53 protein-coding genes, 1 tRNA gene, 2 rRNA genes and 3 pseudogenes (1 of these 59 running past the window's edge) are annotated in these 57,671 nt (G+C 31.1%); 32 read left to right on the plus strand and 27 right to left on the minus strand.

Going from position 1 to position 57,671, the window contains the following annotated elements:
- From L3J35_07135 to map, 4 genes are all read left to right on the plus strand, one after another.
- Positions 1 to 382, plus strand: a 23S ribosomal RNA gene (locus tag L3J35_07135); the annotation flags it as partial.
- Between the two features lie 48 nt (positions 383 to 430).
- Positions 431 to 539, plus strand: a 5S ribosomal RNA gene (gene rrf / locus L3J35_07140).
- Between the two features lie 147 nt (positions 540 to 686).
- Positions 687 to 2,204 carry a sodium:proton antiporter NhaD gene (nhaD, locus tag L3J35_07145; GenBank protein ID MCF6365964.1) on the plus strand — a complete coding sequence of 506 codons (1,518 nt, stop codon included), beginning with the start codon at positions 687 to 689 and terminating at the stop codon, positions 2,202 to 2,204.
- A 109-nt stretch (positions 2,205 to 2,313) separates the two neighbouring features.
- Positions 2,314 to 3,105: a type I methionyl aminopeptidase gene (map, locus tag L3J35_07150; GenBank protein ID MCF6365965.1), complete on the plus strand. Its 792-nt coding sequence runs from the start codon at positions 2,314 to 2,316 to the stop codon at positions 3,103 to 3,105.
- Here the strand turns inward: map and L3J35_07155 are convergent.
- Genes L3J35_07155 through L3J35_07165 form a run of 3 tightly spaced genes read right to left on the minus strand, consistent with a single transcriptional unit; the run spans position 3,102 to position 6,376 of the window.
- The gene (locus L3J35_07155; protein ID MCF6365966.1) at positions 3,102 to 4,319 is read right to left on the minus strand and encodes an alanine dehydrogenase; all 1,218 of its coding nucleotides are present in this window, start codon (positions 4,317 to 4,319) and stop codon (positions 3,102 to 3,104) included. The two genes, map and L3J35_07155, sit on opposite strands and share 4 nt — an antisense overlap.
- A 45-nt stretch (positions 4,320 to 4,364) precedes the next feature.
- Positions 4,365 to 4,796 (minus strand): tRNA (adenosine(37)-N6)-threonylcarbamoyltransferase complex ATPase subunit type 1 TsaE, encoded by a 432-nt coding sequence (tsaE, locus tag L3J35_07160; GenBank protein MCF6365967.1) that lies wholly within the window; start codon positions 4,794 to 4,796, stop codon positions 4,365 to 4,367.
- Between the two features lie 26 nt (positions 4,797 to 4,822).
- Positions 4,823 to 6,376: a PglZ domain-containing protein gene (locus L3J35_07165; GenBank protein MCF6365968.1), complete on the minus strand. Its 1,554-nt coding sequence runs from the start codon at positions 6,374 to 6,376 to the stop codon at positions 4,823 to 4,825.
- Between the two features lie 90 nt (positions 6,377 to 6,466).
- Here L3J35_07165 and rsmA point away from each other — a divergent pair, with 90 nt between their 5' ends.
- Complete coding sequence (rsmA, locus tag L3J35_07170; GenBank protein MCF6365969.1) at positions 6,467 to 7,240, plus strand: 16S rRNA (adenine(1518)-N(6)/adenine(1519)-N(6))-dimethyltransferase RsmA; 774 nt, start codon at positions 6,467 to 6,469, stop codon at positions 7,238 to 7,240.
- Here rsmA and L3J35_07175 read toward each other — a convergent pair.
- A complete protein-coding gene (locus L3J35_07175; protein ID MCF6365970.1) occupies positions 7,237 to 9,774 on the minus strand; it encodes a BamA/TamA family outer membrane protein in 2,538 nt (845 codons plus the stop codon). The two genes, rsmA and L3J35_07175, sit on opposite strands and share 4 nt — an antisense overlap.
- Positions 9,775 to 9,788: 14 nt before the next feature.
- Between L3J35_07175 and L3J35_07180 the strand changes: the two genes are divergently transcribed.
- Positions 9,789 to 10,556: an RNA methyltransferase gene (locus tag L3J35_07180; GenBank protein MCF6365971.1), complete on the plus strand. Its 768-nt coding sequence runs from the start codon at positions 9,789 to 9,791 to the stop codon at positions 10,554 to 10,556.
- Positions 10,557 to 10,569: 13 nt separating this feature from the next.
- On the opposite strand, the gene recA is transcribed toward L3J35_07180, so the two are convergent.
- The 3 genes from recA to L3J35_07195 form a co-directional block, all read right to left on the minus strand.
- A complete protein-coding gene (gene recA / locus L3J35_07185) occupies positions 10,570 to 11,595 on the minus strand; it encodes a recombinase RecA (GenBank protein MCF6365972.1) in 1,026 nt (341 codons plus the stop codon).
- 14 nt (positions 11,596 to 11,609) lie between these two features.
- Positions 11,610 to 12,056 carry a thioredoxin-dependent thiol peroxidase gene (gene bcp / locus L3J35_07190; GenBank protein ID MCF6365973.1) on the minus strand — a complete coding sequence of 149 codons (447 nt, stop codon included), beginning with the start codon at positions 12,054 to 12,056 and terminating at the stop codon, positions 11,610 to 11,612.
- A gap of 446 nt (positions 12,057 to 12,502) precedes the next feature.
- Entirely contained in the window at positions 12,503 to 12,952 is a 450-nt protein-coding gene (locus L3J35_07195) for an NUDIX hydrolase (protein ID MCF6365974.1), read from the minus strand.
- A gap of 216 nt (positions 12,953 to 13,168) precedes the next feature.
- Between L3J35_07195 and gyrB the strand changes: the two genes are divergently transcribed.
- From gyrB to pheT, 5 genes are all read left to right on the plus strand, one after another.
- Positions 13,169 to 15,121 (plus strand): DNA topoisomerase (ATP-hydrolyzing) subunit B, encoded by a 1,953-nt coding sequence (gene gyrB / locus L3J35_07200; GenBank protein ID MCF6365975.1) that lies wholly within the window; start codon positions 13,169 to 13,171, stop codon positions 15,119 to 15,121.
- Between the two features lie 98 nt (positions 15,122 to 15,219).
- Positions 15,220 to 16,140: a cation diffusion facilitator family transporter gene (locus tag L3J35_07205; protein ID MCF6365976.1), complete on the plus strand. Its 921-nt coding sequence runs from the start codon at positions 15,220 to 15,222 to the stop codon at positions 16,138 to 16,140.
- Between the two features lie 74 nt (positions 16,141 to 16,214).
- A complete protein-coding gene (locus L3J35_07210) occupies positions 16,215 to 17,417 on the plus strand; it encodes an AAA family ATPase (protein ID MCF6365977.1) in 1,203 nt (400 codons plus the stop codon).
- Positions 17,418 to 17,421: 4 nt separating this feature from the next.
- Entirely contained in the window at positions 17,422 to 18,087 is a 666-nt protein-coding gene (locus L3J35_07215; protein MCF6365978.1) for a TIGR02646 family protein, read from the plus strand.
- A 120-nt stretch (positions 18,088 to 18,207) separates the two neighbouring features.
- Positions 18,208 to 20,655, plus strand: a complete 2,448-nt coding sequence (pheT, locus tag L3J35_07220) for a phenylalanine--tRNA ligase subunit beta (protein MCF6365979.1) — start codon at positions 18,208 to 18,210, stop codon at positions 20,653 to 20,655.
- 122 nt (positions 20,656 to 20,777) lie between these two features.
- Here pheT and L3J35_07225 read toward each other — a convergent pair whose 3' ends face one another.
- Positions 20,778 to 22,880, minus strand: a complete 2,103-nt coding sequence (locus L3J35_07225; protein ID MCF6365980.1) for a TonB-dependent receptor — start codon at positions 22,878 to 22,880, stop codon at positions 20,778 to 20,780.
- Between the two features lie 57 nt (positions 22,881 to 22,937).
- Between L3J35_07225 and L3J35_07230 the strand changes: the two genes are divergently transcribed.
- A complete protein-coding gene (locus tag L3J35_07230) occupies positions 22,938 to 23,579 on the plus strand; it encodes an HAD family hydrolase (protein MCF6365981.1) in 642 nt (213 codons plus the stop codon).
- 63 nt (positions 23,580 to 23,642) lie between these two features.
- On the opposite strand, the gene gdhA is transcribed toward L3J35_07230, so the two are convergent.
- A complete protein-coding gene (gene gdhA, locus L3J35_07235; GenBank protein MCF6365982.1) occupies positions 23,643 to 24,983 on the minus strand; it encodes an NADP-specific glutamate dehydrogenase in 1,341 nt (446 codons plus the stop codon).
- 340 nt (positions 24,984 to 25,323) lie between these two features.
- Here gdhA and L3J35_07240 point away from each other — a divergent pair, with 340 nt between their 5' ends.
- From L3J35_07240 to L3J35_07255, 4 genes are all read left to right on the plus strand, one after another.
- Complete coding sequence (locus L3J35_07240; protein ID MCF6365983.1) at positions 25,324 to 25,932, plus strand: MarC family protein; 609 nt, start codon at positions 25,324 to 25,326, stop codon at positions 25,930 to 25,932.
- 58 nt (positions 25,933 to 25,990) lie between these two features.
- Positions 25,991 to 27,178, plus strand: a complete 1,188-nt coding sequence (locus L3J35_07245) for a phosphoglycerate kinase (GenBank protein ID MCF6365984.1) — start codon at positions 25,991 to 25,993, stop codon at positions 27,176 to 27,178.
- A gap of 6 nt (positions 27,179 to 27,184) precedes the next feature.
- Entirely contained in the window at positions 27,185 to 27,523 is a 339-nt protein-coding gene (locus tag L3J35_07250) for a thioredoxin family protein (GenBank protein MCF6365985.1), read from the plus strand.
- A gap of 107 nt (positions 27,524 to 27,630) precedes the next feature.
- Positions 27,631 to 27,771 carry a hypothetical protein gene (locus tag L3J35_07255; GenBank protein MCF6365986.1) on the plus strand — a complete coding sequence of 47 codons (141 nt, stop codon included), beginning with the start codon at positions 27,631 to 27,633 and terminating at the stop codon, positions 27,769 to 27,771.
- On the opposite strand, the gene L3J35_07260 is transcribed toward L3J35_07255, so the two are convergent.
- The 6 genes from L3J35_07260 to L3J35_07285 all read right to left on the minus strand — a co-directional run bounded on the left by L3J35_07260 (position 27,755) and on the right by L3J35_07285 (position 32,081).
- A complete protein-coding gene (locus L3J35_07260) occupies positions 27,755 to 28,108 on the minus strand; it encodes a diacylglycerol kinase family protein (GenBank protein ID MCF6365987.1) in 354 nt (117 codons plus the stop codon). The genes L3J35_07255 and L3J35_07260 overlap by 17 nt on opposite strands.
- Before the next feature lie 76 nt (positions 28,109 to 28,184).
- Positions 28,185 to 29,711 carry a DUF4173 domain-containing protein gene (locus L3J35_07265; protein MCF6365988.1) on the minus strand — a complete coding sequence of 509 codons (1,527 nt, stop codon included), beginning with the start codon at positions 29,709 to 29,711 and terminating at the stop codon, positions 28,185 to 28,187.
- A gap of 41 nt (positions 29,712 to 29,752) precedes the next feature.
- A complete protein-coding gene (locus tag L3J35_07270) occupies positions 29,753 to 29,995 on the minus strand; it encodes a transcriptional regulator (GenBank protein MCF6365989.1) in 243 nt (80 codons plus the stop codon).
- Between the two features lie 70 nt (positions 29,996 to 30,065).
- Complete coding sequence (locus tag L3J35_07275) at positions 30,066 to 30,683, minus strand: hypothetical protein (GenBank protein ID MCF6365990.1); 618 nt, start codon at positions 30,681 to 30,683, stop codon at positions 30,066 to 30,068.
- A 30-nt stretch (positions 30,684 to 30,713) separates the two neighbouring features.
- The gene (locus L3J35_07280) at positions 30,714 to 31,355 is read right to left on the minus strand and encodes a hypothetical protein (protein ID MCF6365991.1); all 642 of its coding nucleotides are present in this window, start codon (positions 31,353 to 31,355) and stop codon (positions 30,714 to 30,716) included.
- An 87-nt stretch (positions 31,356 to 31,442) separates the two neighbouring features.
- Complete coding sequence (locus L3J35_07285) at positions 31,443 to 32,081, minus strand: 4'-phosphopantetheinyl transferase superfamily protein (protein ID MCF6365992.1); 639 nt, start codon at positions 32,079 to 32,081, stop codon at positions 31,443 to 31,445.
- Positions 32,082 to 32,165: 84 nt separating this feature from the next.
- On the opposite strand from L3J35_07285, the gene L3J35_07290 reads away from it, so the two are divergent.
- Positions 32,166 to 33,668: an NAD(P)H-hydrate dehydratase gene (locus L3J35_07290; GenBank protein MCF6365993.1), complete on the plus strand. Its 1,503-nt coding sequence runs from the start codon at positions 32,166 to 32,168 to the stop codon at positions 33,666 to 33,668.
- Between the two features lie 6 nt (positions 33,669 to 33,674).
- Here the strand turns inward: L3J35_07290 and L3J35_07295 are convergent, their stop codons facing one another.
- The 4 genes and pseudogenes from L3J35_07295 to L3J35_07310 all read right to left on the minus strand — a co-directional run bounded on the left by L3J35_07295 (position 33,675) and on the right by L3J35_07310 (position 35,498).
- Positions 33,675 to 34,052, minus strand: coding sequence for a RidA family protein (locus L3J35_07295; protein MCF6365994.1), 378 nt, complete (start codon positions 34,050 to 34,052; stop codon positions 33,675 to 33,677).
- Positions 34,053 to 34,116: 64 nt separating this feature from the next.
- Entirely contained in the window at positions 34,117 to 34,686 is a 570-nt protein-coding gene (locus L3J35_07300) for a hypothetical protein (protein ID MCF6365995.1), read from the minus strand.
- A gap of 23 nt (positions 34,687 to 34,709) precedes the next feature.
- Complete coding sequence (locus tag L3J35_07305; protein ID MCF6365996.1) at positions 34,710 to 35,213, minus strand: O-acetyl-ADP-ribose deacetylase; 504 nt, start codon at positions 35,211 to 35,213, stop codon at positions 34,710 to 34,712.
- Positions 35,214 to 35,270: 57 nt separating this feature from the next.
- A pseudogene (locus L3J35_07310) lies at positions 35,271 to 35,498 on the minus strand (septal ring lytic transglycosylase RlpA family protein).
- Between the two features lie 198 nt (positions 35,499 to 35,696).
- Here L3J35_07310 and L3J35_07315 point away from each other — a divergent pair.
- The 7 genes from L3J35_07315 (at position 35,697) to L3J35_07345 (ending at position 42,752) form a co-directional block, all read left to right on the plus strand.
- On the plus strand, positions 35,697 to 36,797 hold the full coding sequence (locus L3J35_07315) for a bifunctional 3-deoxy-7-phosphoheptulonate synthase/chorismate mutase type II (GenBank protein ID MCF6365997.1): 1,101 nt from the start codon (positions 35,697 to 35,699) through the stop codon (positions 36,795 to 36,797).
- A gap of 116 nt (positions 36,798 to 36,913) precedes the next feature.
- Positions 36,914 to 37,870 carry a transcription antitermination factor NusB gene (nusB, locus tag L3J35_07320; GenBank protein MCF6365998.1) on the plus strand — a complete coding sequence of 319 codons (957 nt, stop codon included), beginning with the start codon at positions 36,914 to 36,916 and terminating at the stop codon, positions 37,868 to 37,870.
- Entirely contained in the window at positions 37,867 to 38,319 is a 453-nt protein-coding gene (locus L3J35_07325; protein ID MCF6365999.1) for a DUF1573 domain-containing protein, read from the plus strand. The genes nusB and L3J35_07325 overlap by 4 nt, the downstream gene beginning before the upstream one ends.
- A gap of 19 nt (positions 38,320 to 38,338) precedes the next feature.
- On the plus strand, positions 38,339 to 38,662 hold the full coding sequence (yajC, locus tag L3J35_07330; protein ID MCF6366000.1) for a preprotein translocase subunit YajC: 324 nt from the start codon (positions 38,339 to 38,341) through the stop codon (positions 38,660 to 38,662).
- Between the two features lie 92 nt (positions 38,663 to 38,754).
- Positions 38,755 to 39,711 (plus strand): hypothetical protein, encoded by a 957-nt coding sequence (locus L3J35_07335; GenBank protein ID MCF6366001.1) that lies wholly within the window; start codon positions 38,755 to 38,757, stop codon positions 39,709 to 39,711.
- A gap of 57 nt (positions 39,712 to 39,768) precedes the next feature.
- A tRNA-Arg gene (locus L3J35_07340) sits at positions 39,769 to 39,842 on the plus strand.
- 138 nt (positions 39,843 to 39,980) lie between these two features.
- Positions 39,981 to 42,752, plus strand: coding sequence for an AsmA family protein (locus L3J35_07345; protein MCF6366002.1), 2,772 nt, complete (start codon positions 39,981 to 39,983; stop codon positions 42,750 to 42,752).
- A 131-nt stretch (positions 42,753 to 42,883) separates the two neighbouring features.
- Here the strand turns inward: L3J35_07345 and L3J35_07350 are convergent, their stop codons facing one another.
- Genes L3J35_07350 through L3J35_07365 form a run of 4 tightly spaced genes read right to left on the minus strand, consistent with a single transcriptional unit; the run spans position 42,884 to position 48,030 of the window.
- Positions 42,884 to 43,606, minus strand: a complete 723-nt coding sequence (locus tag L3J35_07350) for a PorT family protein (protein MCF6366003.1) — start codon at positions 43,604 to 43,606, stop codon at positions 42,884 to 42,886.
- Positions 43,607 to 43,630: 24 nt separating this feature from the next.
- Entirely contained in the window at positions 43,631 to 44,815 is a 1,185-nt protein-coding gene (locus L3J35_07355) for an aminotransferase class I/II-fold pyridoxal phosphate-dependent enzyme (protein MCF6366004.1), read from the minus strand.
- A complete protein-coding gene (locus tag L3J35_07360) occupies positions 44,802 to 47,204 on the minus strand; it encodes a polysaccharide biosynthesis tyrosine autokinase (protein ID MCF6366005.1) in 2,403 nt (800 codons plus the stop codon). The genes L3J35_07355 and L3J35_07360 overlap by 14 nt, the downstream gene beginning before the upstream one ends.
- A gap of 22 nt (positions 47,205 to 47,226) precedes the next feature.
- Positions 47,227 to 48,030, minus strand: coding sequence for a polysaccharide export protein (locus L3J35_07365; GenBank protein MCF6366006.1), 804 nt, complete (start codon positions 48,028 to 48,030; stop codon positions 47,227 to 47,229).
- Between the two features lie 109 nt (positions 48,031 to 48,139).
- Here L3J35_07365 and L3J35_07370 point away from each other — a divergent pair, with 109 nt between their 5' ends.
- Positions 48,140 to 48,727: a YqgE/AlgH family protein gene (locus L3J35_07370; protein ID MCF6366007.1), complete on the plus strand. Its 588-nt coding sequence runs from the start codon at positions 48,140 to 48,142 to the stop codon at positions 48,725 to 48,727.
- On the opposite strand, the gene L3J35_07375 is transcribed toward L3J35_07370, so the two are convergent.
- Entirely contained in the window at positions 48,724 to 49,578 is an 855-nt protein-coding gene (locus L3J35_07375; protein MCF6366008.1) for an aminotransferase class IV, read from the minus strand. The two genes, L3J35_07370 and L3J35_07375, sit on opposite strands and share 4 nt — an antisense overlap.
- Positions 49,579 to 49,658: 80 nt before the next feature.
- On the opposite strand from L3J35_07375, the gene yaaA reads away from it, so the two are divergent.
- From yaaA to L3J35_07410, 7 genes and pseudogenes are all read left to right on the plus strand, one after another.
- Complete coding sequence (yaaA, locus tag L3J35_07380; protein MCF6366009.1) at positions 49,659 to 50,420, plus strand: peroxide stress protein YaaA; 762 nt, start codon at positions 49,659 to 49,661, stop codon at positions 50,418 to 50,420.
- A 108-nt stretch (positions 50,421 to 50,528) separates the two neighbouring features.
- Entirely contained in the window at positions 50,529 to 51,587 is a 1,059-nt protein-coding gene (add, locus tag L3J35_07385) for an adenosine deaminase (GenBank protein MCF6366010.1), read from the plus strand.
- Positions 51,588 to 51,770: 183 nt separating this feature from the next.
- Positions 51,771 to 52,652: pseudogene (locus L3J35_07390) on the plus strand (AAA family ATPase).
- Positions 52,653 to 52,838: 186 nt separating this feature from the next.
- Positions 52,839 to 53,000: pseudogene (locus L3J35_07395) on the plus strand (ATP-binding domain-containing protein).
- Positions 52,989 to 54,215, plus strand: coding sequence for a helix-turn-helix domain-containing protein (locus L3J35_07400; protein ID MCF6366011.1), 1,227 nt, complete (start codon positions 52,989 to 52,991; stop codon positions 54,213 to 54,215). Before L3J35_07395 ends, L3J35_07400 begins: the two are co-directional and overlap by 12 nt.
- A 143-nt stretch (positions 54,216 to 54,358) precedes the next feature.
- Positions 54,359 to 55,399 carry a hypothetical protein gene (locus L3J35_07405; protein MCF6366012.1) on the plus strand — a complete coding sequence of 347 codons (1,041 nt, stop codon included), beginning with the start codon at positions 54,359 to 54,361 and terminating at the stop codon, positions 55,397 to 55,399.
- Positions 55,400 to 55,473: 74 nt separating this feature from the next.
- Positions 55,474 to 56,025, plus strand: a complete 552-nt coding sequence (locus L3J35_07410; protein MCF6366013.1) for a plasmid pRiA4b ORF-3 family protein — start codon at positions 55,474 to 55,476, stop codon at positions 56,023 to 56,025.
- 194 nt (positions 56,026 to 56,219) lie between these two features.
- On the opposite strand, the gene L3J35_07415 is transcribed toward L3J35_07410, so the two are convergent.
- The 3 genes from L3J35_07415 to rpsA all read right to left on the minus strand — a co-directional run.
- Positions 56,220 to 57,140, minus strand: a complete 921-nt coding sequence (locus L3J35_07415) for a ribonuclease Z (protein MCF6366014.1) — start codon at positions 57,138 to 57,140, stop codon at positions 56,220 to 56,222.
- A gap of 3 nt (positions 57,141 to 57,143) precedes the next feature.
- Positions 57,144 to 57,491, minus strand: coding sequence for an STAS domain-containing protein (locus L3J35_07420; protein ID MCF6366015.1), 348 nt, complete (start codon positions 57,489 to 57,491; stop codon positions 57,144 to 57,146).
- Between the two features lie 80 nt (positions 57,492 to 57,571).
- On the minus strand, positions 57,572 to 57,671 hold the 3' end of the coding sequence (gene rpsA, locus L3J35_07425; protein MCF6366016.1) for a 30S ribosomal protein S1. It continues 1,817 nt past the right edge of the window; the window shows 100 of its 1,917 coding nt (coding positions 1,818–1,917); the start codon falls outside the window, past its right edge; it ends in the stop codon at positions 57,572 to 57,574.

Here is a 57,671-nt window from a genome sequence, read left to right on the forward strand (position 1 = left end):
TCGGCTCGTCACATCCTGGGGCTGGGGAAGGTCCCAAGGGTTGGGCTGTTCGCCCATTAAAGTGGCACGCGAGCTGGGTTCAGAACGTCGTGAGACAGTTCGGTCCCTATCTGTTGTGGGCGTTGGAAGCTTGAGAGGACCTGACCCTAGTACGAGAGGACCGGGTTGGACAAACCTCTGGTGCATCTGTTGTGCTGCTTAAGTGCATCGCAGAGTAGCTATGTTTGGAAGAGATAAGCGCTGAAAGCATCTAAGCGCGAAGCTCACCTCAAGATGAGATTTCCTTTAAGGGTCGTTAAAGACGATGACGTTGATAGGCTGCAGGTCTAACGGTAGCGATGCCGGAGCCGAGCAGTACTAATTACCCATAAACTTTCATCACCAATGAGGACAGTTTTCTTTTAGTATGTCATAAATTTATTTAAATGCCTAAGGTGGCTATAGCGACGGGGTTCCACCTCTTTCCATATCGAACAGAGAAGTTAAGACCGTCAGCGCCGATGTTACTGCTAACGCGGGAAAGTAGGTCGTTGCCTTTTTATTAAGCCTCAATCATTATTTGATTGAGGCTTTTTTTATGTTTCAAAATATATTTTTTATATAGATTTTTTTTTTTTATCTCATATTCAATATATACATTTGCAAATGATTTATATATTTATTAATTTACTCAAAATCAGTTAGTTATGTTTATTTTAATGGTTGTTGTTTTTGTTCTTGGCTATACTATGATAGCTTTGGAACATCCTTTAAGAATTGATAAAGCTGCTCCTGCTCTGTTAATTGGTGTATTGACATGGGTAATTTATATTTTAGGTGCCGAAACTATTTTGGATCCTGCAAATATTGCAGCTGCTGCAAAAAGTAATTTAGATAATTTTTTGCACTCACATTTTTATTTAGAATTTGCTAATATATATAGTATGTCCCATGATGGATCTCCTGTTCCTTTTCATGAACAGTTAATCCAATTTATTGCACATCATGAAATACTTCATCATTTAAGTGAAATATCAACTATTTTATTTTTCTTATTAGGAGCTATGACAATAGTTGAAATTGTTGATCAACATCAAGGATTTAAAGTAATTACAGATAAAATAAAAACTACAAACAAAGTTAAATTACTTTGGATATTAAGTTTTTTAACTTTTTTCATGTCTGCTGCATTAGATAATTTAACTACTACAATTGTATTAGTTGCTTTACTAAGAAAGCTGATTGACGATAAAAAAACAAGATGGTTTTATGCAAGTATGGTTATACTGGCTGCAAATGCTGGGGGTGCATGGTCTCCGATAGGCGATGTGACTACAATTATGCTTTGGATCGGCGGACAGATTACAGCAGCTAATATCATTGTGATGGTTTTTATTCCGAGTTTAGTAACAATGGTAATTCCTTTAATTATCTTATCTTTTATGATGAAAGGTAATGTAACAAGACCCGACAGCAGTAACCAAAAAGATTTAGTTTCCAAGAAACAGCAAGTTCTTATTTTAATATTGGGTGTTTCAGCATTGTTATTTGTACCTGTTTTTAAAACCGTAACTCATTTGCCTCCGTATATGGGAATGTTGTTAGGGCTTGGAGTTTTATGGACAATTACAGAGATTTTACATCGTTGGCATAATGCAAAGAAGAATAATATAAGTACTGACAATAATAATTTGGGAACAGGTACCCATGCTAATTCAATTGAAGGAACAAAGATTGAAAAGTTACAAGTTATTAAAATATTATCTAAAGTTGATGTTCCTACAATATTATTCTTTTTAGGTATTTTGTCTGCCGTTGCAAGTTTACAATCTGCGGGACATTTAGGAATATTAGCAGAATTTTTAGATAAAAATTTAGGCGATATCTATTTAATAAATATTGCAATTGGTCTTTTATCTTCTATTGTTGATAATGTTCCGTTAGTTGCAGGTGCAATGGGTATGTATGAAATAGCTCCACCGGATGCTGTCGGTTATGCATCTCATTTTGTTGTTGACGGTACATTCTGGGAATTTCTTGCGTATTGTGCAGGAACAGGCGGTAGTGTATTAATTATCGGTTCTGCGGCAGGAGTTGCGGCAATGGGTATGGAGAAAATTGATTTTATTTGGTATTTGAAAAAAATAAGTTTACTTGCTTTAATCGGATATTTAGCCGGTGCAGGAGCATATTATTTACAAATGACTATTACCGGTCATGCATAAATAATGTATAAACAATAAAAAGCGAGATATTTACATTAAATATCTCGCTTTTTATTATTTAGTAATTCAAATTCATTAATATATTTGTATTTTTACTTTTACTTAAATAATGATTTATATAAAGACATCGGAAGAAATTGAGATAATGCGCGAAAGTGTATTATCTGTTTCTCGCACATTAGCATTGGTTGCAGAGCACATAGGAGAAGGTGTTGCAACAGAGAAATTAGATAAATTGGCGGAAGAGTTTATCCGAGATAATGGAGGAGAGCCTTCTTTTAAGGGGTATCAAGGATTTCCTGCAACTTTGTGTATGTCGGTAAATGAAGAGGTTGTACACGGCATTCCCGGAAACTGTGTTTTGAAGAGCGGTGATGTTATTTCGGTAGATTGCGGTGTTTATAAGAACGGTTTTCACGGTGATCATGCTTATTCTTTTAAAATCGGAGAAGTTTCAGAAGAAGTTTCAAAATTATTAAGAATTACAAAAGAATCTTTATACAAAGGAATTGATGCTGCAATTGTCAGTAACAGAATAGGTGATATCGGATATGCGATTCAGTCTTATGTTCAGAATGAAGGATATTCAGTTGTAAGAGAATTAACCGGGCACGGATTAGGGAAAAGTTTGCATGAAGATCCTTCTGTTCCCAACTTCGGAAAACGAGGGAGAGGGCAAAAAATTGAAAACGGAATGGTTTTGGCAATTGAACCGATGATTAATATGGGAAAAAAAGCCGTAAGACAATTAGCTGACGGTTGGACAATTATTACTGCCGATAAAAAACCTTCTGCCCATTTTGAACACGATGTAGCAATTATTAACGGTAAAGCAGAAATATTATCGACTTTTGATTTGTTGGAAGATGTATTGATAAAACGAGGAATGGAGATTAGTTAGAAAATAGCTGTTAATAACTCAATATCTTTATAATCCATATTAAACTTTTTGGCAAGTCGTTCGTTTGTTAAAATACCTTCATAAATAAAAGTTCCGTTTCTTATTTCCGGAATATTCCTGATAATATTCGGTGTTGTTTTTTCATGACTGATTTTTTGAAGTATCGGGAAAATTGTATTACTAAGGGCTACCGATGCTGTTCTTGATGTTTTAGATGCAATATTCGGAACACAATAATGGATAATTCCGTGTTTTTCAAACGCGGGGTTTCCGAGGTGTGTTATTTTTGATGTTGCAAAACAAGAGGCACTGTCTGTATTTAAATCAATAATAACACTTCCTTTTTTCATAGATGCGATCATTTTTTCAGAAATTAGGATGCTCTTTTCATCTTTTGTATTATCTAATGCTCCGATGACCACATCTGCAGTTTTCAGTGCTTTGTTGATAACTTGTTTTTGAAGTACGGAAGTAAATAAATTAATTCCGATCTTGTTTTTTAAATTTTGAAGTCTTGAAATAGAGTTATCAAAAACTTTTACTTGTGCTCCGAGACCGATTGCTGTTCTTGCAGCATATTCTCCTGCCGTTCCTGCACCGAGAATAATTACTTTTGCAGCAGGTATTCCGGTTATACCGCCTAACAATATTCCTTTTCCTGTTTCGGGATTGCTCAGGTACTCACTTGCGGTATTTATTGCCATAATACCGGCGATTTCATTCATTGTTTGTATGAAGGGGTTATAATTTTCAATGTCTTTCATTAATTCAATTGCAACTGCGGTAGTTTTTTTTAACTTAAATTGTTTTATTTTATTTGCAGACTGTGTGTTAAAATGCAGAGCAGATATTGTTATTTGGTTTCCTGAAAGAATTTTTATATCTTCTTCCTCAAAAGGTGAAACTTTTAGTATAATTTCAGATTTGAATACTTCTCTTCGGTTTTTTATAACTGCTCCGGCAGATGTGTAGTCTGTATCTTTCCAACGACTTTTAATGCCTGCTCCGGATTCGATTGCAATTTGGTGACCTTCATCGGTTAATTGTTTAACTGCCTGCGGTGTTAAAATTATTCGATTTTCATACTTGTCGGTTTCTTTTGGTATGCCGATAAATAAGTGACGTTTGCTTTTTTTTTCCTCAAGCATTTCTGCTTGCGGAAGTAATTTTTCTTCAAATAAATATTTTCCGGTAGCTTTTTGAGAATTTGTCATTGTAAATTATTAATGATTTTAGCTAATCTCAAAGTTACTAAAAAATTATGAGAAATTTATTTTTTCTGAATTAAAGATTCTGTTTCCGTTTTCTTCTTCTGTTATTGTTATTTTAACATAAGTTTCCGGGAGCAGGTTTTCAATAAGTTCAGGCCATTCTATAAAGCAATAATTATTATCGTAGAAATATTCTTCATAACCGAAATCATAGGCTTCTTCCTGTGTTTTGATTCTGTAAAAATCAAAATGAAAAATGTTAATGCCGTTTTTACACGAATATTCATTTATTAAGGCAAATGTGGGGCTTGTAACAACTTCGGTAACTCCGAGTATTTTGCAAATTTCTTTAATGAAGGTTGTTTTTCCGCTTCCCATTTTTCCGTATAATGCAAAGATTTTTTTTTGCGGATAATTTGCTAATATTTCTTTTGCAATTTGGTTTAAGTCATTTGTGCTTTTTGCTGTATATGTTTTCATTTAAGATTTTAATTCTTTTTGATTATTTATTTAGGTGTTAATGTTATATAAGGTAACAGCATTTCTTCAAGTGAAATTCCGCCGTGCTGAAATGTGTTTTTATAATATTTTACATAGTGGTTATAATTGTTAGGATATGCAAAGAAATCAAAATTATAAGCAAAAATATATGAAGAGCTTATGTTTGAAACCGGAAGTCCTGCTTTTTCGGGATCGGTAATTTCAAAAACTTGTTTTTTCTTATATGCTAAATTTCTGCCGTGTTTATATCTTAAATTAGTTGTTGTATTTTTATCTCCCACAACTTTAATCGGGTTTGTAACATTTATTGTTCCGTGGTCGGTTGTGATAAAAATTTTTATTTTTTCTTTTGCAAGTAATTTAATAAGATTTAAAAGCGGAGAGTGTTCAAACCATGTAAGTGTTAAATCTCTGTATGATGCATCATTGTTTGCAAGTTCTCTTATCATTTTTGTATCAGTTCTTGCATGAGAGAGTGAATCTACAAAATTATATACAACTACTGAAAGTTGATTTTGAAGTAGATTTGAAAGGTTTTCGTTTAATCTTTCTCCGGCTTTATTATTTAGAATTTTATTGTATGAAAACTTAACTTTTCTTCTGTAACGGAGAAACAAATTTTCTAATAATTCTTTTTCAAAACTGTTTTTTCCGCCTTCCTCTTCATCATTAAGCCAATATTCAGGATGTCTTTTTGAAATTTCAAGCGGTGTTAAACCTGCAAAAAAAGCATTGCGAGCATATTGAGTTGCTGTGGGTAACATTGACATCCAAATTTCTTCTTTTTCAATATTCATAAGATTGTTAATAATCGGTTCCATTGCTTTCCATTGGTCGAACCTTAAATTATCAATAAGAATTACGAAAACTTTTTCTTTATTATCTAATGCGGGAATAACTTTTTGTCTGATAAAGTCAAAAGGCATTTTAGGTCTGTTTTCATTTTCGGGAGAAAACCAATTTATGTAATTTTCTTTAATAAATTTTGCAAATTCTGTGTTTGCATCTTCTTTTTGCTGAATTAAGACTTCATCCATTGTATTGTCTCCGGATTTATTTAATTCAAGCTCCCAATAAATGAGGTTTTTATATAATTCTTTCCAGTCTGAGAAACTATTTGCTGTACTTATTTCTCGGTTTATTTTGTTGAATTCGGTTTGGTATTTTGAAGTTGTTTTTTCTGTTATAAGGCGTTTATTATCTATGTTTTTTTTTATTGAAAGAATAATTTGTTTAGGGTTAACAGGTTTTATGAGATAGTCATCAATTTTAGATCCTACTGCGTCATCCATTACATCTTCTTCTTCGTTTTTTGTTACCATAACAACCGGAGTATAAGGTCGAATCTTTTTTATTTCAACCAAGGCATCTAAACCGGAAATTCCGGGCATGTTTTCATCTAAAAAGATAATGTCATAATTGTTTTCTTGAATCAGGTCAAGTGCATCATCTCCGTTATTAGCGGTTGAAACAACATGTCCTTTTTCTTCAAGATATAAAATTTGGATTTTTAACAAATCAATTTCATCATCAACCCATAAAACTTTTGCATTAATCATATTAAATTTAATTTGAGGATTACAAATATAAACAGATTTTATTTTTTATACTTGCATAACTTAATTAAGCCGTAAATTATTGTAAAATATATGGTAAGACCAAAAAAATATCTCGGCCAACATTTTTTGAAAGATAAAAAAATTGCCTACAATATTGTAAATGCTTTGGAGGGGAACGATGTTGCTGATGTGCTTGAAATAGGAGCGGGGACAGGTGTTTTGACAGAAATTTTATTAAAAAGAGATTTTCGGCTTTACACAATTGAAGTAGATAAGGAGTCTGTTATTTTTCTGCAAAACAATTTTATTGACCTGCAAGACAAAATTATTGAAGGTGATTTTTTGAAGTTTGATTTAAAATCATACTTCGACAGTCAGATTGCCGTAATCGGTAATTTCCCGTATAATATTTCAAGTCAGATTTTGTTTCGTGTTCTGGAATTTAAAGAAATGATAACGGAAGTTGTAGGAATGTTTCAGAAAGAAGTTGCCGAACGTATTGCTTCAAAACCCGGCAATAAAGTTTACGGAATATTAAGCGTATTGATGCAAGCGTATTATGATATTGAATATTTGTTTACTGTTGATGAAAGTGTTTTTTATCCGCCTCCTAAGGTTAAATCAGGAGTTATAAGGTTGAAACGCAAAGAAAATTATGTTATTGATTGTAATGATAAGTTATTTAAGCAAATAATAAAAATGGGGTTTAACCAAAGAAGAAAAACTTTGAGAAATTCACTAAAGCAAATTACCGGAAATATTGATACTTCGGATTTAATTTTCAATAAAAGACCTGAACAACTAAGCGTTAATGAGTTTGTTTTTTTAACTAATTTAATTGAAGAAAAAATAAGAACAAGCTAAAACGGATAACCTATTCCGATATTGAATTTCATATTATTTGCAGTAATAAGTTGGTTAACCGGAATCCATCTGTTGCCTTCCGGGAGTGAAGGGTCTTTCACTTTCAGTCCGATATCCAGCCTTAGAATTAAAAAGTCAAAATCCATTCTTATTCCGAAACCGGAGCCTATAGCAATTTCTTTGTAGAATTTATTTATATCAAATAAAGCACCTTCTCTGTTGTCTTGTTCGTTAATTGCCCAAATATTACCTGCATCAACAAAAAATGCTCCTTCCATTTTCCAAAATAATTTCATTCTGTATTCAATGTTGCCTTCTAATTTAATGTCGGATCTTTGTCTGTAATACAGCACTGAATCTTGATTGGGGTCAAAGTATGAACCGGGACCTAAGGAGCGTTCTTCCCATGCTCTTATTCCGTTTGCTCCTCCGGAATAATATTGTTCGCTGAAAGGAATTACATTAAGATTTCCGTAAGGAAAAGCTGCACCCGCAAAAAGCCTGAATACAAATTTATCTTTTGCTCTGTTTAAATCTTTGTAATATCTGATTTCAAAATCTGTTTTAATAAATTGTGCAAATGCGTTTCCTAATAAAATATAACTTCCGTCAACCTTTTCTTTATTTCTCAAATCCATGTATTTATACAGTAAATTTCCTGCTGCTTTTGCATAGGCTGTAATATAAAAATTATTTTTACGGTTTTTGTCTGATTGGTTGTTGAATGTAAACTTATACGGAAGTCCGAGAACAAAACGGTCATCATAGTTTTCAGGTAATACTACTTCTTCAAAATGGTTGAAAACTTTTAAGAAGTCGGCAGCCGGACCGATTGAGTGTTTTATTGCCTTTGTTTTATTCCAACTGTAGTTCATTGCCCCTCCGGCAACAGACCAAGAATAGTCGGGTCTGTCGGTATAACTGAATTTTGCATTTACAATAGTTTTAGGGTTGCTTCGTTGTATAAACTTTTTTAGAGGAAACGGAATAAATAAACGGGGGAATTTTATACTTAAATCTGCACCGAATTTTCTGCTGTTAAATATACCTATGGGTTCAGGAATTTCGTAATTGGGATTTTTTGTAATTCTTTTCAATTCTCCGTTCAGCTTCAGGTTAAATGTTTCTGTGTTTCTGAAAAAGTTATTGTGAATATAGTTTAAATTGGCTGCTATACCCCAATTTCCGGAAGTGTGTGTTGTTTCTGTTGTTAACTCCCATACTTGTGATTCATCTTGTGTAAGTTTTATTTCACAATCTATATATTGAACGGAGTCTGAAATTTCAGAAAATGTTTTTGATTTTGAGAAGTTGATATTTGCAGTTTGAATTACAGGAAGTGATGCTAAATATTTATATGATGATTTTATTTTATTTAGATTGAAATAATCACCCGGAGCGACATACAATCCGCGAGCAATTGCTTTAGGGTTGATACGCGGAATATTATTATAAATAAAGTTGAATTTTTTACTTGTTTTTGAATAATATATTATTGTATCGTGGTTTTGATAGTATTTGTTTTTATTTCTGAGGGCTTCATTCGGTTTAAAGTAAGGATAAATAAAAACATTTTTTATAATGTGTTTTTTGTAAATTATTTCGTTGCCGTCTTTATCTTTTATTTTTGAAATATTAACAGTTATATCTGCTTTTTTGTTTTTACCTATTGTATCAACAGAAAAAAAGATAAAATCTTTTGAAAAATTATAATATCCTTCATTTCTCAAATTGTCGGAAATTCTTTTTCTTTCGTATTCAATTGTCTGTATATCAAATCTGTTTCCTTTTTTCAGTAATGAGTTTTTACTATTGCCGGTTACAATTTTATATATGTTATTATCTTCAATTTTGTATTTTATGTCAGAAATTAAATATGGTTTGCCCTGTAAGATTTTATATGTTATTTTAATTCTGTTTTTACTTTTATAAGTATTTATTGTATCAATTTTTATTTGGTAATATCCTTTGTTTTTCAGAAATACTCTTACCTTTCGTCTGTTTCTGAAATAGTCGTTTTCTGAAATATATACCGGCTCTTCTCCAAGTTTCTTACTCCAGTATTGTTTTTCGCAATTTTTTTCTTCTTGCTTGTCTTTTTTTATTTGAAGTTTTCTTAATTTTTTTATTTGTCTTTTGTATTTGTTTGTTTTTTTGTCCGGGGTTTCAATGTTTTTTTCTAAACGCCTTATTTTTGTATTTGTCAACCCTATCTTCTTTTTATTTTTTTCGGAGCATCTTTCTTCTCTCTTTTTTTCTTTTTTTGTAACTTTTTCTTGATTAGGTAAATTGTAAATCCAGTATTTTAGAGGCATAAAAAGAAACCGGCTATTTGGTTTCGGCTTTATTAATTGTTCAATGTCATACTTCTCAAAGCCTGCATTTTTTTTGTCATATTTATTTTTATCTATTTCAATTTTAACTTTTGTTAATCTTTTTTTATTTTTTGTTTGAGAATAAGTATTATTTGAAAAAAACAACAAAATTGAAATTATGAATATTTGAATTATTTGTGTTATTTTGCGTGTTTGCATTTTATAAACTATATATGCTGTCAAAAAGTAAAATAAAATTCTTTAATTCGATAAAATTAAGAAAATATCGTAAAAAACATAAGCTTTTCGTTGCCGAAGGTAAAAAAATAATTAAAGATTTAGTTGATTCGGGTTTTGTTGTTAAATATATTGTTGCCGAAAAAAATGATTTTGATTTTAAGTTGAATTCGTATGCAGAGTTAATTTTGACAGAATCCTCAGAGTTTAAAAAAATTAGCAGTTTAAAAACAGTTCCGGATGCAATAGCATATTTTCAAATTCCGGAATATAATTTAGAATATAATAATTTAAAAGATGAGTTAACTTTGTTTTGTGACGGTATTCAAAACCCCGGCAATATGGGATCAATTATCAGAACAGCTGATTGGTTCGGCATTTCAAATATAATTTGCTCGGAAGATACGGTTGATATATATAACCCGAAGGTTGTACAAGCAAGTATGGGAGCAATAGCACGAGTTAAAGTTCATTATGTTGATAAAGTTTATTTTTTTGACAGAATAGAGGGTAATATTTATGTTTACGGAACATTGCCGGAAGGTGAAGATTTATATAAAACAAATTTGAAAAAAGAAGGGATTATTGTTGTAGGAAATGAAGGTTCGGGTATTTCGGGTGAACTTTTAAAGTATGTTTCAAAAAAAATCAGTATCCCTAATTTTTCAAATAAAGAAAATAAAACCGAATCCTTAAATGCATCAATTGCAACTGCTGTCGTTTGTGCCGAGTTCATGCGGCAGAATAAAAAAGAGGAAAATTAATTCCTCTGTCATTTTATTCTTCTGATTTTTTCCCGCTTTTCAAAAAGGCTCTTATTTTTTGTTCTAATTCGTCTGCAAGTTCAATGTTATCTGTCAGCAGTTTTTTTACAGCTTCTCTTCCTTGTCCCAATTTTGTATCTCCGTAGCTGTACCACGAACCGCTTTTTTGAATAACATCAAATTCCGCTCCCAAATCAATTATTTCTCCTATCTTAGAAATTCCTTCACCGTACATAATATCGAATTCTGCTTTTTTAAACGGCGGTGCAACCTTATTTTTTACTACTTTAACACGAGTTTTATTTCCTATTACATCAGCATCGTCTTTTATTTGCCCTATACGTCTGATATCTAAACGAACAGAAGCATAAAACTTTAAAGCATTACCGCCTGTTGTAGTTTCGGGATTCCCGAACATTACTCCTATTTTTTCCCTTAATTGGTTTATAAAAATAACGCAAGTTTTTGTTTTTCCGATATTAGATGTCAGTTTTCTTAATGCTTGTGACATTAATCTTGCTTGCAAGCCCATTCTTGAATCACCCATATCGCCTTCTATTTCTGCTCTTGGTGTAAGTGCAGCAACAGAATCTATTACAATAATATCAACAGCTCCCGATCTTATTAAATGATCTGTTATCTCAAGAGCCTGCTCTCCGTTGTCGGGTTGTGAAACAAGTAGATTATCTATGTCAACACCGAGTTTTTTTGCATAAGAACTGTCAAAGGCATGTTCTGCATCTATGAAAGCTGCAATTCCGTCTTTTTTTTGAGTTTCAGCAATAATGTGTATAGCCAATGTTGTTTTTCCTGATGATTCAGGACCGTAAATTTCAGTTACCCTGCCTTTCGGAACTCCGCCTATTCCGAGTGCATTATCTAAAGCAATTGAACCGGTAGAAATTGACGGTATATCAACTACTGCGTCAGAGTCTAATCGCATTATTGTTCCTTTGCCGTATTCCTTGTCAATTTTATTTAATGTAGATTGTAAAGCTTGTAACTTTGCAGATTTTGTATCTTGTTCTTTTTTTGCCATAATTTTATTTGAATTTATTCATTAAAAGCTTTCATTATTTGCTCAAAATGTTCTTTTGTTTTAACCTTTTTAAATATTTTTAATATAATACCCTTGTCATCAGTAACAAATGTTGTTCTGAAAACACCGTCAAAAGTTCTTCCGTACATTTTTTTCTCTCCCCAGACACCACAATTAGTCATTATAATTTTTTCTGTGTCGGCAATTAATTTAAACGGAAGTTTTAACTTATTTGAAAATTTTTCGTGAGATTGTTCGCTGTCAGGGCTTATTCCAATAACTTCAAAGTTATTATTCTTTAATGTATCATAATTGTCTCTGAGGTTTATTGCTTCATTTGTACATCCCGGTGTATTGTCTTTCGGGTAAAAGTATAAAATTACTTTCTTTCCTTTTATATTTTTTTTCTCAATAAATTTTTCGAAGTCCGGAATAATGTCACCCTCTTTTAAATGTGTCATATATTTTTTATTACAAAATTATCCTAAAAAATTGAAATATGAAATAATGCCGAGTAAATAATATTTTAATGTTTTTTGAATAAATCACTTGTTTCATAAGATACACAGTGTCAGAAAATTATATTTTTGCATTAAGGGTTGAATAATTTTTACTTAAATAAATTTGAAACCTTTTTTTAATTTTTGCGTATATCCTAATAAACAAACCTTAATTCCTAAACCTTATAAAATAAAGCAAAATGGACGAAACTACAGAAAACATACAAGTAAGTGCAGAAACTGAAAGCCTTGTGGACAGTTTAATTGAGAAATATGTTGATTTAACTAAAATAGAGTAATTTAGTTTTACATTAACTTTCGTTGCAGAATAATTGATTTTGGTTAATAAATAATAAGCATGATAGGTTTTATCATGCTTTTCTTACATATATAAATTTATGTAGGAATTATTGAAAATGTACCCTTTTCAATGTAAAATCCAAAATCATCTTATGATCAAAAGCCAAATCCGGTAAATTGCTAAGGGAAAACCATGAAACTTCTTTAGCATCATCTCCTGCAGTAGTTTTTATTTTATTATTTCTTATCTTTGAATAAAAAACAACAGAAACTGTTCTTTCTCTCGGGTCTCTGTCAACATCGCTAAATGTATTAATTTGGATTAGGTTGTCAGCAATAATTCCGGTTTCTTCTTTTAATTCTCTTTTTGCTGCATTTTCTGTCGTTTCGTCAATATCAACAAATCCGCCCGGGAATGCCCAAGTATTTTTAAAAGGTTCATGTTTCCTTTTTATTAATAATATTTTTGTCTCCTGTTCTTCTTCATTCAAAATTATACAGTCAACTGTCAGTGCCGGTCTGGGATATTCGTAACAGTATTTCTTCTTTTTACTCATGGCAGCGTTATATTTTACAAGCAAAAATAGTAATTAGTTTTTATATTTCAAATGCGAAACGTTTTTTTTGTGGAAACGCAATGTTAATATACAACAAATCAGAAGTATAGGCGTGAGGTAAGCTGTTGAAAACTTTTATTTATAAATTTTTATATCTTAGTGAAAATCGTTACTTTCGCAGTCTTGTTTAAGAAAGAATAAGGAAAGAAAAATATTATGACAAAAATTGAAAATAATAATAACGGATATTCAGCTGATAATATTCAGGTGCTGGAAGGTTTAGAAGCTGTCAGGAAACGTCCGGCAATGTATATCGGAGATATCGGAGAAAGAGGATTACATCATTTGGTTTATGAAGTTGTTGACAACTCTATTGATGAAGCCCTTGCAGGACATTGTACACATATTGAAGTTTATATTAATGAAGATAACTCAATAACAGTTAGTGATGACGGAAGGGGAATACCGGTTGATTTTCATGAGAAAGAAGGACGGTCTGCATTAGAAGTTGTAATGACTGTTTTACATGCCGGAGGAAAATTTGATAAAGATTCTTATAAAGTATCCGGCGGACTTCACGGTGTAGGGCTTTCATGTGTTAATGCCTTGTCGTCAACATTAATTGCGAATGTTTGCAGAGAAGGTAAAAAATATCGACAAGAATATTCAATAGGAAAACCTTTATCAGATATTGAAGTTATCGGAGAAACCAAAAATCACGGAACAGAAATTACATTTGTTCCTGATATGACGATTTTTAATGTCGGGGAATACAAATATGATATTTTGGCAACAAGAATGAGAGAATTGTCATTTTTGAATAAAGGAATTAACATTGTTTTAATGGATAAGAGGGTAACTGACGAAGAAGGCAATTTTAAAAGCGAAAAATTCTATTCTGAAGAAGGATTAAAAGAGTTCGTTGAATATCTTGACCAAACAAGGGAACCTTTAATTGAAAAGACAATTCATATTTCAACGGTAAAAGATGACGTTCCTGTTGAAATTGCTTTGCAATATAATACTTCATTTACGGAAAACATTCATGCCTATGTTAATAATATTAATACACATGAAGGCGGAACACATTTAACCGGTTTCAGACGAGGTTTAACCCGAACTTTAAAAAATTATTCTGAATCTTCCGGAATGTTAAATAAATTAAAATTTACAATCAGCGGAGATGATTTCAGAGAAGGATTAACAGGCGTTATTTCCGTAAAAGTTCAAGAGCCTCAATTTGAAGGACAAACAAAAACGAAACTTGGCAATTCTGAAATAAGTAAAGTTGTTGACCAAGCAATAAGTGAAATGCTGGGTAATTATCTGGAAGAAAATCCGACAGATGCAAAACGTATTGTTCAAAAAGTTATTCTTGCAGCAACAGCACGTCATGCAGCAAAAAAAGCACGTGAACTTGTTCAGCGCAAAAATATTATGACCGGTGCCGGTTTGCCCGGAAAGCTATCTGATTGTTCAGACAGAAACCCGGAGAACACAGAAGTATATCTTGTGGAAGGAGATTCTGCGGGTGGTACTGCAAAACAAGGGCGTGACAGAAAATTTCAAGCAATACTTCCGCTAAGAGGTAAAATTTTGAATGTTGAAAAAGCAATGCAACACAAAGTTTTTGAAAATGAAGAAATTAAAAATATTTTTACGGCTCTCGGTGTAACAATCGGTACGGAAGAAGACAGCAAAGCCTTAAATCTTGAAAAATTGCGTTACCATAAGATTATAATTATGACGGATGCCGACATTGACGGAAGTCATATTACAACTTTAATTATGACTTTCTTTTTCCGTTATATGAAAGAACTGGTTGAAATGGGTTATTTATATATTGCAACACCGCCTTTGTATCAAGTTAAAAAAGGAAAACAATCCATTTATTGTTGGAGTGAAGATGATAGAATTGCTGCAATTGGTGAACTCGGAAAAGGAAGCGATAAAGGAGTAAGTATACAGAGATATAAAGGTTTGGGCGAAATGAATGCAGAACAACTTTGGGGAACAACAATGAATCCCGAAACCAGAACTTTACAACAAGTAACTATTGATAACAGTGCTGAAGCAGACAGGATTTTCTCAATGCTGATGGGAGACGATGTTCCCCCACGCAGAGCATTTATTGAAGAAAATGCAACTTATGCGAATATTGATGCATAAGTAATCTAAGATTTAAAATTAATAATTACAAAAAATCCCTCTTTAAAATAGGAAGGATTTTTTGTAGTTAAATGGCTTACTCAATAAACATTAAAAATATGGAAGGAACATCAAACAAGGCAATATATGGTGCTCTTATTGCAAATATAGCCATTGCGATAAGTAAATTTATTGCTGCATCTTTTACAGGTTCATCTTCGATGATGTCTGAGGGAATACACTCTTTGGTTGATACCGGTAACGGTATTCTTTTGCTCTTGGGAATTAAAAAAAGTAAAAGACCGGCAGATGAAAAGCATCCTTTCGGTTATGGTAATGAGGTTTATTTTTGGAGTTTTATTGTTGCAATTTTAATTTTTGCACTTGGCGGCGGATTTGCTTTGTATGAAGGTATAGTGCATATTCTGCATCCAAAAGAGTTAAATGATGTTATATGGAATTATGTTGTTCTGTCCTTGGCAATTGTTTTTGAGGGCTCAGCTTTGCTTGTCGCATTAAAACAATTTAATAAAACCAGAAAAGGGAAGTCATTTTTTAGAGCTTTAGTTGATACAAAAGATACTTCAACAGCTGCAATTGTAATTGAGGACAGTGCTGCATTAGTAGGCTTAACCATTGCTTTGTTAAGTGTATTTCTCGGACAAATAACCGGTATCGTGTATTTTGACGGAATAGGATCTGTTCTTATCGGGCTTTTATTAATTAGTGTTTCCGTATTTTTTGCTTTAGAATGTAAAAGCCTTCTTATAGGCGAAGGGCTACAAGAAGAAGATGTTGAAAAAATTGTGCAAATATTAGCTTCCGAGAAAAATGTTACGGCATATAAAAGACCTCTCAGTCTGTATTTCGGACCTAATGAAGTATTAATTAATTTAAATGCAAACTTTAAAGACGATTTGATATCTGATGAAATAGAACAAACAGTTGACAGAATTGAAAAGCAAATAAAAAGTAGAATTCCCGCGGTAAATCGAATTTTTATTGAGGCAGAAACCATAAAAACAAATAAAACGAAATAATTTAATTCAATATAACAAGAAAGGAAGTTTTGTTAAAAGACTTCCTTTTCTTATTTTTGTAAAAATACTTCAATATGAAAATACAGAAATTAATACTCGAAAATTTCAGAGGTTTTAAAGGAAAACATGAAATTGAATTTAAACCTGATGTTAATGTTTTTGTGGGTATTAATGGTGCAGGGAAAACTACTGTTCTTGATGCTTTGTCATTTTTTTTAAGGTGCTTTATAGAAGAATATTCTACTCCATTAACATTTGAATTCAGTGATAAAAATTCAATAAATATTGATTCTAAAACTGCAAGTTTAAGAGTGTATTCTAATAGCTTAGCCTATGACACAATAAAATTTGATGAAAATGGTTCTATTAGCTTTGGACTTTTCGGTGATACTAAAAAAGATGTTTGTCAAAAAGATATAAATAATTTACCTGTATTTTTATATTTTAATGTAAATTTTAAGGCTCCTCTTCTAGGTGTTGCTAAACTAAGTGAAATATACAAAGATGCATTAGGAATAAACTCTACTCATTTTAAAAACTTTTTTAATTGGTTTAACAATGAAGAAAATATCGAAAATGAAAAAAGATTAAACGTAGATGATAAATACAGAAATCCCAAATTGGAACTTATAAGAAAAACAGTAATAAAGTTTTCAGAAGAAATTAAAGGATTCAAATTTGAGAAATTTAGAGTTCATCGAGATGCATCAGATAAAGCTCAATTCATTTTAGAAAAAGGGAAAAACAGGTTGTATTTTGATATGCTTTCCAACGGTGAAAAAGCAATATTCTATTATGTTGCTGATATTGCCAAACGATTAGCAATTGCAACCCCTGGTAATCTTAATGCAAATAAAGAAGGTAAAGGTATTGTTTTAATTGATGAAATTGACTTGCATCTACATCCTTCATGGCAAAGAAAAATTATACCTGCATTAACTAAAACTTTTCCGAATATTCAGTTTTTTATTACAACACATTCACCACAAGTTTTAAGTAATGTTAAACATGATAATATTATTGTAATTGAGGATTTTAAAATTAAAAAAGATATTGCACATACGCTTGGCAGGGACACAAATTCTATTCTTTATAATATTTTTAATGAAGAAAAAAGACCCGAAGAATATAAGCAAAAAATAAATTCAATTTACGAACTGGTTGATAATGATAAAATTACAGAGGCAAAAAAAGAACTTGATATATTAAAACAGGATATGGGAGAAGACGATGTTGAAATAAATCGTATTCAAATGCAAATTGATTTAATGGAATAGGGCAATGAAATATATCAAGAAGGAAAAAGAACCAAATAAATTAAAAAAATACAGAGAAACAACTTCTGATGCAACATATAAAGGATTTGTTGATACTGATAGTTTATTGAAAAAATCATTGTTGCAAGAACAAGGACATGTTTGTGCTTACTGCATGCAAAGGATAAGTTTAAAAAGAAGTTCAGGTAAACCGAAAATTGAAGTTGAACATATTTTATCACAAAAACACTATTCTGAAAAATCATTAGATTATAATAATATGCTTGCAGTTTGCAACGGTAATCTCGGAGGAGAAGAACATTGCGATAAAAGCAAAAAAGAACAAGAACTAAAAGTTCTTTCACTTTTAAAAAAGGAATGTGAACATTTAATCACTTACAGTACAAGCGGAGAAATAAAATCAATATCAAATAATACAGATGTTATCTATGACATAGAAACAATTTTAAATCTAAATAATCAGGATTTGATTGATATGAGAAAAAATGCTGTTATAAGTATTCTTAATGTTTTAAAAGAAGATTATCCGCAAACACAATGGAAGAAAGAGCATTTTGAAAAAAAGATTCATGAATATTCTGAAAAGAATACAGACAGTAAATATCTTCCGTTTTACGGATATATTATTTGGTATTTGAATTTTCTAAAAAGCAAACCAAAATACAATTAAGATAAACAGAAAAAGGAAGTTTTGCAAAAAGACTTCCTTTTCTTATTTTTGGCATCTCAAAATTTGAAATAGATATTAGACAATAATCTAATATCTGACATCTAAATACTAAATTCAAAAATGAAAATATCCTACAATCAACTCAAACAATACATTGATATTAATTATAAAGTCGAAGATCTTTCTGAAATTCTTACCGATATTGGATTGGAAGTAGAAGGAACCGAAGAGTTTGAAAGTATTAAAGGCGGAATGGAAGGTTTGATTATCGGAGAAGTGAAAACTTGCGAAAAACACCCGAACGCTGATAAATTAAGCATTACAACCGTTGATACAGGAACTGGTGAATTATTCCCGATTGTATGCGGTGCTCCGAATGTTGCTGCCGGTCAAAAAGTTGTTGTTGCGACTGTAGGAACAAAACTTTATTTTAACGATGATGAAATAACCATAAAAAAAGGAAAAATCAGAGGAGAAGTTTCAATGGGAATGATATGTGCCGAAGACGAAATAGGTACCGGAACATCGCATGAAGGCATTTTGGTTTTACCGGAAGATGTTGAAACAGGAACTTTTGCAAAGGATTATTTTAAAATTGAAAAAGATACCATTTTTGAAATCGGTTTAACGCCTAATCGTGCCGACGGAGCTTCACATCTCGGGGTAGCACGTGATTTAATTGCATATTTCAAACATCAGGGAAAAGATTTAAAATTGAATAAGCCGGATGTCAGCAATTTTAAAGTTGATAACAATAATTTGCAAATTTCCGTTGAAATTAAAAATAAAGATGCTTGCAAACGATATTCAGGTATCACAATTTCAGGAATTGAAATTAAAGAATCTCCGGACTGGTTGCAAAACAGGCTTAACGCAATAGGCTTGCAGCCGATTAACAATGTGGTTGATATAGCAAACTTCGTCTTGCACGAAACAGGGCAACCCTTGCATGCTTTTGATGCCGATATGATTAAAGGGAAAAAAGTTATTGTAAGAACATCGAATGAAGGAACAATTTTTAAGACACTTGATGAAGAAGAAAGAAAATTGCACAAAGACGACTTAATGATTTGCAATGCAGAAGAAGGGATGTGTATAGCCGGTGTGTTCGGCGGTGCTGATTCCGGTGTTTCTGACAAAACCAAAAATATCTTTTTAGAAAGTGCTTATTTTAATCCTGTTTCAGTTCGTAAAACATCCAAACGACATGCTTTGCAAACAGATTCTTCGTTTAGGTTTGAAAGAGGTGTAGATCCAAATAATACTATTTATCCCCTAAAACGAGCAGCTCTGTTAATCAAAGAACTTGCCGGCGGAAGTATTTCTTCCGAGATTGTTGATGTTTATCCGGAACCGATTCAAGATTTTAAATTTGATGTGCTATATTCTCATATCGACCGATTAATCGGAAAAAAAATTGAGCATGATGAAATTGACACTATTTTAGAAGCTCTTGAAATTAAAATTACAGACAGAGACGGTGATAGAATTTCGTTAGAAGTTCCGCCGTATCGTGTGGATGTTACGCGTGAAGCTGATATTGTTGAAGAAATTTTAAGAATATATGGTTACAACAGTATTGATTCATCAACATCTGTGAAATCAACTTTGGCTTATGCACCGAAACCTGATACCAATAAACTTAAAAATACAATTTCAGCCTTTTTAAGTTCGCAAGGTTTTTCCGAAGCCATGTCAAACTCTTTGACAAAAGGCAAATATTATGAAGCTGATAATGATTTTAAAGAATATAATTCTGTTAAAATACTCAATGCTTTAAGCAATGATTTGAATGTTATGAGGCAAGATTTGCTTTTCGGAAGTTTGGAAGCTGTAATCAGAAACGTAAACCACAAAAATCCGGATATTAAATTATATGAATTCGGACAAACTTACAAATACAAAAAAACCGAAAGTGAGAATCCTTTGAATTCTTATTTTGAAGAACAGCATCTTGCAGTCACAATTTCAGGAAATAAAAATAAGGTAAATTGGAATTCGTCGGAAGAAGCAAGCGATTTTTATTATTTAAAATCAAAAGTAACGGGAATTTTTGAACGCTTTAATTTTGATATAAATAAATTGAAATCGGAAGAAACCGAATCAGATATTTTTGCATACGGAATAACACACACAATAAATAATAAAAAATTGGTTGAGTTCGGAAGCGTAAGTAATAAGTTTTTATCTGTGTTCGGAATTGAGCAGGAAGTATTTTATGCTGACATTCATTGGGATGGTGTAATAAAATATTTGCCCGAAACTCCAAAATTTATTCCCGTTCCGAAATATCCGGCGGTTAAGCGAGATTTAGCTTTGCTTCTCAATAAAGATGTGAAATTTTCTCAAATAGAGCAACTTGCATACAGGTCAGAAAGGAAACTTCTGAAAAACGTTTCTATTTTTGATGTTTTTGAAGATGAAAAACTCGGTAAAAATAAAAAATCTTATGCCGTCAGTTTTATCATTCAAGACGAAACAAAAACCTTAAAAGATAAGCAAATTGATAAAATTATGAAAAAGCTACAATATACTTTTGAGAAGGAGTTGGGTGCGGAATTGAGGTAATTATTTTGATTTTTATAAAAACTTGTCTGCCTCTAAAATTAAGGCAGACAAGATTTAAGTTTATTTAAAAAAAGGAAAAAAAATTATCGATCTTCTAAAAAAAACAATTCAAGATCACATCTTTATAAATTTAATTTTAGTCTTACCCCGGCTTTTATCCAAAGTCCGGGCATTTTAATATTCCCGTATTCGTAATATTCTGTATTTAATAAGTTGGAGGCTTCCGTATAGATTTCAAAGCGTTTGGTTTTCCAAAAAACTTTTAAGTCGAGCAGGGTAAAGGGTGTGTATTCTTTTTCGCCTGTATATGTTTTTGTTGTAATGTCATAAGCAGAAAAGCTTCCTGCACGGTCTTCATACCGTAAAGCCCAGGCAGCTGAAATATTCTTGAAAATTTTATGGTGCATCGAAAAAACAATTTTGTGTTTTAAATAATCCAAAGCATATTTTGAAATGTATTCTCCGCTTTGTTTGGTAATATCAATATGTGAATATGAAAAAGCAATTTTTTTAATAATGTCGGCTTTCTGAAAGTTGTAAGACCCAAAAACTTCTGTTCCGACAGTTGTTAATTCCGTAATGTTTAACGGTTGCCAATCAATTGTGTCTGAAAGTCTTACCCAGTCTATGGTGTTTCTGCCCTTTCTCTTGAAAACTGTCAGGTTTGCCTTGAATCTTTTTTTACGGTATTTTAAACCGGTTTCATAAGTTAGTGCTTGTTCGGGTAACAAATCCGGATTTCCTTTATTTGTAGGTCCGTCATAATAAAGGTCGGTAAAAGTAGGTAAGCGTAAGGCTTGATTGGCAGATGCAAATAATTTAATTTCTTTTCCGATATTATAACTTATGTCAATTCCGCCGGTAAAATACCAATTGTAATCGCTGTTGTAGTTAGAAGAAAAACCGCCGGCAACCATAAGATTCTTATATTGATAAACATGCTCAGCATATAAGTTTACATTGTAGCGGTCGGCAGATTTTGTATATTCTCCGAACTCTTCAAACGGAACATCAACTGTAGCTTTCATATCTTCTCCTAAAACATTTGATTGAATATATACATGCCTGTACTCTGCACCTACGGCAGTTTTTCCGGCAATGGTGTTGAAGTCGAATTTTAACTCAGATGATATTATGTTGGTTTTATGGTAATTATGACCGGAATAATAATTCCAATTTGCATAAATTCCCGGATAATATTTTGCTGTATCTGTTTCGTTAATAAAATAATTACCTGTTCGCATAAATTTATCTTCTCGGAAAAGCTCAAACCTGTCCTGATGCCTTCGCCAATAGAAACTTTTTAAAAAGTTGTAATTTTTTTTGTGACTTATTGCTTTATAACCGGCAAAAATTGTTTTTGTATTTTCATATTGCCACGGAAATTTAGGAGTGTAAAAACTGTTTGCTCCGAAAGATTTATCAGAATATCCTGTTTGTATTATATAGTCGGAAAATTTAGTTTTTAATGCAGTTTCGTAAAATATATTTAAAGTGTTGAAGTCGGTATTGTTAATGTCGTCATTCGGCAAATAACCTCCGCTTGTTTTCTTTGAAAAGGATATATAATTTTGCCAATTTTTAATGTTGTATGAAAGGCTTGCATTTCCGCCGAAGTATTGATGTTGCCCGGCAAAAAGTGAGAGTTTTAATTTTTTAGCGGTTTCTGTATTTGTAATGAAGTTTATTGCTCCGCTGTATGCATTTATGCCGAATATTCTGTTACCCGGACCTTGAAGAATTTCAATTTTTTCAATGCTTTCAATATCAACAGGTAAATTCATATTATGATGCCCTGTTTGTACATCGTTCATTTTAAATCCGTTAAGAAGTATAAGGGTTTGTTCGTAATTCCCGCCTCTTATGCTTATGTCGGCTTGCACTCCTTCCGTTCCTCTCTGTCTTACATCTACATTACTTGCATATTCAAGTAAGTCTTGCAAGCTGTGAACGGGTAAAGATTCAATTTCATCTTTTTCAATAGTGTAGATAACTCTTGCGGTTTCTGAATTCAATGTCGGGACTCTGGATGAAACAATCTGTATATCATCAATTTGCACTGTGTCGGTTTGAGCATTAAGAGTAAATACTGATGTTAAGAAATATGAAAGAGGTAATGATGCAATTCTTATCAATTTACCTATTGAGCTAAAAACACTCCAAGAAGTATTTGCCCATTTTTTGAAAGTTACAATTTCTTTTAAAATTAGATTTTTTCTGTTCATTTTGTTTAATTTTGAGTTTTAAAATAAATTACAAAATTAACTTTTAAATAATAATTAATGCACTATCAACATATAATTTGGGATTATAACGGAACTTTATTAAACGACGTAAATCTTTGCGTTGAGGTTATTAATGATATGTTATCGGAAAGGAATTTACCCTTAATGACGGTGCCGAAATACAGAGAATTGTTTGATTTTCCTGTTAAGGATTATTATGCAAAAGCAGGTTTTGATTTTAATAAAGAGTCTTTTGAAATTGTAGGAACAGAATTTATTGTTGAATACGATAAAAGGCAAAAAACATCAGTATTGCATTCAGGTGTTAAAGAATTATTAATTGAAATAAAAAACTCCGGAATTAAGCAGTCAATTTTATCAGCAAGAAAAGAAGAACAACTTCTTGAAGAACTTAAATATTTCGGTATTTATGATTATTTTGAGGAAATTGTAGGTTTAAACGACCATTATGCAGGCGGTAAAGTTGAGAGAGGGATAAAATTAATTTCAAAATTAAATATCCCTAAAGATAAAATATTAATGATAGGCGATACAAAACATGATGCCGAAGTTGCAAAGGAAACCGGAATTAATTGTATTTTATTATCTCACGGACACCATACAAAAGAAAAGTTAAAAACTTGCGGTGTTTACGTATTTGATAAAATTTCCGATATCAGAGAATTTGTAAAAATATGAGTCAGGTAAAAAAAGGCTGTCATTTATTTTGACAGCCTTTTTTATTATCTTAATTAAAAAATATTATACTAAGCCTTGTGCTAACATTGCATCTGCAATTTTAACAAAACCGGCGATATTTGCTCCTTTAACATAGTCAACAAAATCGTTATTTTCAGCACCGTATTTTTTACAGGCTTCATGAATATCTTTCATAATTCTGTGCAATTTTTGGTCAACTTCTTCTGCTGTCCAACCGAAACGTAAAGAGTTTTGGCTCATTTCTAAGCCCGAAACGGCAACTCCGCCGGCATTTGAAGCTTTTCCCGGAGCATATAATATTTTTGCATTATGAAAAACATGAATGGCATCCGGTGTACAAGGCATATTTGCACCTTCCGAAACACAAATAACTCCGTTTTTAACTAATTGTTTTGCATCTTCCTCATTTAATTCATTTTGAGTAGCACACGGTAAAGCAATATCAACTTTTTGCTCCCAAGGTCTTTTTCCGGCAAAAAATTCAACTCCGAACTCCTCTGCATAAGGTTGAACAATATCATTATTTGTGGCACGTAATTCTAACATATATTCAATTTTTTCTCCTGAAATTCCATCGGGGTCGTAAACATATCCGTCGGGTCCTGAAATTGTTACAACTTTTGCACCTAATTGAGTTGCTTTAATTGTAGCACCCCATGCAACATTTCCGAAGCCTGAAACGGCAACAGTTTTTCCTTCAAAAGAATTACCTTTGGTTGCTAACATCTCTTTTGCAAAATATACATTTCCGAAACCGGTTGCTTCCGGACGCATTAAACTTCCGCCCCATTCTCTGCCTTTGCCGGTTAAAACTCCGGTAAATTCATTTCTTAAACGCTTATATTGCCCGAATAAGTAACCTATTTCTCTTCCGCCTACACCAATATCTCCTGCGGGAACATCGGTATTCGGTCCGATATGTCTGAAAAGTTCCGACATAAAACTTTGACAAAAACGCATAATTTCATTGTCGGATTTTCCTTTCGGATTAAAATCAGAACCGCCTTTACCTCCGCCCATCGGAAGTGTTGTTAAACTATTTTTTAAAATTTGTTCAAAACCGAGAAATTTTAAAATACTTAAGTTTACACTCGGGTGAAATCGTAAACCGCCTTTATAAGGTCCGATTGCACTGTTAAATTCAATACGATAACCTTTGTTAAGTTGAAACTCACCTTTATCGTCTTGCCAAGGAACTCTGAACATAATCACACGCTCGGGCTCAACAAGTCGTTCAAGAATTTTTGCATCTTCGTATATAGGATTATTTTCTATGAACGGAATAATAACTTCCGCAACCTCTAAAACTGCTTGGTGAAATTCTTTTTCGCCGGCATTTCGGGCAACTACACCCTCCATGAATTTATTTACTTTATCTGTCATAGTATTTTAATTAGAAATTCAAATTTTGCTGCAAATGTATATTTTTTTTAATTTATCGGTTCACTTTTTTATTATATATTTAATAATTGTAATCAGCATAAAATAAACAATATACAAATTGCTCCACCATGTTAAAAAACACTTATGATAATTATCATTAAAGCAAATATAGATAAATTAATTTTTAAGAATGTATTCTTTCTGAAACTGATTTTTTTAAAAAAAATAATATGAAAATAGTTGTTAAATTAAAAAAGATGTTGACATTTGCGCGATTTTTTAAGGTAAACATTAATGTTTCGTGTAAAAGTCTATATATTAAACTGTTAAATCAAATGTTATGGGAGTAAATTTTGTTCATATTTTTTCCGTTTTTATGGTATTATTTGCCGTTATTGATATTGTCGGCTCAATTCCGATAATTATAGACATAAAAACAAAAGGAAATAAAATTGAGGCAGGTAAAACAACTTTAATTTCTTTGGTAATACTTACATTATTCCTTTTTGTAGGAGAAGCTTTATTGGGGATATTCGGTGTTGATATTTCGTCTTTTGCTATTGCGGGGTCTTTTATATTATTTTTTCTTGCATTAGAAATGGTTCTCGGTATTGAGCTTTTTAAAAGTCAAACAACAGGAAGTGCCTCTGTAGTTCCTCTTGCATTTCCTATTATTGCAGGAGCGGGTTCAATTACAACACTGCTTTCGCTTAGGGCTGAATATGAGTCGATTAACATAATGATTGCATTGGTTTTGAATATGGTTGTTGTGTTTGTTGTGCTTAAAACTACAAAGTATATCGAAAAAATATTAGGGCAATCAGGAATAACTGTTCTTCGAAAAATATTCGGGATTATTCTTCTGGCAATAGCAATAAAACTTTTTATGTCAAATATTGCAGCTTCTATAGGACGCCATTTCCCCGGTTTATTAGAAAAGTTAAGCTGATAAAACAAAGATATTTTTCTATTTTTTATAACTTTACGGAAAATTTTAAATAAGTATTATGCAGAATATTGATAAATATAACTTTACAGGTAAAAAAGTAATTGTAAGAGTTGATTTTAACGTTCCTTTAAATGAGAAATTTGAAGTTACTGATGATACAAGAATTCAAGCAGCAATTCCTACAATTAAAAAGATTGCAGAAACAGGTTCAGTAATTTTAATGTCGCATCTCGGAAGACCCAAAGGAAAAGATGAAAAGTTTTCATTAAAACACATATTACCTAAACTTTCTGAGTTAGTAGGTAAAGATGTAATGTTTATTGATGATTGCATAGGAGATAAAGTTAAAAATAAAGTTTCGGCAATGAAAAACGGTGACATTTTGTTGCTTGAAAATTTACGATATTATCCCGAAGAGAAAAAAGGAGATAAGAGTTTTGCAGGGAAATTAGCAGATTTAGCAGATGTGTATGTAAATGATGCATTCGGAACTGCACACAGAGCACATGCTTCAACTGCAGTTATTGCCGATTTTTTTTCGGATAATAAAATGTTCGGTTATCTTATTGAGGGAGAACTTGCAGGATTAAAAAAAGTTTTGGAAGAACCGGAAAAACCTCTGACAGCAATTCTCGGAGGAGCAAAAGTTTCTTCTAAAATAACGGTAATAGACAAATTGCTTGATAAAGTTGATAATTTAATAATTGCCGGTGGTATGACTTATACTTTCATTAAAGCACAAGGAGGTAAAATAGGAACTTCCTTGGTTGAAGATGAATATTTAGAAACGGCAAAAAAACTTATGCAAAAAGCAAAAGATTTAGATGTTAATTTAATTCTTCCGGTTGATATTATTAATGCCGATAAATTTGATGAAAATGCAAAAACTCTTGTAACTGCCGTTGATAATATTAAAGACGGTTGGATGGGGCTGGATATAGGACCGAAAACAATCGGATTATTTAAGAGCGTAATATTAGATTCAAAAACAGTAATTTGGAACGGACCTGCCGGGGTTTTTGAAATGGACAAGTTTGCAAACGGCACTATTCAAGTTGCAAATGCTTTGGTTGAAGCTACCGAAAAAGGGTGTTTTACTTTAATCGGCGGAGGCGATTCTGTTGCAGCAATTAAAAAATATAATTTACAAGATAAAGTAAGTTACGTTTCAACAGGCGGAGGTGCTATGTTAGAGTTTTTAGAGGGAAAAGAATTACCGGGCATAACGGCAATTAAAAATAACTAGCAAAAAATGAATCTGAAAGATTTGAAAAGTTTAGATGAATTTAATTCTGTTTTAGAAGCAGAAGACGGAGTGTTAATCTATTTTTCTCATGAACAATGCAATGTTTGTAAAGTTCTGAAACCGAAGATTGTTAAATTACTTGATGAAAATTTTCCCTCAATGAAAATGTTTTATGCAGATACAGTTAAAGCATCTGAAATAGCGGGGCAAAACGGTATTTTTACAGTTCCTGCCGTTGTGTGTTTTTTCGGAGGAAAGGAAACTTTTCGTAAAAGCAGGAATATAGGAATTGAAGAATTAAGGCTTCAAATAAAAAGACCTTATGACATGGTCTTCGGAAGTTAATTTTTTTATAAAATGCTGTAACAATCATTTGCATTCTCGTTTTCTGTTTCGAATACCGGACAAATTAAAATATTCACAAAAACATCCCTAAAACTTTCCCTGCGAAAGTGAAACATAATTTTGCAATTTTTCTTATTGCTTTCAGAAAAGAATTTTTTGCAGGCGGAAGAAATACAACTACTGATAATATTTCGGATGTAGATATTTTTTTCATAATAGGATTATGTGCAGTTATAACATCTCAATAACTTTCGGTATGAAAATTATCAAAGCCAAAACGAAAGCACCGATTGCAGAAATTAATACTGCTGCTGCCGATACATCTTTTATTCTTTTAATTTTATTGCTGTAACCTGGTGATACAAAGTTGCATATATATTCAATTGCAGAATTTGCAAGTTCAAAAGCAAGAACAATATTGATTGCAATAATAATGAACATCCACTCTGTTCTATCAATTGAGAAAAAAACTCCGGCTGCGATTACTAAAATTGTTGCAATAATATGTATTCTGAAGTTTTGTTCCTTTTTGAATACGTGTGCAATTCCGTTTAATGCGTATTTAAATGTTTTTAGTTGTTTCATATTTAATAAGTTTTGAAAAAGAAGCATTGACCTATACTCAATTGTTTAACTGTTTGTATTAAGGATGCTCTTTGTATTATTTTAGTTTATAATATTCATAAGCCTTTGCATCGGCATAATTCCATGATAACCAAGATTTATCCTTATATTCTTTCAAGAAATTTATTACCCTACCTTTATAAACATTTTCATAAGTTTCATAAAACACACGGTATGTATTGTATTCTTTTGATTGTAATAAGATGTCTTTTCTTTGGTCAATTTGAGGCAATACTTTATCATCAAAAGTCAGCAAGAAACTTGTTTCAATATTATTACGAAGCGGATGTGTTAAGTTGTGTTTTGCAATAATAATGTCCCAATCAGGAATTGCAAATAACACAAAACCGATGTATAATGCCCATGTATTTATTTTAAAAAGCCAGAAAGACGATTTTATGTCTTTTATTTTGAGGTATAAAGATATCAGTCCGAAAACAACAAGTGCAAGAAAGAAAAATACTCCGATTCGTTTGTATGCTAAACCGAAATATTCAATATAATGCATGTTTCTGATAACAACAGAAATCAGTAATATGATGTTTTGAGCAATCCAAATGTATGAAAGAACCTGAAGTTTCTTTTTGTATTTGTAAAAGTTGAGGTTTCTTCTGAAAAACCAAATCATAATTCCTATTGAAAGTAAGATGCTTAATATCAGCAGGAAAGTTCCTTCGTGAACGAATTGTTTTAAATCGAATTCCGGTGTGTAATTAAAATTAAACCAGATTGTTGAAATATCTATTACATTTATCATTAATAGTAAGGCATTAACTAAAATTATCAGCATAAGTCCGATGCGAAACTCATTTTTCAGCAATTGTCTTAACCCAATATTTTCAAATAGATATTTACTCATTTGAGATTTTTTTCTTTTCCTTAGAATTGTTTCCGTGTGTTTCGCTTCAGTATGTACGATATGATCATTTTTATTTTTGTATATAAACCAAGCCATAATAATGAACCCCAAAAATGTAAACAGAATTTGAAGAAATGAAACATCTTTGAATAAATGAATAATCCAATCGTTCAGATTAATGAAAAAAGTATTGCTTAAATTGTCGAATATCGGATTTGCAAATTTGAATATCCAGTAGAAGATATAGACAACCAAAATCGGAAGAAGTGTAAGTTTCAGGTATTTAAAAAATGTTTTAAGTTTGAAAGAAGATTTGCTTTTTAATTTAACATTTTGCCCGATAAGCTGATAAGACATAAAAAAAGTGGTTACAGATGAAAATAATCCGTAAAAAACAGTTCTTAGTTTGTTAAAATGCATAAAAGCTTGTAGAAGAACCATCGAAAATATCCAAACAGAAATTGCCAATTCAGATGCATGGTACACAACCGTAACAGCACTTATAAAAGTGCCGGATGCAATAATAATTGCGTTTTTTGATTTTATAAATTCAGGAAACAGATAAAAAAAAGTTCCGAGAATAAATGTTGTAAAAATAAGAGCATTCAATCCGATTGCTTCATGCCAAAACAATAAATTAAATAACAGAGTTCCTATAATTAAAAGTGCGAATTTCATTTTAGTTTTCATATTTCTTGTTTTCATTTTAAAAGTGCTTTGCAATACAAAGTATAAAGGTAAAAAAATTAAGACTCTCGTCCTTTTATTAAATTTTCTAATGCATCAAGATGCTCTTTAAACGCAATTTTCCCTTCATTTGTTGCGTAATAGTTTGTTTGTGTTTTTCGCCCCACAAATTTTTTATTTATGCTCAGGTAACCTTTGTTTTCAAGAGCACGTAAATGACTTGCAAGATTTCCGTCGGTCAGGTTCAGAATTTCTTTCAAGTAGTTGAAGTCAGCTTTTTGCTGAACTGTTAGTACCGACATAATTCCGAGCCTGACACGACTCTCAAAAAATTTATTAATATTTGATATTATTGATTTCAATTTAAATTATTTATTCTTCTATTTTGTTGTTTACAGCCTTAATTAAAGAATCGTATTTGTTTATCAGTTCTTTTAACCCGACAGTATCCTGTTTAAAATTACCTTGATACGATTTTATGCTTTTCTTAGTTAATATTATTTTAAGTGCAGTTTTATAGTCGTTTAATACTGCAACTTTTCTGTTTAAGCCATCTTTTAATGAAATTAAATTAATAACTTTTTCATTATAATATTCTTCACTTGAGTTTATTGATGCAATAACTTTATCCCTTAACATACTGTCTTGTATAGAAGTTGAATAAGTTAAAACTTCATTATAATAACTTTCATTATCCGATAAAAATTTGTTTATTTCTGTGTTTCTTTCATAATTTTCCTTTGCAATTTTTTTTATTTTATCATACAATTCTTTCAACACCTTATCTTTTTCAAGAATTTCGTTAAATAATTTATCGGTTAATGATGTGCGTCCTCTTTTATTATAAGAAATTTCTTCAAAAATGCTTTGATCTTGAAATGTTTCCGGAATATCATTTGTTGCTGTTTTTTCTTTTTCTGAATTTAAACAAGAACTTAATAAAATAGCAAATGTTGCTGCCGATAAAACAAGTTTAATTAAAGATTTCATATTTCTGTTTTTTTTAGTTTTTTAAATTAATTACTTCTTTTTTTCGTATTTTAAATACATAATTGTACCGTATATAATATGCATTATCCCGAAACCGATTGCCCAATAAAATATTCCGTTTCCTATATCAATTGCGGCAATAAGTCCGAGAATAACTTGTGAAATTCCGAGATATCTGATATCGCTGACAGTATATTTTGAAGCATTAATTAAAGCCAGCCCGTAAAAAATTAAAGTTGTTGCTGCAATAATAAATGCGGCACCATGCCAAATCAGTATCATGACAAAGAATCCTCCGACTATAAGAGGAATAAATAAGTTAATCAGTAATAGTTTTGAGGTTTTATTCCATAGTTTCAGATTGTTTTTTTTTGCATTTCTGTGTGTAAAAATATAACCGAATGTCACGGCTAAAATTAAAACGATAACAGCATCCAAAAACAAAGCCGTAATAATTTCTATACTGAAATCGCCGGATTCAATAATAAAAGATTTTCTTTGGTAACCGTGGTAGATATTTACCAGCCACCAAGCAAAACCGGCTCCTGCTAAAGCAAATATTCCGGCAAATATTCCTCCCAGACCGCTTAAAGATAAAAAACTTGAAGAACGTTCCATGATGGAGCGAATTTCACTCAAATTTTCTAAATGTTTTTGTTTTTCATTGTCCATTTTTTGTTTTTGTGTAAAAAGTGCTTTGTGTTGCAAAGTTAGTTGTTTGTTTTAAAAATACAAAATAAAATGTAATCTTTTAAGACTTTAATGCCAAACAACCAATAGTTCAGTGTTTTTATGTTTGATAAATTCGTAATTTAAATTGAAATGTTCAATCTTATTATTAAAAGAAATAATTGCTTTTTGTTGCCCTGATTTTTGCAATTCGGAATCAATAATTTTAAAATTAGTTTTAAAATCAAAACCGCCGTGTTCTTTTATTTTAAACAACGTTTCTTTGCAGCACCAGTTTAAATAAATCTTTTTTAGTCTATCGTCTTCACTAAAACTGAGAAGTTCTTCTTTTGTTATAAATTTTTGTGCGGTTCTTAAAATTTTGTCGGAAAGAATTTCTACATCCATACCGATGTCTTTATTTTTGCTGAGAATTATTCCGAGAATATTTTTACTGTGTGTAATTGAAATATTTATATCATGCTCAATATACGGATTGCCTGTTTTTGAATATTTTATTTCAGAATAAAAACCGAGTAATCTTAATAATAACAAACGAACACCGAGCCATTCTTTTTTTCGTCTTTCATTGGTGAATTTATTATAAACGTTTAATTCATTGTTTGATAGTTCTTTTTTAATTTTTTGAAATAAATCAGGTGAGTTTTCTGAAATTTCAGCAACTATAACTTTGCAATCATTTTTTTTCTTTTCAAAAAGGATGTTCATTTAAAACTGATTATTTATTTTGATTTTTCTTTTCTAAACTTTAAATTTATAAAATAATTTCAGAATAAAGTAAAAAATAAAGATATGAAAATATTTTCGGCAAATAAAACAAGAGAAGCAGATAATTATACAATCAAAAATGAGCCGATACCATCCGTTGATTTGATGGAACGAGCAGCCTCCGGAGCAACAGATAAGATTATTGAATTATATACCGGTTGTGAGAAGTTTATCATATTTGCAGGACCGGGAAATAACGGCGGCGACGGATTAGTAATTGCACGTTTACTTGCCGAAAAAGCTTTTGAGGTAAGTGTTTATTTTATAAAATTTACGGATAAGGTTTCACCGGATTTTGAAATAAATTTTCAAAGATTAAAAAAACGAGATAAAGCAGGAGTGTATATTTTGGAGAGTATTTTAGATTTTCCTGAAATTCCGGCTGAGGCTTTGATAATTGATGCAATTTTCGGTTCAGGTTTAACTCGAAATTTAACCGGTTTTCCTGAAAAAGTTGTTAAAAAGATAAATGAAACAAACAATGAAGTTGTATCTGTCGATATTCCTTCGGGATTGTTCGGTGAAGAAAATTTGCAAAAAGAGAAGACTGTTATAAACGCAAATCATACAATCACTTTCCAACATCCTTCTTTGTCTTTTTTATTTCCTGAAAATGAGCATTTTATAGGTGAATTTCATATTATTGATATAGGAATTCATAAAGATTTCATTAATAACACAAATACACCTTATTATTATATTCAAAAAGCAGATATTAAAATTAAAAACCGAAAAAAGTTTTCACATAAAGGAAATTACGGTCACACATTGATATTAGCCGGAAGTTACGGAAAAGCCGGTGCTTCAATATTGGCGATTAGCGCTGCTCAGCGAACAGGAGCAGGATTGGTAACGGCATCAGTTCCGAAATGCAACTATCAAATTTTGCAAATAAGTTCTCCCGAAACTATGTTACATATTGACACTTCTGACAAATATATTTCACAATTGCCGGATTTAAAACTGTATAATTCAATTGCAATCGGTCCGGGAATCGGGTTTAATAAGCTAACTGAAGAACTTTTACACCATTTAATCAAAAATTATAATAAACCGATTGTTTTTGATGCTGATGCAATTACGATATTATCCCAAAATAAAAATTGGTTGAAAGATATTCCCGGAAACAGCATTTTTACACCGCACCCTAAAGAGTTTGAACGATTAGTCGGGAGAAGCAAGAATAATTTTGAAAGATTACAAATGCAAATTGATTTTGCAAGAACATATAATGCAACAGTAATTTTAAAAGGAGCACATACATCAATTGCATTATCCGACGGGAAAGTATATTTTAACTCAAGCGGAAACCCCGGAATGGCAACCGGAGGAAGCGGAGATGTATTAACCGGAATTATTGTTTCTTTGCTTGCACAAAATTATAAACCGAGAGATGCAGCAATAACCGGTACTTATTTGCACGGACTTGCCGGAGATATTGCAATGAAAAAATCCGGACAAAGTGCATTAATTGCTTCCGATATTATTGAATATTTACCGGAAGCATTTATAAAACTTAAACCTTAAACTTTTTTATTTTACAGCTATTGTTTCAATTTCAACCAAAACGCTTAAAGGAAGTTCTTTAACCGCAAAAGCTGCTCTTGCGGGCGGATTTTCGGAATAATATTTTCCGTAAACTTCGTTCATTGCTGCAAAATTTTTCATGTCGCTCAACAAACAAGTTGATTTAACAACATCGCTGAAAGAATATCCGGCTTCATCGAGAATTGCCGCAATATTTTTCATAACTTGTTCGGTTTGTTCTTTAATGCCGCCTTCAACAAGTTTGCCTGTTCCCGGATTAATAGGTATTTGACCTGAGATATAAAGAGTATTTCCCGTTTTAATTGCTTGGCTGTAAGGTCCTATTGCTTTCGGTGCTTTTTCGGTATGTATTATCTGTTTCATATTTATTTAGTTTTTTACAAAAGTAGTAAAAATCAAGTTAAATTGTGAATATTATTTTTCTGATTTATTGAAATTGCCTGTTTCGCATATGCCAAGATAAATCATTGATATGTAGAGAATTGATATTGAAATAGTGTTTAATTCCGTCTGTAGTTATTATTTTGTCGGCATATTTTATTACTTCTTTTGCACTTGGTTTAATTTCATCGGAGTTTTGTTCTTTAATAAACAAAAATAAGGAAGGTTTTATGTACTTTCTTAAGCTGTTAGATTCACAAATTATTAAAGTTCTTTTTTCTATGTTTTTTATAAATTCTTGAAATGCTTCTTCGATAAAACCGGATTTCGTTTTTATTTTAAAGACTTTTTTTGCTCCTTCTTTCAGCGTTCTTACAGTATCTTCATTCCCGGTTTTATTTTTTTCTTCGGTAATTCTGAATTTTTCTTCAGCTGTCAACTTATTTTTCTCTTTACCGTGAAAAAAATAATCATCAGGGTAAATTGTTTTGATTTTTAATGATATAATATCATGTTCGTTACAGAATTTTTTTATAATTTTTTCAATTAAAGTTGTTTTCCCTACATTTCTTTTTGTTCCGCCTACAATTAATAATTGTTTGTTTTCTGTCTTCACAAATTTGATGTTAATTTAAAAAATCAGTTTAACAGGTTTTTATATATTTCAAAATTCTCATCATCAAAAACAGCAAAAATTACTTTTTCAATTGAAGAATGATTTTTTAAAAATTCGATTACTGTATTAATAGCAACTTCAGCTGCTTCACTTTTCGGAAAATTATAAACTCCGGTACTGATATTAGGAAAAGCAATTGTTTTTACACTATTTTCAACTGCAAGTTCTAAACATCTTTGATATGCACTTTTTAATAATTCAGCTTCATTATTTTTCCCTCCGTGCCAAACGGGACCTACTGTGTGAATAATAAATTTTGCAGGAAGTTTATAAGCTTTTGTAGTTTTTGCATCTCCGGTCGGGCAACCGTTCAGCAACCGACACTCCTCAAGAAGTTCATATCCTGCTGCTCTGTGAATTGCACCGTCAACACCGCCGCCGCCGAGCAAACTCGAATTTGCGGCATTTACAACAGCATCAACTTCTAATTTTGTAATATCGCCTTTGTATAATACGATTTTTCCCATTACCGGTTATTTTAAAATCTCAATTTTTACGGGAACGTGTCCGGCATTAATCATATTAATTTGTTGAGCGGCTTTTTTCGATAAATCAATAACACGACCTTTTACGAACGGTCCTCTGTCATTAATTCTTACAATAACACTTTTACCGTTATTCAGGTTGGTAACTTTAACCTTTGTTCCGAAAGCTAATTTTTTATGTGCAGCGGTTAATTTATACATATCAAATGTTTCTCCGCTGGCTGTTTTTTTTCCGTTAAATCCGGGACCGTACCAGCTTGCTTCTCCTTTTTGATAAAATGAAAATTTAGAAGTTTCGGTTTCTACTTTTTTAACACTGCATGAGAATAGTAAAATCATGCTTAAAACTGATAATGTCAGAATTTTTGTCTTCATATCTTTTTTAATTTAATAAACAGGGCTTAAAAATATTAAAAATATTGATATAGCTCAATTACTTTATTTATTTTTGCAAAAAATATTTTAATGCCCGAAAATAAAAATAAAGAAGAACTACTTTTAGGAAGAAAAAACGGTAATGCGGTTATTATTGCAGGTCCGTGTAGTGCAGAGTCTGAATATCAGGTTGTTAAAACAGCACAGGAAATATCGAAATGTAAAAAAGTTAAAATATACCGAGCAGGTATTTGGAAACCCAGAACAGAACCGGGAAATTTTGAAGGAGTAGGAGAGAAGGGGCTTGCCTGGCTGAGAAAAGTTAAAGAAAAAACAAGTTTATATACCGCAACCGAAACAGCAACACCTGAACATGTTGAGTTATGCCTGAGAAATAATGATGCCGTTGATATCTTATGGATAGGTGCAAGAACAACTGCAAATCCGTTTTCGGTTCAAACAATTGCAGATGCATTAAAAGGAGTTGATATTCCGGTTATGGTTAAAAATCCGCTTAATCCGGATATTAAATTATGGGCAGGAGCAATAGAGCGATTAAAAAAAGCCGGAATAAAAAATATAGCTGCAATTCACAGAGGATTTTATCCCTTTGAAAAAATAAGTTTAAGAAACTTACCGAAATGGGAATTAGCTATTGAAATAAAAAGTATTTTTCCTGATATGCCGGTTATTAACGATCCCAGCCATATTTCCGGGAAAAGAAAATATATACAAGAGATAGCACAAAAAGCATTAAATTTAAATCTTGACGGTTTAATGATAGAAACACATATTGAACCTGAAAATGCCTTAAGTGATTCTAAGCAACAACTTACTCCCGCAGCTCTTATTGATTTGTTGAATAATTTAACTTTCAGAAAATCGTCATCTGATAATACTGATTTTTTAACCAAATTGGATCAATACAGAGACCAAATTGACTCTATTGATTATCAGATGCTTGAATTGCTTTCGAAAAGAATGAAAATAGTTGAGAATATCGGCAAATATAAATTGAACAACGGTGTAACTATATTTCAATTAAAAAGATGGCTCGAAATGTCAAAAACCAGAAATGAATTCGGAAAATCAATAGGTTTGGATAAAAACTTTATAAAAAGAATGTTACAACTTGTGCACAGAGAATCAATAAGACAACAATCAGAAGTTATGAATAAAAATAAAGAATAATTTTCATTTTTAATTGTATGAAAATATGCAGGTTGAAAAATCAACAAACAAAATTTAATTAATAAACGAAAGTTTAAAAGGATAATAATATATTTGCACAAATTTTAACAGAAAGGATGTTTAACAGAAGAGTATTAAGAACAAAAGTTCTGCAAGTATTATACGCATCTTATAAAAAAGATGATAATTCTTTGAAAAAAGCTGAGAATGAGTTAAATTTCAGCATTCAAAGAAGTTATGGGTTATTATTCTTTCTTACATTGCTTCTTGAAGATGTAACTGCCTTTGCACAAAAAATAACAGATATAAGGAAAGATAAAAAATTTGCTACTCCCGAAGAAAAAACTCCCAGTCTTAAATTTATAAATAACAGTATAACAAAATTGCTGACTGAGAATGAAAAATATATTAAATACATAAATGAAAGTAAGTTAAGCTGGGACAATTACCCCGAATTAGTTCGAAAAGTATATAATATTCTTGAAAAATCAGAAGTGTTTGATATTTACATGAATAAAAAAGATGATAATTTCAGAAATGATAAACGAATTATACAGTTTTTTTATTCCGAAATATTATATAATTGTAAAGAGCTGTATTCAGCACTTGAAGAACAAAGCATTTTTTGGATAAGCGATATTGACTTTGTGATAACAAAACTCACGCATATAATTGACAATATTAAGAAAGACAGAGAAGAAACAGTTAAATTTCCTGAAATTTACAAACAAGATGACGATAAAGATTTTGTAATTAATTTATTGCGAAACACATTAATTTATACAGAAGATTATACTGAAATAATTAAAAACAAAGTTGTAAATTGGGATGTTGAAAGAATTGCAGATACCGATAAAATTATTTTATTAACGGCAATTTCTGAAATAATAAAATTCCCTTCAATTCCTGTTAAAGTTACGTTTAATGAATATATTGAAATAGCAAAAACATTCGGTTCCGAAAAAAGCGGAGGATTTATAAACGGAATTTTAGATAAAATTATCAAATATTTAGAAACTGAAAACTTATATAAAAAAATAGGAAGAGGACTTTTAGATAATAAAACGGAATGAAAAAAATAATAAAGAAATATCAAAAAAACTTAATGTTTTTCATTTTACTTTCAGTAATTACATTTGTAATTTCTTGTAATGATACTGAAAAGGAAAATAATTCTGAAAAGAAAGAATATTCCGGAAAAGCAAAAATTGAGTTTTATAAAATCGCACATGATTTCGGAACTTTAAAAGAAGGAGAAGTTGTAGAATGTACTTTCAAATATAAAAACATCGGAGATGCTCCGTTAAAATTATTATATGTAGATGCCGATTGCGGATGTACTGTTCCCGAATACGATAAGGGAGAAATATTGCCCGGAGAAGAAGGAAGAATCAAAGCAGTATTTGACAGTGACGGCTTTATGAACAATATCTATAAAACCATAGATGTTGAAACAAATGCCGATTCAACAATAACAGAATTGGTAATAACAGCTTTTATTGAACGAAAAATAAATTATTAAATCTTAAAAATAAATTAAAATGACACAATTAAATTTTATACTGTTAATGCAACCGCAGGGAGAAGAAGGAAGTCCGACTTCAATGTTAGTTTTTATGGGAATTTTAGTATTTGTATTTTACTTTTTTATGATTCGTCCGCAAATGAAAAAACGAAAAGAAGTTCAAAAATTCAGAAGCGAAATGAAACAAGGAGATAAAATTATGACAATCGGAGGAATTCACGGAAAAGTAAATGCAATTAAAGAAGATGCAGTTATTATTGAAGTTGAAAACGGAATATTATTAAAAATTGATAAAAATGCAATAATAAAAGATTCAACCGGAATAATGATGCAAAAATAAAATATCAAGATGTTATTTTGTTTTTATATATATTACTTATAACAGAAGTATTAATGTTTGATACTCAATAAGTTTAAATATAATTTGTAAATATGAAATTCAAAAGACCGAAAATATCAAAAAAGAAAATTATAATATTTTCGGTCTTTGTTTTTATTGCTGCGATTTTTTGGTTTCTTGATGCTTTAAATCGAGAATATACTACAAAAATTGAATATCCTATCGAACTTTACAATTTCCCTAAAGAACTGTCTGTCACATCAAATTATCCCGAAAAACTTAATGTTACCGTCAGAGCATACGGTTTTGATATTTTGGGGAAAATCAATATTGTAAATCCTTTAAAAATAAATGTTGAAGATTTATCCGTAAAAGATAAACTTGATAATTCGAAATTAGTTATTTCACTAAAGAAAATCTCGGATGATTTTTTTCCGAAAACTACAGGAATTGAAATTATACAAATACATCCCGAAATAATAGTATTATCAACAAAAAAACTTTTGTCTAAAAAAGTTCCCGTAAAACTGAATATAAATTTTACAACCGAAACACTTTATATGCAATCAGGTCATATTGAGATAATTCCTGACAGTATTAAAGTTTCGGGATCAGAAAAGATGCTTTCAAATTACGATGAAGCAGAAACAGTTTTTAAAAATTATAAAAACTTGAATGATACATTAACAGAGAATATTCAGTTAAAAACTGTAAATAACTTAAAGTTCTCAAAAGATAAGGTAAAAATAATTTTACCTGTTGATAAATATACTGAAAATGATATAAAAATCCCCGTTAAGGTTATTAATTGCCCCGACAGTTTGAAAATTGTTACTTTCCCGAACGAAATAAGTCTTACATATAAAATAGGCTTAAGCAGATATAATGAAGTAGGAGGAAATGATTTTGAAGTAGTAGTTGATTATTTACAAATAAAAGGAAAAAATAAAGAGAAAATACAAGTTTTATTAACAAAACAACCTAATCATCTGCAATCGGTTAAAATTTCTCCCGAATATTTGGAATATATAATTGAAAAGGCTGAATAAATTTAATAAATAACTTGCATTTTAATAAATTTTATTAATTTTGCAATCCGAAAAAACGGTCTCGTAGCTCAGTTGGATAGAGCAACAGCCTTCTAAGCTGTGGGTCCCAGGTTCGAATCCTGGCGGGATCACTTGAAAAGTCGTACTTGTCTGTTGATATGTACGGCTTTTTTTATTGTTAATAGCGTAAGTTTGGTATAAACGTTTTTTTCGTTTCTAAACCGAAAATATTTTCTTAAATTTACTCCGAATTTAATAATCTCAATCTTATGAAGAAGTTTCTAAAAATTACCGCAATAGTTTTAGTTATTTTAGTTGCCGTTATTATTCTTATTCCGATTATTTTTAAAGGGAAAATAATTGAAATGGCAAAAGAAGAAGCAAATAACAACCTAAATGCTAAAGTTGAATTTGTAGATTTTAATTTATCTCTGATAAAAAATTTTCCGAACATAAGTGCAGAATTAGAAGGACTTTCAATTGTAGGGATTGATACTTTTGCGACAGATACTTTAGTGAAATTTAAGAAATTTAAAGCAACATTAGATTTTATAAGCGTAATTTCAGGTAATGAGATTAAAGTTAAACGTATTTTTCTTGACGAACCGGTTATTAATATAAAAGTATTACAAAACGGAACGGCAAATTATGATATTGCAAAAGAAGATACAAGTTCAATTTCCGATGAAACAACGAATGATGAAACCGGGGATTCAAATTTTAAAATCAACTTAAAGAAGTTTGAAATTAAAAACGGCAATATTATATATGATGACAAAGAAAGTGATATCTATGCAAAAATGGAAAATCTTAATTTCATTTTATCCGGTGATATGACAGAAGATATAACAAATTTGGATATAAATATGCTTATTGATTCTTTGACGGTAAAATCGGAAGGCATAAAATATCTTAACAAAGTTAAAACAAAATTTGATTCAGAATTAAAAGCAGATTTAGAGAATTCAATTTATACATTTAAGGAAAATGAACTGAAACTTAATGAAATAACATTAGGTTTTGACGGGTTTGTTGAAATGCCGGAAGAAGACATAATAATGGATTTAACCTTTAATACCAAAGAATCAAAATTTAAAGATGCACTTTCAATGGTGCCGGCAGTTTATAAGTCGGATTTTGAAGATGTAACAACTTCGGGCGAATTTAAAATGGACGGTTATGCAAAGGGAACATATAATGATACTTTAATGCCCGCATACGGAGTAAATATTTTGATTAAAAATGCATATTTCAAGTATCCGGATTTGCCTAAATCAGTTGAAAATATTAATGTTAATATGAAAGTTGATGCCAAAGAAGGCAGCGGTGATGATATGACAATTAATATCAAAAAAGCAAGTATGACAATGGCAAAAAATCCGATAAATATTAGTGCGTTTATTCATATGACTGCCGAAGATGTAGGTATGAGCGGAAAAATAAAAGGAAAAGTTGATTTGAACTCGGTAAAAGATGTTATTCCTGCTGACAATATGGATTTAACAGGTATCATAACTGCAGATATCAGTTTTAAAGGAAATCTTTCCGATATTGAAAACGAGAATTATGAGAAGTTTGATGCAAAAGGAAACTTTGGAATTCAAAAAATGAATGTAAATATGTCGGATATGCCGAAAATTAACATTCAAAAAGCAGACATGAACTTCTCACCGCAATTTGTTTATTTAAAGCAATTTGATGCAAAAATAGGAAAAAGTGATTTGCGTTTAAGCGGAAAAGTTAATAATTTATTTTCATATGTTTTTAAAGATGAATTATTAAGCGGAACTTTTAGTTTTAATTCTGACTTTATAGACGTTGATGAGTTAATGAATGTAGGAAGTTCAGATTCCGAAAGCGGAACAGAAGACGGTACATCGTCAGAGTCGGAAGTTGTTGAAATTCCCGGGAATCTTGATTTTACATTAAATTCGTCATTGAAAAAAATTGTTTATGATAAACTTACAATTACAAATGCCGTAGGTAAAATTATTATTAAAGACAGCAAATTGGATATGCAACAATTAAAAATGGATATGCTCGGCGGTTCAATGACAATGAACGGTTCTTATGATACCAAGAACATTTCGAAACCTTTTGCCGATTTTAATATGAGCATTAATAATTTTAATATTGCCGAAACTTCAAAAGCATTTTTAAGTATTAAAAGGTTTGCTCCCGTAATAGAAAACTGTACAGGCGATATTTCTGCAAATATAAGTTTGCAATCAATTTTAGACAATGAAATGATGCCTGTATTAAAAAGTCTTATGAGTACCGGAGATTTAAGTTCAGGTAATTTATCAATCAGAAATAATAAACTGTTTGAGAAATTAGCGAACAGAACTAAGCAGAATAAATTTAAGTCGCCGAGGTTAAACAATCTTGATTTGTCTTATTTTATTGATAACGGTAATTTAACGGTTAAACCTTCAAAATTTAAAATAGGAGATTCTGAAATTAAATTCGGAGGAACACAAAATATAGATAAAGGTTTAAATTTTGATATCGGAATGGTTCTTCCGAAAGGAATTGCAGGAGGTTTAATTGATAAATTTTCGACAAAAAGTTCAAAAGAAAATGTTGGTGTAAATGCCCGAATAGGAGGAACAGCAGATGAGCCGAAGATTGTAGGATTTACAAGTGCCATTACAGAAGGAGCTTTTGAACAGGTTGAGGAAGTGAAAAATGAGGTAAAAGAAAAAGCAACTAAAATTATTGAAGAAGCAAGAATACGTGCCGATAAAATAATAAAAGTAGCAGAAAACCAAGCAAATACTATCAGGGCAAAAGCAGATAATGCCGGGAAGAAGTTAATTTCGGAGGCAGAAAACCAGGGGAATAAGTTAATTAAGCAAGCTAAAAATCCTATTTCAAAAAAAGCAGCTGAAGTTTCAAAGAAAAAACTTGTTGACCAAGCCAAAAAACAAGCAAACAATTTAAATTCAAGTGCAGATAAACAAGCAAGAAGTATAATTAATTCTGCAAAAAATAAAGCTGATAAAATTGTGAATGATGCTAAAAAAAGAGCAGGGAACTAAGTTGCACTTATAGCTTCTGAGTTTTTAACATAAACGGAACTTCTGAAAACTTTGCAATAATCGAATATTGACAGAAGCTACTGTAAACCAGCCTTGCGGTGGACTTACCAATAAGCAATAACATAGTTCCGTTACTTATGCATTCCCATTTCTAAACCAATAATTAATCTCGGGAATTCTGATGTACTTATTGCAGTTTTAAAATTATCTGTAAATAAGTTTGACATTCTGTATTTTCCGAATAAAACAAATTTTCCGTAACCTAATCTTGCTTGCAACCCGTAATTTAATTTTTCAAGATAGTTTAAATGAAAGTATGTCACAGTAATATATTCTGAACCTAACGGGTTATTAGGGTCGTTTGCATTAATTGTAACTTCTCTTGATATTGCATACGCATATTCGCCGTAAGCTCCCAAATCTATATAGTTTCCTATAGTATTATCTCTTTTTCCGATATTAAATCTGATAAAAACATCTCCTCCGAGATTATTGGTTCTTATTTTTTCTTTGTCATACATCATATCACCGGGTACAACCTTCGTGTCAACCTGGCTCAAATGCCAAACTTTATATGTGTAGTTTATACCTGTTCCGAGTGCAAAAAAATCTGCAATTTTAAACTTGTATCTTGCTCCGTAGGTAAATGTATGTGATTTTCCGTAGAGTATGTCAGCTCCTTCGCCTTCTGTTAAAGGCATCATAAAACCGATGTTTAAATATGAGTGCACATAGTGTGTATTATTTGCTCCGAATTTCTTTTCAGACTTGTTTTTATTGTCATCTTTGGTTTCTTGTGCAATTCCTGAAAAACTATATATACAAACTATTAAAATAAATATTGCTTTCTTCATAGTCAAATATTAATGAGTTATTATTTATAAACTTTCTTTTATTAATTTATATGTTCTTTCGATGTTATTATCTAAACCTACGGAAAATCTTACAAGCCCGGGAGACATTCCCATTTCTCTTTGAACATCTTCGGGTATTTCGGAGGAGGTGCTGCTGCCTGAATTGCTGAATAATGTTTTAAAATAACCTAAACTTACCGCAAGATAACCGACACCTTTTTCTTGCATTTTTTCCATAAAATTATAAGCTTTTTCTTTTGTTTCCAAGTCAATTGCAATCATTCCGCCGTATCCGTATTCTGAATTCATCATAGAATTTAACAGAGAGTAATCTTTATGGGTTTTTAACCCGGGATATATAACTTTAACGCCGTCTTCGGTAAATTTCTCTGCTAAATACATTCCGTTTTTGCTGTGTTGTTTCATTCTGATATGAAGTGTATATAAGTTTTTCAGAATACTTGACGAACGCATCGGGTCAAGTACCGGACCGAGCAACATTGCTGTTCCTGTATTTACGTCAATTAATGAATCAATAAACTCATTGTCAGAACAAATTGCACCTGCAACGCAATCATTTTTGCCGTTAATAAATTTGGTCATGCTGTAAACAACTATGTCAGCACCGAGTTTATACGGAGCAACAATCATCGGAGAGAAAGTATTGTCAACAATTAATTTTGCTCCGGCATTTTTTGCAATCTTTGCTATTTCAGGTATATTTGAGATTTGCAATAAAGGGTTTGAAATTGTTTCGGTGTAAATAAGTTTTGTATTCGGTCGTACGGCTTTTTTTATACTTTCTAAATCTGTAGGAATTACAAAAGTAACATCAATATTAAATTTAGGCAAATAGTTTTTTAGAAAAGCATAAGTACCGCCGTAAGTCGTAACGGATGATATAATATGGTCGCCCGAACTGCAAACTTGTAAAATTGCTGAAGTTATTGCACCCATACCGGAAGCTGTTACCCATCCGGCTTCTGTTCCTTCCATTGCAGCCAAAGCATCCGACAGGTATTTATTTGTAGGATTCCAATGTCTTGAATATAAGAAACACCCTTCGGTTTCACCCTGAAAAGTATCGTCCATTGTTTCAGCACCGAGAAAAGTATAGGTTGCCGAATCAGTAACAGAAGGATTAACTCCTCCGTATTCTCCGAATTGTTCTAACTTGCTTATTTCAGTTGCAGGATCAAACTTTTTCATTTTCATTTTTTTTAAACTTATTTAATATTTTTTTAAATATTGATTTTTTCTTTTCATCAAATTCTTCGTAATAACCTTGTCCGTATCCGTATCCGTATCCGTATCCGTACCCGTAACTGAACCCGTATCCTCTTTTTATTTGAACTTCGTTCAGAATTATTCCGAGATTTCTTAAACTATTATCTTTTTTAACATCTTCAATTAATTTAATAACATTTTTTGTAGAGTAATCTTGTCTCATTACAAATAAGTATGCATCAGCTATATCTGTTAATAATAAAGCATCTGTTACAACAGCAATGGGAGGAGTGTCAATAATAACATAATCAAAATCTTCTGATGCTTTTTTGAAGAAGATCTTCATTCTTTCAGATTCAATTAATTCTGCCGGGTTAGGAGGTATCAAACCTGAAAGAGCAATATATAGGTTAGGAATACTTGTTTCTTGTATTACCTCATTATATTCTGCCCGTTCTACAAGATATGAACTTATTCCTTTTTCATTATTATAGCTGAAATCTTCTTGCAGTTTCGGTTTTCTTAAATCTAAACCTACTAACAGAGTTTTTCTTTCCGAAATTGCTATTACACCGGCAAAGTTTTTAGAAACAAATGATTTTCCTTCTCCGCTGACAGAAGAAGTTATTGCAATAATTTTGTTTTTTTTGTTTTTAAGAATGTATTGTAAATTAGTTCTTATTGCTCTGAAAGATTCTGAAATTGGCGACTTTGGGTGTGCAATAACCGGTAAATTTGATTTGTGTTTGTTTTTTCCTACAGTTCCGAATATGGGTATTGATGTTCTTTTTTCGATATCACTTTTATCTTCAATTTTATTGTTGAAGAATTCCATTGCAACAATAATAAGTATCGGAATTATTAACCCTAACATTATCCCTTTTCTTTTATTCCCGCTTGTGTCTGGTGATTTTTTTACAGCTGTTTCGGGGCGAGCCCTATCTAACATTTTTGTGTCAGCTTTATTTGATGCTTGTGTAATTGCAGCTTCGGTTCTTCTTCTTAATAATAGTGTATATATTTCATCATTAATGTTAAATTTTCTTTCAATATTAATAATACGCCTTTCTGATACAGGTAATTTGTTAATGTTTCGATTAATTTTTCTAATGTTATTTTTTATATTTCCGATTTCATTTTCTGTAACCTCAATATTCTTTTTTGCATGAACAAATATTTGATTCTGAATTTTAGAAATTTGCAAATCTAATTTTTCAGAGATAGGAATATCATTTTTTATACTAAAATCCAGAATGTCTCTTTCGGTTCTGGCTTCGGAAAGTTTAGAGAGGTATGATAATAAAACAGGATCATTAATATCCATAACGGAAGGAGCGGTCATTGTTTCTGTTTCAATATCAGAAGATAATTGATCGCGAAGATATTGGTAGTATGTAAGTTTTTTATTTTGTAATTCGAGGTATTTTTGTAAATCATTTAGCCGTGTCATTAATAACATACCCTCATTACTTATATCAACAGTTTTGTTCTGTTGTTTGAAAATTTGCATAGTATTTTCTGTTTTTTTAAGAGAGTCAGAAACACCTTCCAGCTGTTTGTCAATAAATTCAATAATACTTGTAGCTTTTTGATTTTTTTCTGCTAATCCGTTTCTGATATAGATTTCAATAAGTTTGTTTAAATAATCTGCATCTTTTTGCGGAACTGTTCCTACTAACCAAAGCCATAAGATAGAACTTTTTTCGGGGCTTATATTAATTTCTAATCTGCCCAAATAATTTTGGACTATACCTGTTACGGAGTTTTTTATAAAAAAATATTTCTTGCCTGCAATATTTGGATTATAAGGTAAGGAATCTCTATGTATTATGTTAAAATTAAAGTCTTTATAAATAAATTGTTCACCTACTTTAATTTTCTTATTTATTTCGAATCTTTCTATAGTAATTTCAACTTCATTTTCTGATATGAATTTAACATAAACAGGTGTACCTGTATGTTGAGAGAACGCAGTGTCATAGCTAACGATAAAAGGCGAATTTTTGTAAACCTCATAGTCTTTTTTGAATCGTTCATCTATGTAGTAGGAAATTTCAAATTTAAGTTCTTTTACTGCTTCTTCACTAAGAGAAAAAGATTTAAGGATTCCTATTTGTGTATCTAAATTTTTCCGTTTGCTGAATAGTGTTAAACCGCCGGCAACTTCATCTTCGTTGCTTTCGCCTTTTAACATTACTGTAGCGTGTAATCCATAGGTAGCAATTGTATGTTTATTAATCCATTTAGCGGCAAAAAATGCAACACCGATAGAAATTACAAATAAGTACCAGTATGAGACAGCCTTAAATAAGTATTTTTTTATATCAATACCTTGAGATGAATCTTCATGTATATTGTTTATGTCTTCCATATTTATATCTTATATCAAAGTATTAGTTGCCGGTACTGAAAAGACTAATTACAATAACCGTTGTTGTTAATGCAGATGATAATGCAGAGAAGAAAAAAAGATAATCTCTGAAATTCATTTGTACAATTTTGGCTTTAATCGGTTCAACGATTACAATATCATCGGGGTATAAATAGAATTTATTTGAAGATAAAAGCTCACGTTTTGTTAAATCTAAATTATATACTAATCTTTTATTATTTTCTTTTCTTACAACGGTTACTTTACTCATATTACCATATTCAGTTATTCCTCCGGCTCTTGATACGGCTTCTAAAATATCTATATTGTCTTGATAAATAAATACAGAACCTTCGTTGTTAACTTCTCCCAAAAACGATATTTTAAAACTTACGAATTTTACATTAACAATTGCATTATTCAGGTATTTATATGTTTTTTCTGTTACATCAGATCTAAATTCTTGTACGGTTTTGTTTTCTGCAAGGATACTTCCGAGTATCGGAATTTGAACATAACCTGAATCATTAACTGTAAACCCTGTCAAATAAAACTCTCCGCCGTTATTACTTCTGTTTTGACTGCTTCCTGCTTCATCAAGTCTAAATAGCTTATTTATTTCAGGATCGGTTGTGTTAATTTTAACATGAAGAACATCATTAGGTTTTAATTTATAAGGTTCTGATTTAACATTATATAAATAAACAGTATCATTTTTTTGGTTTTCTTTGTAAATATACCTTATTCTTCTGTTACAAGAAGTCGAAAGCATTACCAGAATAATAACTGTTATAGAATAAGCAGGTAATTTGATTTGTTTTTTCATGTAATTTGTCTTACATTACAAAAGTAAAATTTTATATTTGTTTTTAATATATTAAAAGTAAAAAACGGTATTTAAATTGTACTATTATTTACAAATTGTATAATTGTTTATGAAAATTAAGCCCGATATATTTAAAATCAAGCATAATAATGTTTCTCCGAAACAAGGCTTAGTACTTGTTTCTGAGCCGTTTGCTCCTGACAGTGTTTTTAGTCGCTCAGTTATTTTATTAGCAGAACATAATGAAGAAGGAACGGTCGGTTTTATTATAAATAAACCGATAAAAAGAACTTTACGGCAAATAACTAAAGAATTCGGAAATATTGACATGAAAATATCAATAGGAGGTCCCGTAAATAATGAAAATATTTATTTTATTCATACATACGGAAAGAAAATACCGGGCAGCATAAAGATAATAGATAATTTATATTGGGGAGGGGATTTTAAAGTTTTACAAATGTTGTTAGAATCAGGAACTGTTGATGAAAATAAAATAAGATTTTTTGTAGGTTATTCGGGCTGGCAAAAGGATCAATTAAAAAATGAAATTAAAAAAGATTATTGGTTGGTTTCTGATATTGATACAAAAACTGTTATGCACTATGACAAAGAAATTTGGAATAAAGTAGTTGCAAAACTTGATAAAAGATATAGTATTTGGCAATATTTTCCGGAAAACCCTAATTTGAATTAATCTAAGGAATCATTAAGTTTTCGTATTAAAAAATCTGACATTCTTTTATAATATCTTTTATTTTTATAAGCAACAACCCATTTAACTCCTGAAATTGAATTGCTTAAGAAAACTTCGTCAGCTTTTAGTAAATCAGTAACATCAATTGATTTTTCTATACAAACAATTTTATGCTGTTTTGCCAGTTTTAATATTTTATTCCTCATTATTCCGTTAATGCAACCGTCAATAACAGGCGGAGTAGTCAGTTTTTCACTCTTAACCGTGAAAATATTTGATGAAATTGACTCAAGTATATTTCCTTTATTATTCAAAATCAAACAATCATCAAAATTATTTTCATTTTTATAGATACCTGCCATTGTATAAATAATTGAATTTGCAGTTTTATATTGCGAGAAGACATTCTGAGGTTTTTTTATTTCATTAAATATCCCTAACAGTAAGCCTTTCGTATTTAATTTGAATTTGTCATCTTCAAGCTTTGAGGAACTTATAATATAGTCAACATCATTTGTTTGCGGTGTATATAAGCCTCCGGGTTTTCTGAAAACAGTTATTCTTATTCGAGAAGCTTTGAAAATCTTATTTCTGTTTAACAGTTGAATTATTTCTTCCTCTAATTTTTGTCTGAATACGGTAAATTTATCGGGTACTTCATATTTCAAAACTTTCATTCCCGAAACTAACCTTTGTAAATGTTCTTCTAAAAATAAAACTTTACGATTATTAACTCTTATAGTCTCAAAGATAGAGTCTCCGTATAAAAAAGCTCTGTTTTTATAAGAAATTTCTATGCTGCCGGCAGGAATATATTTGCCGTTATAAATTATTTGCGTCTTATCAAACATAGTTTAATTCAATTTGATAATGCAAGTATAATTATTATTTATTTTATATTTGTTTCCGTTTATAATTAAAAATAATTAACATGTTACTCATTATATCTCCCGCAAAAAAGCTAAGTGCAAATTCTGTTAAATTTGATGATTCGTCAACAGTTGAATTTCCTGATGAAAGCAAAGAATTAGTAAGCATTCTGAAAAAATATAAACCTGCAGATTTGTCTGCATTAATGAAAATAAGTCCGAAACTCGGAGAACTGAATTATGAAAGATTTATTAAATGGAAGTATCCTTTTGAAAGTGAAGAAGCAGGAACAGCAATCAATTTGTTTAAAGGAGATGTGTATAGAGGAATGGATGTTGATACTTTTACAAAAGAAGATTTGAAGTTTGCCCAAAAACATTTAAGAATACTTTCAGGTTTATACGGTGTTTTAAAGCCTTTGGACATAATTTTACCGTACAGATTAGAAATGGGAACAAAATTAAAAACAAAAAAAGGAAAAAATTTATACGATTTTTGGAAAGATAAAATAACCGAAAAAATAAATTCTTATCTGAAAGAGCAAGGAGATAATATTTTAATAAACTTAGCTTCTGACGAATATTTCAAATCAATTAAGCCCAAAAAACTTAAAGCAAAAGTTATTACCCTTGTTTTTAAAGAATACAAAAACGGCGAATATAAAATTGTAAGTATTTATGCAAAAAAAGCCAGAGGTTTAATGAGCCGATTTATTATAAAAAATAAAATAACAACTCCGGAGGATATTAAAGGATTTAATGAAGATAATTATTTCTATGATGATGAGTTGTCATCAGAAAATAAATTAATTTTTGTCAGGTAAGATATTTTTTTTACTTTTGTAGGTTAAATAAGAAAATCTTGTTTTTTCTCATCGGTAACATTCTTTACTGTTGAGATTTTTTTTAATAAAAACCCTTATAAAAAATATATGAAGAAATTAACAAAAGAATTTATACACAGCCTTCCTAAAGCTGAACTTCATTGCCATCTTGACGGCTCTATGAGAGTAGAAACTATTATAGATCTTGCAAAACAGCAAAATGTAAAACTGCCTGAAACCGATCCTAAAAAATTAGAACGCTTATTAGTTGCAGGACCGTGGTGCGAAAGTTTAGTTGATTATTTAAAAGCATTTGATATTACAACTTCCGTAATGCAAACAGCAGAATCATTAAGAAGATCAACTTATGAACTTGCAGAGGATGCAGCATCAGAAAACGTAAGATATTTAGAAATAAGATTTTCCCCGTTATTACACCTAAAAGAAGGCCTGACTTTAACAGATGTAATTGATGCAGTATTAAAAGGAAAAGAAGAAGCCGAAAGAAAATTCAATATAATTATCGGCATCATAGTAAGCGGATTAAGACATTTCTCACCCGACAAATCATTAACATTAGCAGAATTATCAGTTGCATATAAAAATGCAGGTGTCGTAGGATTTGATTTAGCAGGTGCAGAAGCAAATTTTCCTGCAAAAGACCATAAAGAAGCATTTTATTTAATTGTAAACAATAATATTAATACAACGGCACATGCGGGCGAAGCATACGGACCCGAATCTATTCATCAAGCATTACATGTAATAAATGCAAACAGAATAGGACACGGAACAAGATTAAGAGAAGACGGTGATTTGCTTAATTATATAAATGACCACAGAATTCCTCTTGAAATGTGTATTACTTCAAATGTTCAAACAAAAGCCGTTAAAGATTTAAAAAGTCATCCGGTAAAATTTTATTTTAATTACGGATTAAGAGTCACTTTAAATACAGACAACAGGTTAATCTCAGGAACTACTTTAACTGATGAATATTGGCTTGCCGTTAAAGAATTCGGTTTTACGGCACCGGAACTTAAATATTTAATTTTGAATGGTTTTAAATCTGCATTTTTACCTCACAACAGAAAAGTAGCTTTAATCAAAAGTGTTATGGCAGAATTAGAGGAGAAAGGTTTAAAGATAAAAACAGATTATATGTAATAATTTGTCTTTAAAAATAAAAACCGATGTTTGTGCATCGGTTTTTTTATTGTAATTATCTAAATTAAAACATTGCAATTTTAAATTACAGTATTTACCGTGTTAAAAAAGTAAGTACGACAGCATAAATTATATAAATTTCAATTAAATTTGTGAGGTAAAATTATACTAAGAAAATATCGAATGAACAAAAATCCCGAATTACAATTAGCCGAAAAATTTGTAAAATACACAAATCGAAATATATTTTTAACAGGCAAGGCGGGAACCGGAAAAACAACTTTTCTCAAATCTTTAAAATTCAAATCTCAAAAGCGAATGGTTGTAGTTGCCCCTACCGGAGTAGCAGCAATTAATGCCGGAGGTGTTACTGTTCATTCTTTTTTTCAACTTCCTTTCGGACCTATTATTACCGAAAAAGTTGCAGGATACAAAATTGAAAATCCGAACTTCAAACAAAAGTTTAATAAGCAAAAAATTAATATCATCAAAACATTAGACCTTCTTGTTATTGATGAAATCTCAATGGTGCGTGCCGATATTCTTGATGCAATTGATGAAACTCTACGCCGCTATAAAAATCGTTTCAAACCGTTCGGCGGTGTGCAACTTCTTATGATAGGTGATTTACAGCAACTTGCCCCCATCGTTAAACATGAAGAAATGCACCTTTTAAGCCCTTACTATAAATCAATGTATTTTTTTAACAGCAAAGCGTTGCAGGAATCAAATATGGAAAGCATTGAACTGAAACATATTTACAGGCAAGATGACAATGTTTTTATCAATATTTTGAATGAAATAAGAAATGACGTTCTTTCCAAAAAATCTTATGATTTATTGCACAAAAGATATATCCCCGATTTTAAACCCGCAAATAATCAAGGCTACATCACACTCACTACTCATAATAATTCTGCAAGTATTATTAATGAAGAAAAATTAAACCAGATAAAAGAAAAGGCACATAAATTTGAGGCAATAATTCAAGGAAACTTCTCAGAATATGCTTATCCGACAGATTTTGAACTTAAATTGAAATTAGGAGCTCAAGTGATGTTCGTAAAAAATGACAGTAATCCGGCAAAACGATATTATAACGGAAAAATCGGAAAAATTACGGGTTTTGACAATAACATCATAAGGGTAAAATGCGAAGGCGATTACGAAGAAATTGAAGCCGGCAGAGAAACTTGGGAAAATATTCGGTATAATATTAATAAAGAAACCAAAGAAATACAAGAAGATTTTATAGGTTCATTTACACAATATCCTCTGAGGCTTGCATGGGCAATTACTATTCATAAAAGCCAGGGTTTAACTTTTGAAAAAGCAGTTATTGATGCATCTTCCGCATTTGCACACGGACAAACCTATGTTGCACTAAGTCGTTGCAAAACTTTGGAAGGTTTAGTATTAAGTTCAAAAATCTCTGAATCGGCAATTATTTGCGATGCAGAGGTTATTGATTTTAACAAACAAACAGAAGAAAATCAGCCCGATGAAGATAAATTAAAAGATGCAATAAACGACTATCAATCAGAACTTATCAATAATCTTTTTAATTACAAACAACTTTTTTACAGATTCAAAACTCTTGAAAAAAATCTAAGAGAATACCATGGTTATTATCTCGGGAATATAGGCGATGCAATTTTAGATATTAAAGAAAAAATACTGCCTAAAATTTCAGGTATTGCTCAAAGCTTCATAAAACAAGTAAATACATTTTTAGAAGAAAATCCGAATGCCGAAAAAAATACAAATGTTCAGGAGCGATTAAAAAAAGCCGGTGAATATTTTATAAAATTCCATAAAGAAGAAATAATAGCCAAACTTGAAAACAGCAGTTTTGAAACAGATAACAGCTCCGTTAAAAAAGCAATTACCGAAAATTTATCTTCGATAAATGAGATTCTCAACATCAAACAAAAAAGTTTAAAGGTTTGTATAAGTGGATTTAATATAAAAGAATACCTTGAAGTAAGAGCAAAAGCAGCACTTGAAGATAAAAAGAAACCGAAAATTAAAACCGGAGAAATTGCAACAGAACATCCCGCTCTTTATTCAAGGCTTAAACAATGGCGTTACGAAACGGCAGACGAAGCCGATGTTAAATTATATATGGTTCTTTCAAATAAATCAATACAAGAAATTGCAAATAAACTTCCTTCGAGCACCAAACAATTAAAAGCAATTTCCGGGATAGGCAAAGCAAAATTAAACCAATTCGGGGAAGAAATTATTTCAATGGTTTTGCAATATCTTGCAGAAAATAATATTAAGCCGAAAGAAGACTTGCCCGAAATTCCGAAACCCGAAAAGAAAAAAACATGGGAAATAACTTACGAATTATACAAAGCAGGAAAAACTGTCGAAGAAATTGCAAAAGAACGGGAGTTTACCACTCAAACAATTGAAAATCACCTTGGCAGATATATTGAAACCGGAGAATTGAAAATATCTGAATTTATGAATAACAAAACTGTCGAAACCATAAAATTATATTTTGAGAAACACAAAGACAAAACTTTATCCGAGGTAAAAAATGCTTTATCTGATGAAATAACTTGGTCGCAACTAAAATTGGTTCAGTATTATATGAAATTTACAGCGAACAAAAGTTAAACTGCAATTTCATAAATAAAATTATAATGTAATTTAACAGCTTTGTCAAAGCTTTAACAAAGTTAATTCCTTCAAAAAACTTTTGAAAATTCTAAAAATTAAATTAAATTTGGGAAAGAATTATTTACCTAAAATGTAAAATTATGAAAAAAAATCACTTATTAACTGCATTATTTCTTATTATCACAAGTTCAATATTTGCACAATTCCCGCAAGGAGTAAACTCAATTGATGTAAAACCTAACAAAGTAACAACTTTTACCGGAAATTTGGCTGACGGCTTTATTATGAAAGACCTGAGTTGGGCATCAACAAGTTCAAATGCTTGTTTTCCGGCAACGCAAAATAAAAAGTTCAGAGGGAAACACGTTCTTCACGGATTTGTAATCCCGCCTTATTCCGAAGTTTTTGTAAAAGTAATTCCGAAAAACAAAAATGCAAATTTCAGTTTATACGGCTATCAAGTCGGAACAACAAATTATTCGGTAGTGCCGAATTTAAGTTCGTGTGTTTCTTGCGAAGCTGACCATAAATGGGATTATCCGAAAAAAGGCAGAGTACAAGATCATACAAGAACAATCAGATTTAATTCAATAAAAAACCCTTACAATATATTTATAGGTGTAGCCGGTGCCGAAGGTCTTGAAAAAGGAGAATACACATTAGAGATTAATTTAAAAACAAGAGTAACAAACACCGAAGAACAAAAAACATTAAAAATGTACACCGCAAAAAGCGAAAAAGGAAAAACATTGGCTTATAAAGGCAATTTAGCCGACGGTGTTAAAATTCATGACCTGTCTTGGGCTTCTAACAGTTCGGTTGCATGTTTTCCGGCAACGCAAAACCATAAATTTACGGGAAACCACATTATTTATATAACCGAAATACCGAGATATTCAAAAATGTGGATAACGGTTGTTCCTGACGATAAAAAAGCAAACATGAGTATTTATGCCTACACGGTGGGAACTAACAGCAATGCAATGGTGCCTAATTTAAGCTCTTGTGTTACATGCGAAGCCGACCATAAATGGGATTACCCGAAAAGAGGACGAACACAAGACCATACCAGAAGCGTATATCTTAATGCTATAAACAATCCCTACAAAGTTGTAATAGGCGTTGCCGGTGCCGACGGTTTAACAAAAGGAGGCTTTGTTTTGAAGATTAAAACTGAATAAGACACTATCTTTGTTTCGGCATAAACGACTGGGATGGAGCAAGATGCAGTCGTAAAAAAGTAAAAACAATAAATATGACAAAAAAGACATCCCAAATTAAAATTTCATTAAGAGGCAGTAAACCCGTAATATGGAGACGCATATTAATTCCTTCTGACTTATTATTGTCGGATCTTCATATAATCATACAGATAACAATGGGATGGACAAATTCACATTTACATCAATTTATAAAAGACCGAACCTTTTATGCAGAAAAGACGGATGATGATTTGTGGGATGAAATGGACAATGTTGATTATGCACTGATTAAAATATCAGACCTGTTGAAAAAAGAAAAAGACAAAATTATTTATGAATATGATTTTGGTGACAGTTGGGAACACGACATTATTCTAGAAAAGACTGAAAACAGCGTATCAGAAAAAAATATACCGATTTGTCTGGCAGGAAGGAATAACTGTCCGCCCGAGGATTGCGGCGGAATTTGGGGATATTCTAATATGTTGGAAATTTTAAAAGACCCTGACCATGAAGAATACGAAGAATATATTGAATGGTTAGGCGAAGAATTTGATCCGAAATATTTTAACAAAAAAGAAATTAACGAAATGCTAAAAGCATAAGCAGATGAAAATGAATTTAATATTCCAAATAATGAAACAGATATATTAATACTGGCGGTTCAATAGAATATGCAGGAGAACTTTTCGGCTGATGAATTGAAGGAAATAAATACACATTTGTTGAGTCCCGTCTCTGTCAAACGATGTAAAAAGGTTGTGTTATCACAAATCAGACAGTAATGTTTTTTCGATTTTTATTCTCTTTGCAAAGTAATAATAATTTTATCACCGTCTTTAACAGCTTGTGTATTTTTGAATATTGCTTTTGCTTCATCAAAAATAATGTCGGTATCTTTATATCTTGTTGAAAAATGTCCGATTAACAATTTCTTAACATTTGCCTTTATTGCAATTTTTGCTGCATCTTCGGAAGTTGAATGCTTTGTAATTTCTGCTGTTTCTTGTAAATCTTTTGCAAAAGTTGCTTCATGATATAAAATGTCAACATTTTTAATATGCGGGATTATTTCTTCGTTGTACATTGTGTCAGAGCAATATGCATACGAGCGAGATTTATACGGCGGAATGCTTAATTCCGAATTTTTAATAGTTTTTCCTTCGTTTGTAATTAAATCATTTCCTTGTTTTATACCGATAATATCTTTAATTCCGAGATTATATTTAGTTATTGCAACTTTTTTAATATTTCGCTCTTTTGGCTTTTCTTTAAGAAGATAACCATAAGTTTCAATTCTGTGTTTTAGAGGAAATGCTGAAACTTCAATGCTTTTACTTTCAAAAACTACTTCTTTATTTTCAAAGCTTAATCTGTGAAAGAAAATATTAAAACTTACTTCTTTTTTATTTATTACGGAATAAACTTTTTTTTCAAGATTTCCGGGGGAGAAAATATGCAGGTCATTTTTTCTGCCTAATAAATTGAATGTTGATATTACGCCGAAGATTCCGAAAAAATGGTCGCCGTGAAGGTGTGTAATAAAAATGTGGTTGATTTTGGAGAACTTCAGTTTAAATTTTCTTAATTGAATTTGTGTGCCTTCTCCGCAGTCTATTAAAAAAAAACGCTCATGTATATTTACAACATGAGCGGACGGAAATTTTTTTGAAGTCGGCAGAGCAGAACTGCTTCCTAAAATTGTAATTTCAAAAGACATAAATTAATTATTGATTTTACTTTCTGCTTTTTCAAGATTATCTGTAATTGTTAAAACTGAATCTAATTGCGAGATTGTTATTAAACGTTCAACCGCATTTTGCAAACCTGAAAGTATGAACTGTCCTTTTGCATTCTTACACAACCTGTTAGCAACAAGAATTGAGCTTAACCCTGATGAGTCGCAATATTCAGTATTGCTTAAATCAATAATCATATTTTTTTCTCCGTTACCTGCAATCATCACTAATTCAGATTTAAACGAAGGAGCAATGCTTGTATCTAATTTTTTTGCTAATACTTGAATTAAAGTATGGTTATCTTTTTTTATAACTTCAAATTTTTTATCCATAATATCAAAGTCTGTTAATTAATATCTGTAAATATACAAAAAAGGTTCGGAACATAAAAATTCCGAACCTTTTTAATTAATTAATCTTTATCTTCAGTTTTATCATCTTCTTTTTCAGAGTCTTTTTTAGTCTCTGATTTTTTTACCTTTGTTACTTTCTCCTTTTTTGTTGCAGTTTCT

Source organism: Bacteroidales bacterium, from assembly GCA_021648725.1.
Taxonomy (GTDB): domain Bacteria; phylum Bacteroidota; class Bacteroidia; order Bacteroidales; family JAADGE01; genus JAADGE01.

What these genes read in the sequence shown, in the direction of transcription:
- L3J35_07355 (MCF6366004.1), bottom strand. Translation starts at nt 44,815, where the DNA reads ATGAAAAAGTTTGATCCTGCAACTGAAATAAGCAAGTTAGAACAATTC.
- L3J35_07215 (MCF6365978.1), top strand. Translation starts at nt 17,422, where the DNA reads ATGAAATATATCAAGAAGGAAAAAGAACCAAATAAATTAAAAAAATAC.
- L3J35_07285 (MCF6365992.1), bottom strand. Translation starts at nt 32,081, where the DNA reads ATGAACATCCTTTTTGAAAAGAAAAAAAATGATTGCAAAGTTATAGTT.
- L3J35_07175 (MCF6365970.1), bottom strand. Translation starts at nt 9,774, where the DNA reads ATGCAAACACGCAAAATAACACAAATAATTCAAATATTCATAATTTCA.
- L3J35_07350 (MCF6366003.1), bottom strand. Translation starts at nt 43,606, where the DNA reads ATGAAGAAAGCAATATTTATTTTAATAGTTTGTATATATAGTTTTTCA.
- L3J35_07180 (MCF6365971.1), top strand. Translation starts at nt 9,789, where the DNA reads ATGCTGTCAAAAAGTAAAATAAAATTCTTTAATTCGATAAAATTAAGA.
- L3J35_07370 (MCF6366007.1), top strand. Translation starts at nt 48,140, where the DNA reads ATGAAAATTAAGCCCGATATATTTAAAATCAAGCATAATAATGTTTCT.
- L3J35_07260 (MCF6365987.1), bottom strand. Translation starts at nt 28,108, where the DNA reads ATGAAACAACTAAAAACATTTAAATACGCATTAAACGGAATTGCACAC.
- L3J35_07240 (MCF6365983.1), top strand. Translation starts at nt 25,324, where the DNA reads ATGGGAGTAAATTTTGTTCATATTTTTTCCGTTTTTATGGTATTATTT.
- L3J35_07270 (MCF6365989.1), bottom strand. Translation starts at nt 29,995, where the DNA reads ATGTCGGTACTAACAGTTCAGCAAAAAGCTGACTTCAACTACTTGAAA.
- L3J35_07365 (MCF6366006.1), bottom strand. Translation starts at nt 48,030, where the DNA reads ATGAAAAAACAAATCAAATTACCTGCTTATTCTATAACAGTTATTATT.
- L3J35_07410 (MCF6366013.1), top strand. Translation starts at nt 55,474, where the DNA reads ATGACAAAAAAGACATCCCAAATTAAAATTTCATTAAGAGGCAGTAAA.
- L3J35_07290 (MCF6365993.1), top strand. Translation starts at nt 32,166, where the DNA reads ATGAAAATATTTTCGGCAAATAAAACAAGAGAAGCAGATAATTATACA.
- L3J35_07335 (MCF6366001.1), top strand. Translation starts at nt 38,755, where the DNA reads ATGAAATTCAAAAGACCGAAAATATCAAAAAAGAAAATTATAATATTT.
- L3J35_07305 (MCF6365996.1), bottom strand. Translation starts at nt 35,213, where the DNA reads ATGGGAAAAATCGTATTATACAAAGGCGATATTACAAAATTAGAAGTT.
- L3J35_07195 (MCF6365974.1), bottom strand. Translation starts at nt 12,952, where the DNA reads ATGAGTAAAAAGAAGAAATACTGTTACGAATATCCCAGACCGGCACTG.
- L3J35_07225 (MCF6365980.1), bottom strand. Translation starts at nt 22,880, where the DNA reads ATGAACAGAAAAAATCTAATTTTAAAAGAAATTGTAACTTTCAAAAAA.
- yaaA (MCF6366009.1), top strand. Translation starts at nt 49,659, where the DNA reads ATGTTACTCATTATATCTCCCGCAAAAAAGCTAAGTGCAAATTCTGTT.
- L3J35_07155 (MCF6365966.1), bottom strand. Translation starts at nt 4,319, where the DNA reads ATGACAAATTCTCAAAAAGCTACCGGAAAATATTTATTTGAAGAAAAA.
- L3J35_07165 (MCF6365968.1), bottom strand. Translation starts at nt 6,376, where the DNA reads ATGATTAATGCAAAAGTTTTATGGGTTGATGATGAAATTGATTTGTTA.
- yajC (MCF6366000.1), top strand. Translation starts at nt 38,339, where the DNA reads ATGACACAATTAAATTTTATACTGTTAATGCAACCGCAGGGAGAAGAA.
- bcp (MCF6365973.1), bottom strand. Translation starts at nt 12,056, where the DNA reads ATGACACATTTAAAAGAGGGTGACATTATTCCGGACTTCGAAAAATTT.
- L3J35_07295 (MCF6365994.1), bottom strand. Translation starts at nt 34,052, where the DNA reads ATGAAACAGATAATACATACCGAAAAAGCACCGAAAGCAATAGGACCT.
- pheT (MCF6365979.1), top strand. Translation starts at nt 18,208, where the DNA reads ATGAAAATATCCTACAATCAACTCAAACAATACATTGATATTAATTAT.
- gdhA (MCF6365982.1), bottom strand. Translation starts at nt 24,983, where the DNA reads ATGACAGATAAAGTAAATAAATTCATGGAGGGTGTAGTTGCCCGAAAT.
- L3J35_07315 (MCF6365997.1), top strand. Translation starts at nt 35,697, where the DNA reads ATGCCCGAAAATAAAAATAAAGAAGAACTACTTTTAGGAAGAAAAAAC.
- nusB (MCF6365998.1), top strand. Translation starts at nt 36,914, where the DNA reads ATGTTTAACAGAAGAGTATTAAGAACAAAAGTTCTGCAAGTATTATAC.
- L3J35_07245 (MCF6365984.1), top strand. Translation starts at nt 25,991, where the DNA reads ATGCAGAATATTGATAAATATAACTTTACAGGTAAAAAAGTAATTGTA.
- L3J35_07415 (MCF6366014.1), bottom strand. Translation starts at nt 57,140, where the DNA reads ATGTCTTTTGAAATTACAATTTTAGGAAGCAGTTCTGCTCTGCCGACT.
- map (MCF6365965.1), top strand. Translation starts at nt 2,314, where the DNA reads ATGATTTATATAAAGACATCGGAAGAAATTGAGATAATGCGCGAAAGT.
- recA (MCF6365972.1), bottom strand. Translation starts at nt 11,595, where the DNA reads ATGGCAAAAAAAGAACAAGATACAAAATCTGCAAAGTTACAAGCTTTA.
- L3J35_07210 (MCF6365977.1), top strand. Translation starts at nt 16,215, where the DNA reads ATGAAAATACAGAAATTAATACTCGAAAATTTCAGAGGTTTTAAAGGA.
- L3J35_07360 (MCF6366005.1), bottom strand. Translation starts at nt 47,204, where the DNA reads ATGGAAGACATAAACAATATACATGAAGATTCATCTCAAGGTATTGAT.
- L3J35_07205 (MCF6365976.1), top strand. Translation starts at nt 15,220, where the DNA reads ATGGAAGGAACATCAAACAAGGCAATATATGGTGCTCTTATTGCAAAT.
- L3J35_07265 (MCF6365988.1), bottom strand. Translation starts at nt 29,711, where the DNA reads ATGAAAACAAGAAATATGAAAACTAAAATGAAATTCGCACTTTTAATT.
- add (MCF6366010.1), top strand. Translation starts at nt 50,529, where the DNA reads ATGAAGAAATTAACAAAAGAATTTATACACAGCCTTCCTAAAGCTGAA.
- L3J35_07230 (MCF6365981.1), top strand. Translation starts at nt 22,938, where the DNA reads ATGCACTATCAACATATAATTTGGGATTATAACGGAACTTTATTAAAC.
- rsmA (MCF6365969.1), top strand. Translation starts at nt 6,467, where the DNA reads ATGGTAAGACCAAAAAAATATCTCGGCCAACATTTTTTGAAAGATAAA.
- L3J35_07375 (MCF6366008.1), bottom strand. Translation starts at nt 49,578, where the DNA reads ATGTTTGATAAGACGCAAATAATTTATAACGGCAAATATATTCCTGCC.
- L3J35_07345 (MCF6366002.1), top strand. Translation starts at nt 39,981, where the DNA reads ATGAAGAAGTTTCTAAAAATTACCGCAATAGTTTTAGTTATTTTAGTT.
- L3J35_07280 (MCF6365991.1), bottom strand. Translation starts at nt 31,355, where the DNA reads ATGGACAATGAAAAACAAAAACATTTAGAAAATTTGAGTGAAATTCGC.
- nhaD (MCF6365964.1), top strand. Translation starts at nt 687, where the DNA reads ATGTTTATTTTAATGGTTGTTGTTTTTGTTCTTGGCTATACTATGATA.
- L3J35_07250 (MCF6365985.1), top strand. Translation starts at nt 27,185, where the DNA reads ATGAATCTGAAAGATTTGAAAAGTTTAGATGAATTTAATTCTGTTTTA.
- L3J35_07405 (MCF6366012.1), top strand. Translation starts at nt 54,359, where the DNA reads ATGAAAAAAAATCACTTATTAACTGCATTATTTCTTATTATCACAAGT.
- L3J35_07325 (MCF6365999.1), top strand. Translation starts at nt 37,867, where the DNA reads ATGAAAAAAATAATAAAGAAATATCAAAAAAACTTAATGTTTTTCATT.
- gyrB (MCF6365975.1), top strand. Translation starts at nt 13,169, where the DNA reads ATGACAAAAATTGAAAATAATAATAACGGATATTCAGCTGATAATATT.
- tsaE (MCF6365967.1), bottom strand. Translation starts at nt 4,796, where the DNA reads ATGAAAACATATACAGCAAAAAGCACAAATGACTTAAACCAAATTGCA.
- L3J35_07275 (MCF6365990.1), bottom strand. Translation starts at nt 30,683, where the DNA reads ATGAAATCTTTAATTAAACTTGTTTTATCGGCAGCAACATTTGCTATT.
- L3J35_07420 (MCF6366015.1), bottom strand. Translation starts at nt 57,491, where the DNA reads ATGGATAAAAAATTTGAAGTTATAAAAAAAGATAACCATACTTTAATT.